Origin of the sequence: Lentihominibacter sp., assembly GCF_046951855.1 — a bacterium.
Classification (GTDB): domain Bacteria; phylum Bacillota; class Clostridia; order Peptostreptococcales; family Anaerovoracaceae; genus Lentihominibacter; species Lentihominibacter hominis.
In genome coordinates this window covers 1-57,671 of record NZ_JBKTXS010000008.1, presented here as the reverse complement: position 1 = coordinate 57,671, position 57,671 = coordinate 1, and the positions used below count along the sequence as shown (strand labels likewise).

At 37.4% G+C, this 57,671-nt stretch carries 50 protein-coding genes, 1 tRNA gene and 1 pseudogene; 28 read left to right on the top strand and 24 right to left on the bottom strand.

Annotated features, from left to right (window positions below; all coding sequences use genetic code 11):
* Nucleotides 1-214 precede the first annotated feature (214 nt).
* A tRNA-Arg gene (locus ACLR96_RS03670) sits at nt 215-289 on the bottom strand.
* Nucleotides 290-464: 175 nt separating this feature from the next.
* On the opposite strand from ACLR96_RS03670, the gene ACLR96_RS03665 reads away from it, so the two are divergent.
* The 7 genes from ACLR96_RS03665 (at nt 465) to ACLR96_RS03635 (ending at nt 7,427) form a co-directional block, all read left to right on the top strand.
* Nucleotides 465-1,439 (top strand): Gfo/Idh/MocA family oxidoreductase, encoded by a 975-nt coding sequence (locus ACLR96_RS03665; protein ID WP_177268200.1) that lies wholly within the window; start codon nt 465-467, stop codon nt 1,437-1,439.
* Between the two features lie 135 nt (nt 1,440-1,574).
* Nucleotides 1,575-1,874, top strand: coding sequence for an anaerobic ribonucleoside-triphosphate reductase (nrdD, locus tag ACLR96_RS03660; protein ID WP_177268198.1), 300 nt, complete (start codon nt 1,575-1,577; stop codon nt 1,872-1,874).
* Nucleotides 1,875-1,892: 18 nt separating this feature from the next.
* Nucleotides 1,893-2,774: a DMT family transporter gene (locus ACLR96_RS03655; RefSeq protein WP_412265157.1), complete on the top strand. Its 882-nt coding sequence runs from the start codon at nt 1,893-1,895 to the stop codon at nt 2,772-2,774.
* 189 nt (nt 2,775-2,963) lie between these two features.
* Nucleotides 2,964-4,400 carry an adenylosuccinate lyase gene (purB, locus tag ACLR96_RS03650; protein WP_177268196.1) on the top strand — a complete coding sequence of 479 codons (1,437 nt, stop codon included), beginning with the start codon at nt 2,964-2,966 and terminating at the stop codon, nt 4,398-4,400.
* 82 nt (nt 4,401-4,482) lie between these two features.
* Nucleotides 4,483-5,775 carry an adenylosuccinate synthase gene (locus ACLR96_RS03645; RefSeq protein ID WP_177268194.1) on the top strand — a complete coding sequence of 431 codons (1,293 nt, stop codon included), beginning with the start codon at nt 4,483-4,485 and terminating at the stop codon, nt 5,773-5,775.
* A gap of 27 nt (nt 5,776-5,802) precedes the next feature.
* Nucleotides 5,803-6,942 (top strand): alanine racemase, encoded by a 1,140-nt coding sequence (alr, locus tag ACLR96_RS03640; RefSeq protein ID WP_177268192.1) that lies wholly within the window; start codon nt 5,803-5,805, stop codon nt 6,940-6,942.
* 47 nt (nt 6,943-6,989) lie between these two features.
* Entirely contained in the window at nt 6,990-7,427 is a 438-nt protein-coding gene (locus ACLR96_RS03635) for a DUF4430 domain-containing protein (protein ID WP_177268190.1), read from the top strand.
* 62 nt (nt 7,428-7,489) lie between these two features.
* Here the strand turns inward: ACLR96_RS03635 and ACLR96_RS03630 are convergent, their stop codons facing one another.
* The 18 genes from ACLR96_RS03630 to rpmH form a co-directional block, all read right to left on the bottom strand.
* Nucleotides 7,490-8,128, bottom strand: coding sequence for an ABC transporter ATP-binding protein (locus ACLR96_RS03630; RefSeq protein ID WP_177268188.1), 639 nt, complete (start codon nt 8,126-8,128; stop codon nt 7,490-7,492).
* Entirely contained in the window at nt 8,118-9,053 is a 936-nt protein-coding gene (locus ACLR96_RS03625; RefSeq protein WP_177268186.1) for an oligopeptide/dipeptide ABC transporter ATP-binding protein, read from the bottom strand. The genes ACLR96_RS03630 and ACLR96_RS03625 overlap by 11 nt, the downstream gene beginning before the upstream one ends.
* A gap of 9 nt (nt 9,054-9,062) precedes the next feature.
* A complete protein-coding gene (locus tag ACLR96_RS03620) occupies nt 9,063-9,932 on the bottom strand; it encodes an ABC transporter permease (protein WP_412265155.1) in 870 nt (289 codons plus the stop codon).
* Nucleotides 9,925-10,908, bottom strand: coding sequence for an ABC transporter permease (locus tag ACLR96_RS03615; protein WP_177268184.1), 984 nt, complete (start codon nt 10,906-10,908; stop codon nt 9,925-9,927). Before ACLR96_RS03615 ends, ACLR96_RS03620 begins: the two co-directional genes overlap by 8 nt.
* Before the next feature lie 83 nt (nt 10,909-10,991).
* Nucleotides 10,992-12,593 carry an ABC transporter substrate-binding protein gene (locus ACLR96_RS03610; RefSeq protein WP_177268182.1) on the bottom strand — a complete coding sequence of 534 codons (1,602 nt, stop codon included), beginning with the start codon at nt 12,591-12,593 and terminating at the stop codon, nt 10,992-10,994.
* Between the two features lie 288 nt (nt 12,594-12,881).
* Complete coding sequence (locus ACLR96_RS03605; protein ID WP_243206886.1) at nt 12,882-14,528, bottom strand: SulP family inorganic anion transporter; 1,647 nt, start codon at nt 14,526-14,528, stop codon at nt 12,882-12,884.
* Between the two features lie 105 nt (nt 14,529-14,633).
* Nucleotides 14,634-15,134, bottom strand: a complete 501-nt coding sequence (locus tag ACLR96_RS03600) for a SprT-like domain-containing protein (RefSeq protein WP_412265162.1) — start codon at nt 15,132-15,134, stop codon at nt 14,634-14,636.
* Between the two features lie 35 nt (nt 15,135-15,169).
* Nucleotides 15,170-16,114, bottom strand: a complete 945-nt coding sequence (locus tag ACLR96_RS03595) for a ParB/RepB/Spo0J family partition protein (protein ID WP_177268178.1) — start codon at nt 16,112-16,114, stop codon at nt 15,170-15,172.
* Nucleotides 16,115-16,888 (bottom strand): ParA family protein, encoded by a 774-nt coding sequence (locus ACLR96_RS03590; protein WP_177268176.1) that lies wholly within the window; start codon nt 16,886-16,888, stop codon nt 16,115-16,117.
* Nucleotides 16,889-17,033: 145 nt separating this feature from the next.
* The gene (locus ACLR96_RS03585; RefSeq protein WP_177268174.1) at nt 17,034-17,834 is read right to left on the bottom strand and encodes a ParB/RepB/Spo0J family partition protein; all 801 of its coding nucleotides are present in this window, start codon (nt 17,832-17,834) and stop codon (nt 17,034-17,036) included.
* A gap of 84 nt (nt 17,835-17,918) precedes the next feature.
* Nucleotides 17,919-18,635, bottom strand: coding sequence for a 16S rRNA (guanine(527)-N(7))-methyltransferase RsmG (rsmG, locus tag ACLR96_RS03580; RefSeq protein ID WP_412265151.1), 717 nt, complete (start codon nt 18,633-18,635; stop codon nt 17,919-17,921).
* 1 nt (nt 18,636) lies between these two features.
* The gene (mnmG, locus tag ACLR96_RS03575) at nt 18,637-20,517 is read right to left on the bottom strand and encodes a tRNA uridine-5-carboxymethylaminomethyl(34) synthesis enzyme MnmG (protein WP_177268172.1); all 1,881 of its coding nucleotides are present in this window, start codon (nt 20,515-20,517) and stop codon (nt 18,637-18,639) included.
* Nucleotides 20,518-20,553: 36 nt separating this feature from the next.
* Nucleotides 20,554-21,927, bottom strand: a complete 1,374-nt coding sequence (mnmE, locus tag ACLR96_RS03570) for a tRNA uridine-5-carboxymethylaminomethyl(34) synthesis GTPase MnmE (RefSeq protein WP_177268170.1) — start codon at nt 21,925-21,927, stop codon at nt 20,554-20,556.
* Between the two features lie 55 nt (nt 21,928-21,982).
* The gene (gene jag / locus ACLR96_RS03565; RefSeq protein ID WP_177268168.1) at nt 21,983-22,828 is read right to left on the bottom strand and encodes an RNA-binding cell elongation regulator Jag/EloR; all 846 of its coding nucleotides are present in this window, start codon (nt 22,826-22,828) and stop codon (nt 21,983-21,985) included.
* Nucleotides 22,829-22,856: 28 nt separating this feature from the next.
* Nucleotides 22,857-23,564: a YidC/Oxa1 family membrane protein insertase gene (locus ACLR96_RS03560; RefSeq protein WP_177268166.1), complete on the bottom strand. Its 708-nt coding sequence runs from the start codon at nt 23,562-23,564 to the stop codon at nt 22,857-22,859.
* Between the two features lie 14 nt (nt 23,565-23,578).
* The gene (yidD, locus tag ACLR96_RS03555; RefSeq protein WP_177268164.1) at nt 23,579-23,788 is read right to left on the bottom strand and encodes a membrane protein insertion efficiency factor YidD; all 210 of its coding nucleotides are present in this window, start codon (nt 23,786-23,788) and stop codon (nt 23,579-23,581) included.
* A gap of 11 nt (nt 23,789-23,799) precedes the next feature.
* Nucleotides 23,800-24,138 carry a ribonuclease P protein component gene (rnpA, locus tag ACLR96_RS03550; RefSeq protein ID WP_177268162.1) on the bottom strand — a complete coding sequence of 113 codons (339 nt, stop codon included), beginning with the start codon at nt 24,136-24,138 and terminating at the stop codon, nt 23,800-23,802.
* 114 nt (nt 24,139-24,252) lie between these two features.
* Nucleotides 24,253-24,387 carry a 50S ribosomal protein L34 gene (gene rpmH, locus ACLR96_RS03545; protein WP_177268160.1) on the bottom strand — a complete coding sequence of 45 codons (135 nt, stop codon included), beginning with the start codon at nt 24,385-24,387 and terminating at the stop codon, nt 24,253-24,255.
* A 338-nt stretch (nt 24,388-24,725) separates the two neighbouring features.
* Here rpmH and dnaA point away from each other — a divergent pair, with 338 nt between their 5' ends.
* The 8 genes from dnaA to ACLR96_RS03505 all read left to right on the top strand — a co-directional run bounded on the left by dnaA (nt 24,726) and on the right by ACLR96_RS03505 (nt 36,390).
* Nucleotides 24,726-26,117 carry a chromosomal replication initiator protein DnaA gene (dnaA, locus tag ACLR96_RS03540; protein WP_177268158.1) on the top strand — a complete coding sequence of 464 codons (1,392 nt, stop codon included), beginning with the start codon at nt 24,726-24,728 and terminating at the stop codon, nt 26,115-26,117.
* A gap of 178 nt (nt 26,118-26,295) precedes the next feature.
* Nucleotides 26,296-27,411 (top strand): DNA polymerase III subunit beta, encoded by a 1,116-nt coding sequence (gene dnaN, locus ACLR96_RS03535; protein WP_177268156.1) that lies wholly within the window; start codon nt 26,296-26,298, stop codon nt 27,409-27,411.
* A gap of 1 nt (nt 27,412) precedes the next feature.
* The gene (recF, locus tag ACLR96_RS03530; RefSeq protein ID WP_177268154.1) at nt 27,413-28,504 is read left to right on the top strand and encodes a DNA replication/repair protein RecF; all 1,092 of its coding nucleotides are present in this window, start codon (nt 27,413-27,415) and stop codon (nt 28,502-28,504) included.
* Nucleotides 28,505-28,717: 213 nt separating this feature from the next.
* A complete protein-coding gene (gene gyrB / locus ACLR96_RS03525; RefSeq protein WP_412265144.1) occupies nt 28,718-30,640 on the top strand; it encodes a DNA topoisomerase (ATP-hydrolyzing) subunit B in 1,923 nt (640 codons plus the stop codon).
* Between the two features lie 19 nt (nt 30,641-30,659).
* Nucleotides 30,660-33,191 carry a DNA gyrase subunit A gene (gene gyrA / locus ACLR96_RS03520; protein WP_177268152.1) on the top strand — a complete coding sequence of 844 codons (2,532 nt, stop codon included), beginning with the start codon at nt 30,660-30,662 and terminating at the stop codon, nt 33,189-33,191.
* Between the two features lie 15 nt (nt 33,192-33,206).
* Nucleotides 33,207-34,187 (top strand): tryptophan--tRNA ligase, encoded by a 981-nt coding sequence (trpS, locus tag ACLR96_RS03515; protein ID WP_177268150.1) that lies wholly within the window; start codon nt 33,207-33,209, stop codon nt 34,185-34,187.
* A gap of 176 nt (nt 34,188-34,363) precedes the next feature.
* Nucleotides 34,364-35,194, top strand: coding sequence for an AAA family ATPase (locus tag ACLR96_RS03510; RefSeq protein ID WP_177268149.1), 831 nt, complete (start codon nt 34,364-34,366; stop codon nt 35,192-35,194).
* Nucleotides 35,194-36,390 carry a VWA containing CoxE family protein gene (locus ACLR96_RS03505; protein ID WP_177268147.1) on the top strand — a complete coding sequence of 399 codons (1,197 nt, stop codon included), beginning with the start codon at nt 35,194-35,196 and terminating at the stop codon, nt 36,388-36,390. The genes ACLR96_RS03510 and ACLR96_RS03505 overlap by 1 nt, the downstream gene beginning before the upstream one ends.
* Before the next feature lie 79 nt (nt 36,391-36,469).
* On the opposite strand, the gene ACLR96_RS03500 is transcribed toward ACLR96_RS03505, so the two are convergent.
* Both ACLR96_RS03500 and ACLR96_RS03495 read right to left on the bottom strand, forming a co-directional pair.
* Nucleotides 36,470-36,871 (bottom strand): DUF4854 domain-containing protein, encoded by a 402-nt coding sequence (locus ACLR96_RS03500; RefSeq protein ID WP_177268145.1) that lies wholly within the window; start codon nt 36,869-36,871, stop codon nt 36,470-36,472.
* Nucleotides 36,872-36,926: 55 nt separating this feature from the next.
* Complete coding sequence (locus ACLR96_RS03495) at nt 36,927-37,664, bottom strand: lysophospholipid acyltransferase family protein (RefSeq protein ID WP_177268143.1); 738 nt, start codon at nt 37,662-37,664, stop codon at nt 36,927-36,929.
* A 116-nt stretch (nt 37,665-37,780) separates the two neighbouring features.
* Between ACLR96_RS03495 and ACLR96_RS03490 the strand changes: the two genes are divergently transcribed.
* A complete protein-coding gene (locus ACLR96_RS03490; RefSeq protein ID WP_177268141.1) occupies nt 37,781-38,434 on the top strand; it encodes a phosphatase PAP2 family protein in 654 nt (217 codons plus the stop codon).
* Nucleotides 38,435-38,487: 53 nt separating this feature from the next.
* Here ACLR96_RS03490 and ACLR96_RS03485 read toward each other — a convergent pair whose 3' ends face one another.
* Together ACLR96_RS03485 and ACLR96_RS03480 are read right to left on the bottom strand one after the other, a co-directional pair.
* Entirely contained in the window at nt 38,488-39,036 is a 549-nt protein-coding gene (locus ACLR96_RS03485; RefSeq protein WP_177268139.1) for a ferredoxin domain-containing protein, read from the bottom strand.
* A gap of 148 nt (nt 39,037-39,184) precedes the next feature.
* Nucleotides 39,185-39,676 (bottom strand): shikimate kinase, encoded by a 492-nt coding sequence (locus ACLR96_RS03480; RefSeq protein ID WP_177268137.1) that lies wholly within the window; start codon nt 39,674-39,676, stop codon nt 39,185-39,187.
* A 143-nt stretch (nt 39,677-39,819) separates the two neighbouring features.
* Between ACLR96_RS03480 and ACLR96_RS03475 the strand changes: the two genes are divergently transcribed.
* On the top strand, nt 39,820-40,749 hold the full coding sequence (locus tag ACLR96_RS03475; RefSeq protein ID WP_177268135.1) for a sugar phosphate nucleotidyltransferase: 930 nt from the start codon (nt 39,820-39,822) through the stop codon (nt 40,747-40,749).
* A 326-nt stretch (nt 40,750-41,075) separates the two neighbouring features.
* The gene (locus ACLR96_RS03470; RefSeq protein ID WP_177268133.1) at nt 41,076-49,715 is read left to right on the top strand and encodes a Cna B-type domain-containing protein; all 8,640 of its coding nucleotides are present in this window, start codon (nt 41,076-41,078) and stop codon (nt 49,713-49,715) included.
* 106 nt (nt 49,716-49,821) lie between these two features.
* Here the strand turns inward: ACLR96_RS03470 and ACLR96_RS03465 are convergent, their stop codons facing one another.
* Complete coding sequence (locus ACLR96_RS03465; protein WP_177268131.1) at nt 49,822-50,547, bottom strand: glucosaminidase domain-containing protein; 726 nt, start codon at nt 50,545-50,547, stop codon at nt 49,822-49,824.
* A gap of 96 nt (nt 50,548-50,643) precedes the next feature.
* On the opposite strand from ACLR96_RS03465, the gene ACLR96_RS03460 reads away from it, so the two are divergent.
* The 10 genes and pseudogenes from ACLR96_RS03460 to ACLR96_RS03415 form a co-directional block, all read left to right on the top strand.
* Nucleotides 50,644-51,237 carry a hypothetical protein gene (locus ACLR96_RS03460; protein ID WP_177268129.1) on the top strand — a complete coding sequence of 198 codons (594 nt, stop codon included), beginning with the start codon at nt 50,644-50,646 and terminating at the stop codon, nt 51,235-51,237.
* A gap of 23 nt (nt 51,238-51,260) precedes the next feature.
* Complete coding sequence (locus ACLR96_RS03455) at nt 51,261-52,379, top strand: aldo/keto reductase (RefSeq protein ID WP_187525024.1); 1,119 nt, start codon at nt 51,261-51,263, stop codon at nt 52,377-52,379.
* 143 nt (nt 52,380-52,522) lie between these two features.
* Nucleotides 52,523-52,810 carry a 30S ribosomal protein S6 gene (gene rpsF / locus ACLR96_RS03450; RefSeq protein ID WP_177268125.1) on the top strand — a complete coding sequence of 96 codons (288 nt, stop codon included), beginning with the start codon at nt 52,523-52,525 and terminating at the stop codon, nt 52,808-52,810.
* A 13-nt stretch (nt 52,811-52,823) separates the two neighbouring features.
* Nucleotides 52,824-53,264 carry a single-stranded DNA-binding protein gene (locus tag ACLR96_RS03445; protein WP_177268123.1) on the top strand — a complete coding sequence of 147 codons (441 nt, stop codon included), beginning with the start codon at nt 52,824-52,826 and terminating at the stop codon, nt 53,262-53,264.
* 18 nt (nt 53,265-53,282) lie between these two features.
* Complete coding sequence (gene rpsR / locus ACLR96_RS03440; RefSeq protein ID WP_177268121.1) at nt 53,283-53,516, top strand: 30S ribosomal protein S18; 234 nt, start codon at nt 53,283-53,285, stop codon at nt 53,514-53,516.
* 141 nt (nt 53,517-53,657) lie between these two features.
* A complete protein-coding gene (locus ACLR96_RS03435; protein WP_177268119.1) occupies nt 53,658-54,737 on the top strand; it encodes a hypothetical protein in 1,080 nt (359 codons plus the stop codon).
* Complete coding sequence (locus ACLR96_RS03430) at nt 54,737-55,192, top strand: NfeD family protein (protein WP_177268117.1); 456 nt, start codon at nt 54,737-54,739, stop codon at nt 55,190-55,192. The genes ACLR96_RS03435 and ACLR96_RS03430 overlap by 1 nt, the downstream gene beginning before the upstream one ends.
* 1 nt (nt 55,193) lies before the next feature.
* Nucleotides 55,194-56,138 (top strand): SPFH domain-containing protein, encoded by a 945-nt coding sequence (locus ACLR96_RS03425; protein ID WP_177268115.1) that lies wholly within the window; start codon nt 55,194-55,196, stop codon nt 56,136-56,138.
* A 175-nt stretch (nt 56,139-56,313) separates the two neighbouring features.
* Nucleotides 56,314-57,069, top strand: coding sequence for a DUF2232 domain-containing protein (locus tag ACLR96_RS03420; protein WP_177268113.1), 756 nt, complete (start codon nt 56,314-56,316; stop codon nt 57,067-57,069).
* A gap of 30 nt (nt 57,070-57,099) precedes the next feature.
* A pseudogene (locus tag ACLR96_RS03415) lies at nt 57,100-57,671 on the top strand (hypothetical protein); the annotation flags it as partial.

The window sequence follows — 57,671 nt, the reverse complement described above, 5'->3', positions numbered from 1 at the left end:
ACGACACCCTCTGCAAAGAAGGTGCCGTAATTTGTCATGCCTTTTTCATTATCAGACCAATTTGTGACGGAAATCATTAGTTTTGTTTCTATCCGGCAGCAGCTAATTAGCAGAAATCGCTTCTGCTAATTACATTTTGCTGTGGCTTCGATTTATTTCAGAAAATATAAAAGCCGAAAATCCTTACAAAATCAAGAATTTTCGGCTTTGTTAGTGGCACCCCTAGCAGGAATCGAACCTGCAACTAACCCTTAGGAGGGGTTTGTTATATCCATTTAACTATAGAGGCATATAAGCTTCATTATAATATCATACATTCTACTTTATTTTCAAGAGATAACATATATTTATTCTTTTTTATTTAAATGTTACTTTCTAAAATTTCTATATCACTTGTATTATCAGTTTTTTAAATTTATAATTTAAATGCAAATAATTAACTGCCAAAAAGAGAGGAATTATTTATGAGATCATATAACTGGGCATCATTGGGATGCGGTGTGATAGCCAACCAACTGGCGCAGGCTATGGCAAAAAAGAATCGTAAACTATATTCAGTTGCCAATCGTACGTACGATAAAGCGATAGCTTTTGCAGATAAATATAATATAGATAAAGTATATACTGACATCAATCAAATTTTTGAAGATGAGAATATAGATATCATCTATATTTCGACGCCGCATAATACACATATAAACTATATACGAAAAGCTCTTAATTCTGGAAAACACGTCCTGTGTGAAAAAGCTATAACACTGAATTCTTCTCAGCTTCGTGAAATGACAGATCTTGCATCAAAAAATAATCTGATTCTGGCAGAAGCCATGACTATTTATCATATGCCCATTTATAAAAAGCTGAAAGAAATCATCAGTTCCGGAAAGCTCGGTTCTCTTAAACTCATACAAATGAGTTTCGGCAGCTATAAAGAGTACAACATGGAAAACAGATTTTTCAGCCGTAAATTGGCCGGAGGAGCAATGTTAGATATAGGTGTCTATGCTCTTTCATTCATAAGATGGTTCATGACCTCTAAACCAAATCAGATATTGTCTCAAGTAAAATACGCTCCAACAGGTGTTGACGAGCAGGCCGGCATTCTGTTAAAAAATCCTCATGATGAAATGGCAGCTGTTATGCTGTCTCTCCATGCCAAGCAACCTAAAAGAGGAATTGTTTCTTTTGACAAAGGATTCATTGAAATAATGGAATATCCGCGTGCCTGCCGGGCAACCATAACTTATACTGATACCGGTTATCAGCAAACTATATCTGACGGTGATACAGACAACGCCATATCCTATGAGATCGAAGACATGGAATCAGCTGTCTGCGGAAACAAAAATATTATGAACCTTGAGTACACAAAAGATGTTATGGATATCATGACTGAGATACGAAAGCAATGGGGAATGAAATATCCCGAAGAAGAATAAAGGAAAAAGAATTCAGGCATTAGACTATTTTAGTCCAAATTGTTTTTTTGATGTATTTTTTTCTTATTACTATATACAAAATATAGTGCTTAGGTGTATAATCATGCCCAGATGATGTTAAAAGGAGGATTAAATATGTCTATCAAAATAACAGGAAATGCAAGCCCACAGGAAGCTCAGGCATATGTGGATTATCTTCAGGAAAAATACAGCAGAAAGCTGGATTCATTAGATGTTCAAATCGACGGAGACTATGCAGATCTCAACTACACTTTTTCTCACGTTCCATTCGAGAGAATAAGAAGAATAACCGGATATCTTGTAGGAACTATGGATAACTGGAATGACGCTAAAGCAGCCGAAGAAGCAGATCGTGTGAAACATTCTCTTGGCAGCTGCTCATGTTCGGCAGAAGATATGGAACAGCTTTCGTAAATGAGGTGAAATGTTAATATGGCTTCTCTAAATGAAATGCCAAACAGACAAAAAGGCGCGATATTAATGTGTGCATCGGCGTTCTTATTTTCCGCCATGCAGATACCTATAAACATGTCAGGGACCTCCATTCCCATCATGGAACAGGTTTTCTTCAGAAATATCGTAACACTTTTTCTCAGCTTCATATTGATAAAAAGATCGGGCGGATCCCTTTTCGGGAAGAAAGAGAATCAGCCCCTTCTTTTTGTACGATCTTTATTCGGCTTTTTAGGCCTTATAACTCAATTTTACGCTGTAGCACATGCCAATCAGGGAGATGTTTCAACGCTTATGAAACTCTCTCCTTTTATGATAACATTATGGGCCGCTGTCTTTCTCAAGGAAAAAATCAAAAAAATACAAATCCCCGCGTTGCTTATAGCCTTTGTGGGTGCTGCTTTTGTAGCCAACCCTGCTTTTAATTCCAATCTTTTTCCTTTATTCATGGCGTTTTTATGTGCATTTTTTTCCAGTGTTTCCTATACACTGCTGGCATATTTTAAAAACAAAGTAGACGGTATGACTATAATCATGCACTTTTCTACTTTCTGCGTCCTTGCCTGTATACCTTTCATGATCTTTGATTTCGCTGTACCGACCTTAAAAGAGCTTCTTATGCTTATTCTCATAGGTGTTTTCGGAGGGTTTGGACAAATTGCTCTTACATATGCTTACAGAATGGCTCCCGCTGCTGAAATCAGCATATATAATTACTCCGGAATCGTATTCTCTATTATTTTAGGATATATCTTCCTTGGTGAAATCCTTAATATGACATCTGTCATAGGCTGCAGCCTTGTCATCATTGCTGCTCTTCTAACCTATATTTTTTCAAGCAGAAAATCAAAAACAAATTAACAATAATATATTTTTTATAATCAAGACCACTAAACTGAAACTCACAGACAAATCTATGTTTTTTTGATATACAGTTTCTTGTCGCCCTTTAATTATCAATGCTTTGAACCTTGTACTACTCTCCGTTTTTGTGGTATACTAATATATGTATGTTCAAAACAAATTTTACCATCGAAAAAAGGAGAGATTATGGATAATACAAAGAACTATACAAGTTCATTATCTGAAAGATACCCAAGCAAAGAAATGAAATACCTCTTTTCTCCGGAAATGAAATTCAGAACATGGAGAAAACTTTGGATCGCCCTTGCTGAGACAGAGCAGGAACTGGGCCTTCCAATTACAGACGGCCAGATAGCTGAGCTTAAAGCAGCGGCGGATAATATAAATTACGATGTGGCAAAGGAGCGTGAAAAAGAAGTAAGACACGACGTCATGTCCCACGTTTATGCTTACGGACTTCAGTGTCCGAGTGCAAAAGGCATAATACACCTTGGCGCCACATCCTGTTACGTAGGCGATAACACAGACCTCATAATCATGACCGAAGGACTCAGACTTATCAGAAAAAAGCTGATAAATGTAATATCCAATCTGGCAGACTTTTCCGAAAAATACAAGGCTCTGCCTACTTTAGGTTTTACACATTTTCAGCCTGCTCAGCCTACGACAGTAGGGAAAAGAGCTACTTTATGGCTCCAAGACCTCCTTATGGATCTGGAAGATCTGGATCATATACTGGGTACAATGAAGCTTCTTGGTTCTAAAGGAACTACAGGAACTCAAGCCAGCTTCCTCGAACTTTTCGATGGAGATATAGAAAAAGTCTGCAGGCTGGACACCCTCATCGCAGAAAAAATGGGTTTTGACAGCTGTTATGCAGTATCAGGTCAAACCTATTCAAGAAAAGTAGATACCAGAGTACTCAATGTTCTTTCCGGTATTGCCCAAAGCGCTCATAAATTCAGTAACGACATCAGACTTCTCCAGCACCTTAAGGAAATAGAAGAACCATTTGAAAAGAATCAGATAGGATCTTCCGCAATGGCATACAAAAGAAATCCTATGCGTTCAGAAAGAATAGCAGCACTTGCCAATTTTGTCATCGCCGGAGTTTTAAACCCTGCCATAACAGCTTCAACACAATGGTTCGAAAGAACTCTGGACGATTCGGCAAATAAACGTCTTAGTATTTCAGAAGCGTTCTTGGCTGCTGACGGTATTCTTGAACTTTACATGAATATAACATCAGGGCTTGTAGTATATCCTAAAGTCATAAAAGCCAGACTGATGAGCGAACTTCCTTTTATGGCAACCGAAAATATTATGATGGATGCCGTAAAGATGGGAGGAGACAGACAGGTTCTTCACGAAAAAATCAGACAGCATTCGATGGAAGCAGGAAAACGTGTAAAGGAAGAAGGCGCCGATAATGATCTTCTCGACCGTATAGCTTCCGATCCTGATTTCAACATGACAAAAGAGCAGCTTTTAGCTCTTATGAAACCTGAAAACTTTACAGGCTGTGCCGAAAGCCAAACCGAGAGATTCCTAAAAACAGAAGTCGCTCCGATACTCAAGGCCAATAAAGAAGCCCTCGGCATGCACGCTGACATAAATGTATAAAACTTTTAAAAACATTGCTAACGCTTGGCAAAGACGGCTGTGCCGATTTTCTTCAGCGTCAGACATATGAAAGGAGATTTAAATGATCAAAGCAATCGTAGGCGCTAACTGGGGCGACGAAGGAAAGGGAAAAATCACTGATACGCTCGCACAGAACGCTGATATCATAATCAGATTTCAAGGTGGAAGCAACGCAGGTCATACCATCAAAAATAATTATGGCAAATTTGCCCTTCACATGCTCCCTTCAGGAGTATTTTACGACCATACAACCAGCATTCTCGGAAATGGCGTAGCTCTCAACATTCCTTATATGACAAAAGAAATCAATTCACTGATAGAACAGGGAGTGCCAAAGCCTAAGATCCTGGTCTCTGACAGAGCACAGATATTAATGCCCTATCACATTCTCTTTGATGAATATGAAGAAGAACGTCTTGCCGGAAAAGCCTTTGGTTCCACAAAATCAGGAATAGCCCCATTCTACTCGGACAAATACGCAAAAATCGGTTTCCAAGTACAGGAACTTTTTATGGACGAAGCCCTTCTGCGCGAAAAGGTAGAAAGAATTATAATTCAGAAAAATATCCTGCTAAAGTACCTGTATAATAAACCAGAACTGGATCCCGATGATATCATGAAAACATTGACAGAATACAGAGAAATGGTTGAACCTTATGTGTGCGATACCGCTCTCTTCCTTGACGAAGCTATAAAGGCAGGAAAAGATATTCTCCTTGAAGGACAGCTGGGCGCTCTGAAGGATCCTGACCACGGTATTTATCCAATGGTCACTTCATCATCTACTCTTGCAGCATACGGCGCAATCGGAGCCGGAGTGCCTCCATATGAAATCAAAGAAATCATCACAGTAGTAAAAGCCTATTCCAGCGCTGTAGGCGGAGGAGCCTTTGTCAGTGAGATACTTGACGAAAAAGAAGCAGAAGAACTGAGAAAACGCGGAGGAGACGGCGGGGAATATGGTGTTACCACCGGAAGGCCTCGTAGAGTAGGCTGGTTTGACGCTGTAGCCACCAAATACGGATGTATGACTCAAGGAACCACAGAAGTTGCCTTCACTGTACTGGATCCATTGGGATATCTGGATGAAATACCCGTATGCATAGGATACGAAATCGACGGTGAAATAACCGATAGATTCCCTTGCACTGCGAAATTAGAAAAAGCCAAACCTGTAATAAAAAAGCTGCCCGGCTGGAAATGCGATATCACAGGTATACGCGAATTTGAAAAACTTCCGCCAGAAGCTCAAAATTATGTAAACGAAATTGAAAAGCTTATCGGATTCCCTATCACCTATGTATCAAATGGACCTGGAAGAGAAGATATCATAAAAAGAGTCCCCAAACTGTAAAGCTTGACAACCGGAGGTTTATAAAGAATGTACAAAGAAGCGCTCAGAGCTGCCTGGGCAGAGATCAATATCACAAATCTTGATTTCAATATAAAACAAATCAAAGAAAAAGTCGGTCCCGGCAAAAAAATAACCGGAATCATCAAAGCTGATGCTTACGGCCACGGCGCTGTAAAAGTTGCCACGGTTCTCAGAGCAAACGGTATAGATTCCTTTGGCGTAGCCACGCTTTCCGAAGCCATCAGGCTTCGAAAAGCAGGTTTTATATTGGAAGAAATCATTCTTTTAGGACTAACTCCCGAGCCTTATACAGATACTATAATTGAATACAGGCTTACCCCCGTTGTCTGTGATTTTAAAAGTGCAGAAGCTATATCAAAAGCCGCTCAAAAATCAAACATAATTATCAATGGTTATATAGCCATTGACACCGGAATGGGAAGAATCGGTTACGATATTGAGAATTCTGCATCTGTAGATGACATCAAAATGATCCAGAACCTTCCCGGGTTCAAGATAAATGGACTGTTTTCACATTTTGCCACTGCAGATTCAGCCGATAAAACTTATTCGGTAGTTCAGGAACAACGCTTTATGGTATTTTATAAAAAACTGGTCAACGCCAACATCAATATTCCATGCAGAACCATAGCCAATAGCGCTGCAATTATGGAATTATCATCTACACATTATGAAATGGTACGTCCCGGTATCATACTGTATGGCTGCTATCCTTCAAACGAAGTAGATAAAAGCCAGCTAAAACTCAGGCCCGTTATGTCAGTAAAAGCCAATATAATTCAGTTAAAAAAAGTTCCCGCAGGCAACTCAATAAGTTACGGACGAAAATTTACAACAAGACAGGATAGTCTTATTGCTACGATTCCTCTCGGATATTCCGATGGATTCCCAAGGCCTTACTCATCTAAAGGCAAAGTAATAGTAAACGGTGTTTTTGCTCCCATAGCCGGTAATATATGTATGGATCAATGTATGATAGATGTTACTCATGTTCCTTATGCACGTCTGGGAGATGAGGTCACCATAATGGGCAAAGATGGAATTTACGAAATCCTGGCAGATGACATCGCCAAATCAACTGAAACAATAAACTATGAAATACTATGCGCTTTCGGACAAAGACTTCCAAAGGTATACGTATATTAAACGCCTATATCCAAATACTAAATACAGAAAGGTTTGAGGTGAATAAAATGAAAAAAATATCACTTTTACTGGCTAGTATATTAATAGTGTTTACGATTACAGCATGCGGAAGCGACAATGCCGCTTCAGATCCGTCCGCTGCATCAGAGGACAAGACAACAGTCACTGTAACTATAGATATAGATTTTCCTGATGATTCAAATGCAGCAGATGTTGATAGCGCTAAGCTTACCGTAAATGATGGCAGCAGTGTATTAGGGGCTCTTGAAGCTTATGCAGATTCAAACGGAGGAGAAATCCTGCTTGACAAATCTTCCGGCAGTCCCTATGTTACCAGCATAAATGGTGTTGCCGCTACAGAAACAGCCGGATGGGTATATGAAGTAAACGATAAAGAAGTGATGAAATCAGCAGATGAGTACATTATCAAAGACGGAGACACTATTAGTTGGGACTTTGAAAGCTGGACAGATAATAACAATTAAAAAAATTTTAATTTCAGGCAGATACATCAGTGTATCTGCCTTTTTCAATTGCCTAAAAAGCTTTATACTGATATTCTTTCTTCCGGTTTTTGTACTGATATTTCCGGTAGTCTAACAATCTTATTACAGACTTTTTCTGCCAGAGCCATATTATGTGTAACTACTACAAGACCTATATTTCTTTCCTCTGATATCTCTAATACTAATTGCCATATCTGCGCCTGAGTTATAACATCAAGCATTGTACTGATCTCGTCACAGATAAGAAATTTTGTATCAGGTCCCAGTACCCTTGCTATACAGAATCTTTGCAGTTCACCTCCCGAAAGTTCTGACGGCCATCTTTTAAGCCATTCTTTCTCTATTCCCATAGAATCAAGAAGATTCTGATCGGGTTTCCAGCACTCATTAAGCGTTTTATCCATTTTCCACCTTGGATTAACCGCTTGTTCAGGATGCTGATATACCATCTGTACAGGGCAGTACCCTTTTTCAGGAAGAAGCTCACCGTTTAACAATACCTTCCCTTCTGTTGGTTTCAGATAGCCGGACAATATCTTAGAAAGAGTACTCTTCCCATATCCCGACGGGCCTACCAACGCTATACGATCAGCAGATTCCACTGTAAAATTCACATTCCTCAGAACCCAAGGACTTTTATCATTATATCTAAAACTTATATTATCCGCTTTAAGTTGCATGAACACACCTGACCTTTCCGCCTCTTACAGAACTCATCTGTATCTTTCCGCCGCATTCTTCTGTTCTCAAGGGACATCTGTCAGCAAACAGGCACCCTTTTGGAAGATCTCCCGCATAAGGCTGCGTACCTTTTATAGGTTTAAAACTGTTTTGAGGCAAAGCATCTATAAATGCTCTGCTGTATGGATGCCTTAAAGCCTTTTTCCCTTTTATAAAGTCCTCTGCAGGACATTCTTCCACAGTAGTCCCCGCATAAAATACTGCTATACGATCAGCTACACTAAGGGCCAGATCTATATCATGAGTAATAAGCATTACTCCGCATCCCTGATCTGCAAGCTGACGAAAATGTCTGAGGGTTTCCATAGCCATTTCCATGTCAAGCCCTGGCGTCGGTTCATCGGCAATAATAAGTTTTGATTTTTCCATCACAGCTGTAGATACGAGAACACGTCTGGCCATTCCTCCGGAAAGCTGAAAAGGATACATTTTTTCTACATTTTCAGAAAGACCATATCTTCTAAATGCTTCTCTCATCTTTTCCATAGTTCCTTTAATTCCTTTCACCTGTTTGCCTACCTTCATCAACGGATCAAGGAACTCTACTGATTGAGGAATCAATACTATCTGCTCTCCCCTCAGCTTTTTCTGATCTTTTTCAGTCAATGGTTTTCCCATGAATTCCATACTGCCGGTAATTGTAGCATTATCAGGCAATATACCTAAAACCGAATGCGCCAGAAGGCTTTTTCCCGAGCCGCTGGACCCCACGACTGCTAAAATTTCACCGGAAAAAACTTCTACATCAAGTGAGTGAATGACCTGAAGATTTGTCTTATTCCAGCCTCGGTCATAACGACTGAATGAAACAGTCAGATTTTTTACTTTTAAAACAGATTCTTTATTATTATTTAATACTCCCATTTCCCCCTCCTATTGATTGCCGCTTCCCGGATTAAGAAGCATCTTAAGCTTATCTCCTATAACATCAAACAGCATCACTGCTACCAGAAGGATCAGTCCGGGAAACAAGCAAAGCCACCACTTTCCTGTAACTATATGTTTCATAGCTTCTGACAATATACCGCCGATAGCAGGCGTTGAAGCCGAAAATCCGAATCCGAGAAATGTAAGAGAGGCTTCATGCATAATGGCATGCGGGAAAAGTAATACCAGCCCTATAAGATATACAGGAAGCACATGTGGTATTATATGTTCCTTAGCTATCCGAGTTTTTGATTTTCCCATTTTCACAGCGGCCTGTACATACTGAGCATTCTTGACTTGTAAAACCTCCGCTCTTACCAGTCTCGTAAGCTCAGGCCAATGAGTTACAGCCACAGCAAAGGCCACACCAAAGCCTCCTCTTCCCATCATATAAGAAATAAGGAGAAGAAGCACGATATGGGGCATCCCCATACAACAATCAACAAGCCAGGTTATAATCTTATCTGTTTTTCCTCCGGCTACAGCAGCAGCAACGCCGAATATAAGCGCAATAACAGAACTCACCGCAGATGCAGCCAAACCTACTAATATACTGTTGGAAAGACCTTTTATGCTTCTCCAGAACATATCTCTTCCCATAAAATCCGTTCCGAAAGGATGTGAAAATGATGGTGTAAGAAATTTATTTTCATAATGCACGCCATAAAGATCAGGATTCATGACAAGCCCCGCAATCAGAACTGCAATCAGATATACACACGCTGCTGTTATATATATTATCATTTTTTTTCGGGTATTGATGCCGGAAGATTTCAAGCGGGGACTTCCTGCAGCAAATATAGAATCATTATGCACGGTATCCTCCTTCCTTCAGTCTGGGATCAACAACTCCATAAAGTACGTTGGCAATAAAATTTCCGACAAATACAAACAGAGCACTGAACATGGCTATTCCTATTAAAAGAGGAGCATCTGCATTAAGAGCCGCAGCAGTAACAGCACTTCCTATTCCCGGATATGAAAAAACTGTTTCCGCCAGTGCAATTCCTCCGAATAACTCACTAAATGATGCAAACTGCAAAGTTATAGCAGGCATTGCGATATTCCTAAGTCCATGTCTTATTACAAGCTGTTTTACAGATTCTCCTCTGGCTCTGGCAAACAATATATAATCGCTGTGCATTATTTCAATAAGCTTCTGTCTCGTATAAAGTGTTATCTTTCCAGTACCCAGAATACTCAAAGTGACGGCAGGAAGTATCATGTGGTATATACGGTCCCATATGGTCACATCTGCTGCAAGTTTGTCCACCGGAACTGCCTGTCCTATAGGAAACCATCCCAAAATTATTGAAAACACTGTGAGCATGAGAAGACCAAACCAAAAAACAGGAGCTGACTGTAAGATAAGACAAAATGTCTTTACACATTTATCAAAAATGCTTCCCTTCTTTACAGCCGCAAATATACCGGCTGTGAAACCTATAATCCCTGACAATACCCATGCTGCCAATATAAGAGCAACTGAATATTTGAATCTATCCGCTATTACAGTTGATACTGGCATATTGTATGTGATGGACTGACCGAGATCACCGTGAAGCGTGTGATCTGCCCATGTGAGAAATCTTTCCGCAGGAGGATCATTGAGCCCCCAGTATTCTGCCACCTCCTCCTTAGCCTCTTCAGACAGCGTAGATTCTGCTCCTACATAAGCTTTCAAAGGGTCTACAGGTGATGCCGATATCAGTATAAAAGATAATATGCTGACAGCTATTAAAAGTGTCAGCATTCTTGCTGTAGTGGAACAAATATATTTCACTCTGTTCATAAATAAGATCCTTTCTAAGACAATATCTTCCGAAATAAACTGCTCTGCCTCAGAGACAGAACAGTTTATTATATAATGTTTATTTATTTCAGCGTCCACTCGTTCATATTATTAATCACAGGAGCACCATGGCCATGTGGATGAGGTATCTGTGTATCTACAGAAATATCAAGATCATCCTTTACAAAATAACTATGTTCTATATTCACTATATAAAGATAAGCATAATCATCTGCTGTAGCTGTCTGTACTTCCTTCCACGCTTTCACCGCATCTTCTCTGTTATTGGAATTTAAAGCTTCTTCTACCAATTTATCTACTTCCGCATCAGAATATCTTATAGTATTTGAAGTTCCGTTTCCGGTAAAAGAATCACTGTAAAAAAGATTTTTGAGAACTACAGGATCAAACTGCCCCCATCCCCATACTACGCCATTTGAAGCTGCTGCTGTTGATAATTCATCCCATGTTTTCTGATCTACATCTATTTTGATTCCCAAAGTTTTTGCTTCTTCAGCTACAGCAGCAGCCAGCTGATATCTCGCTGTATCTCCGCTTGGCGAGAGAATAGTAAATTCACATTTCTTTCCGTTTTTTTCATATATTCCATCATCACCTTTGATCCAACCTGCAGCTTCCAATAATTCAGCTGCTTCATCTTTACGGTTATCCTCATATGATGTTGTATTCCCCCAGACCAAATTACTTGTAAAGCCTTCAGCCGGTTTTCCTATTCCGTTAAGAGCATCGTTTATTATCTTTTGTCTGTCTATACCTATGGCGAGAGCCTGTCTTACTGCTTTATCAGAAGTAACATTATTACCCACTATTATTTTCTGTCCATCTTCTGTTATATAACTTGTCTCAGCGGTTACAGGAAGGCTTATCTGACGTACATCCATAGTTTCAAGATTTTCTATATGCATTCCTTTTACTTCTTCATCAGCATAATTGGGATCTACCATTACTACATCCAGCTCGCCTGATTTGGCGTTAGCAATAGCCGTATCTTCTTCCATATTCAAAATAGTAACCTGCTTTATGGAAGGCACTCCGCCATAATAATCCTCATTAGCCTGTACTATAATTTTCTGAGCTGTATCATACTGTATTACTTTCCATGGACCTGTTCCTATAGGAACTGTATCAAAAGTCTTACTGTCATAACCATCACTGGGAACTATTCCCAGACAGGCAGTCTGATCAAGAAATGATGAATATGGTTCGCTGAGTTTAAAGGTTACAGTATAATCATCTGTTGCTTCTGCTGATTCCATACGGCTCAGATCCACATTTTCATTATTTCCCTGATTGTTTTTAACTTCATTATATGTGAACACCACATCTTCAGCCGTAAAATCTGATCCATCATGAAACTTGATACCTTCTTTTAAATTAAATGTATAAGTCAGCGCATCTTCGCTTATCTTCCAGTCAGAGGCCAAGTCTCCGGTATATTCAGATTCCGGCGTCACCTTGGTAAGTGCATTATTTGTAAACGGGTATCCATAGGACATTGCTCCTTTTACCGGATCCAAGCTTCCATCGAATATAGTTCCTCCTATATATACAGATATCCCCTCTTCCTCGGAAGACGTTTTTCCGCATCCGGATAATACCCCTGCTGACATTATTAATAGCAGCAAAATACCAATACCTTTTTTCAATAACGATTTATTTTTCATATTTCCTCCTGCTTACTTTACAATTACGATGAAATCAGTTCATAAAAAAATCCAGACAGGCTAAAAAACTACTTCTAATAGTTTTATAGCCTTCCTGGACAAGTATTCCTGTGATTTTAAGTTTTTGAAGATAAACTTTTTTAAACAATAATATTATTAAAGTATTGCTTCATGATCTCTTCTGAGATCTTATGACACTTCTGTGCCGAGTTCTTTTATTGTATCATATTGGTATTCCATTGCAATAACAATTATGTATATTATGCATTACTACTTTGCTCTACTTTCTTACATGTGTTCTTTCTGAGCTACAATGATAGCTTCTTCTGCACTATCAAAAATATACTCTTCTCCTATCAGGTCAATGAGTCCGCCTCGTTCCATCTCTTCAAGAACTTTAGGTTGCACGCTGGTCAGATATACTTCTGTTCCATGGCTTTCCAGCTCTTCTACAAGTTCTATAAGTGCCTGTATGCCGGAAAGATCTATAACCGGAACACCTCTCATAGAGAGTATAAGTCCTTCTGTTACTCCCTCCTGCTCCTGCAGTTTCTTCACTAATTTATCTACTACAGCAAAAAATATAGCGCCGGTCAGGTAAGCAACTCTTACCTTTCCCGAAATTTTAGGAAGATGTATACCTACTTCTTTAAGCCTGTCAGCATCTATATCACTTACATTGATTTCTATATCAGTGAGTTTTATCAATATAAGTATTACAGAAACGGCAACACCAATAACTATAGCCTGTGTCAGATCCAAAACTACGGTAGCCCCCATAGTTATAATAAATTTAATGATACCCGATTTGAATTTATGGCTGAATATAAAACGTATATTGGCCCAGTCATTCATTCTCCATGCCGTAATAATCAAGACTCCTGCTAAGGCAGAAAGAGGTATTACAGACATAACCGGAGCCAATACAAACATTGAAAGCAGCAGTATAGCCGCATGAATTATTCCCGTAAGTCTTGTTTCGCATCCTGCTTTTATAGCTACACTGGTTCTTGCTATAGCAGCAGTTGCGGGAACACCTCCGAAAAATGGTATAACAATGTTTCCTATTCCCTGTGCTATCAACTCTCTGTCAGCATTCAGCTCTTCTTTTTTCATCTTCCCGGCTGAAGCTCCGCAAAGAAGACTCTCTATCATTCCCAACGCAGCTATGGACAGAGCAGGAACAAATAAATCCCAAAATTTAGAAAAATCAAATCCTGATATAGACAGTCTCTCATCAAGGAATAATGTTTTAGGTATATCCCCTACCATTGCTACATCTAATTTCAAAAATTGATTTACTATAAGAATGATTATCAAGGCCGCCAATGATGACGGTATTTTTTCATTAAGCTTTTTCGGCCATATAATCATAATGACAATAACTGCTAACCCTATGCACATAGTAGGTATATCCGGATGGAAACCTTCCGTAAAATATGAAATAAACTTGGTTATAGCAAGATTGCCTTTAGATGTCACTCCAAAAAAATTATCAAGTTGTCCTAATGCTATTATTACAGCTATACCTGAAGTAAATCCTGTAATTACGGAAGATGGTATATAATATATTATTCTTCCCAATTTCAGCACTCCTGCTGCTATCAGCATTATTCCCGCAAAAAAGCAAGCTATCAATATACCTTGCATGCCATATTTGGCAGCAAGAGTCACCAGTATTGCTGTCATTGCTCCCGTCGGTCCTGATATCTGAAAAGATGCTCCCGATAAAACACTTATGACAATGCCTCCGATAATAGCAGTGACCAGTCCGGCCGCAGCAGTAGCTCCCGAACTTACACCAAAGGCCAAAGCCAGAGGAAGCGCAACAGCTGCAACAGTTATACCTGCCATCAGATCTTTTGAAAACCTCTTGCCGTTATAACCTTTAAATTCATTTCTGATATCGGTTACATAGTCTTTAAACAAATTCATGATTCCTCCATTGTATTTAATTTATTTTTCCTATAAATAATTATAGGCTTCTGACAATATTATTCAAGGGTGTAAACCATTACTAATTTGCTTATTTTGTCAATCTTAACTCTTTTTCTTCAATACTTCCAGTTTGCCTCCACATGCACATCTATATAAGGATATTTTTTTCATCATTGCCGTATATCTATGCCTTGGATATTCTCTTCCACAATCATAACATTTTATTACATATTTTATTTCTTCTTTGTTTAAAGTTATATCCATATCTTTGAATGAAGAAACACGTTTTATATTATATCCGTATGCTTTATTCATTTTTTCAGCATATTCTTTCCATATATTTCCATGATTATAGCAGTTTTTACAAGTATGCAAAACTTCATGAGCCAACACTTCTCTTATCTTTTCCTCACGACATTGAAGTATAAACTGACTTATTTCAATCTGAAATTTTTCATTTTCTTTTTTGCAGCATCCGAATCGACTTTTAGGTCTTGGATTTATTCTAACTTTACCACATATATTATCAGGCACAGGAATATTCAACTCCTGTGCCTGCTTTATTACTATATTTAAATTACTGTTTACATCTTCCGGTCTCATAGTTTTCAATTATGTTTCACATGAAACAATCCTATCTAATTAAGTGTTTTCAACAATTCTATTAATCTTTCGAGATCTTCTTTACTGTAAAATTCTATTTCTATCTTGCCTTTTTTCCCTCTTCGATTAAGATTTACTTTAGTTCCGAGGATTTCCTTTAGATCTTCTTCTACTCTTTTAACATCTGCATTTTTTGCTTTGTCTCTCGATCTGGCGGTTCCTTTATCTTTCTTATTTTCCTGAGCTAACTTTTCCATTTGTCTTACAGAGAGTCCTTCTTTAACAGCTATATCTGCAAGAGCTATCTGCTTCTTTTCATCAGATATTGCTGCGAGAGCTCTTGCATGCCCTGAAGTAAGTAATCCTTCTGACAAATATCCTTTTACTATATCAGCTAACTTAAGCAATCTTAAGCTGTTAGCTATGTAAGGTCTGCTCTTGCCGAGACTCTTTGAAACTTGTTCCTGAGTAAGACCATATGTATTCATCATCTGACTGATTCCCTCAGCTTCTTCTATAGGATTAAGATCTTCTCTCTGCATATTCTCTATAATAGCAAGCAGCATATTTTCTTCATCAGTGAGATCCCTGATGATACAAGGAAGCTCTTTTATTCCTATTAATCTGGCAGCTCTCCATCTTCTTTCACCGGCTACAATTTCGTACCCATTCTTGGCTTTTCTGAGAACGATAGGCTGTATAAGCCCATGCTCTTCTATAGATGAAGCGAGTTCTTGCAGCTTTTCTTCATCGAAAGTTTTCCTCGGCTGTCCGGAATTTGGTTTTATATTGTTTATATCTATATATTCTATACCTCCGGCCTCTTGTGGAAATTTTTCTTCATTTATATTTGCTTTGGCTTTCTTTTGTTCGTTACCTTCCGATTTTTCTTCTTTTTTTACGCTTAAGGATACTTCCGCATCTCCGAAAAGTGCATCAAGACCTTTTCCTAAGCCTCGCGTTTTTTTCGGCGCTGCCATTTACTCTTCCTCCTCGCTGCTTAAAAATTCATCTGCAAATTCCATATATGCCTGCGCTCCTGTCGATCTGGGATCATATTGTATTACAGGCATACCGTAACTTGGCGCTTCAGCTAATCTAACATTTCTGGGGATAACAGTAGTATATACCTTCTCCTTGAAATATTTCTTCACTTCTTCAACTACCTGTATGGAAAGATTAGTTCTTCCATCAAACATACTAAGAATAACACCTTGTATCTCAAGATTAGGATTCATATTTCTTTTTACTATGTCTATTGTACTCATAAGCTGGCTTACACCTTCAAGAGCATAAAATTCACATTGTATAGGTATAAGTACCGAATCTACAGCAGTCAGTGAATTTATAGTAAGTATTCCTAAAGACGGCGGACAATCTATAAAAATATAATCATATTTAGGCTTAAGAATATCTATTGCTCTCTTAAGCCTTTTTTCTCTTCCTGCAAGCTCTATCATTTCTACTTCCGCCCCTGCAAGCTGAACGCTGGCCGGCATTATATCAAGATTCTCAATACCTGTAGGTAAAATTGCCTCTTCAGGATGATATTTATCTTCTATTAGTATCTCGTGAGTAGTAATCTCCAGATTTTTTTTTGAAATCCCCACCCCACTGGTAGTATTTCCCTGCGGATCAATGTCCAATATCAGCACTCTTTTCCCTTTTATAGCCAAACATGCCGCAAGGTTTATATTGGTAGTAGTCTTACCTACCCCGCCTTTTTGATTAAAAATAGCTATAGCTTTACCCAATTTATTCCTCCTTAATCAATATACATTGACTATTTCTTATATTGCTTTAAACATTATATAACATCATTATAATTTTTGCTATAACTTTTGCATTTCTTTACAAAAAAAATAATGTTTCACGTGAAACATTATTTTAAGGAGTATATCATATAACCATTCCTTGTATTTCTTTAGGTATGGTAATTGTTATTCTGAGATCATTTCCTGTATCCTCCTGTTTAAAAGTGGCGCCTTTTTCATTTAATTCCATATCATTAAATGTTCTTCTCAGTGTATTGAGATAAAGCTTATAACTTATATGCTTTATTTTATTTTTCTCACGTTCCTGATTTTCTTTTTGTGTGAGGTAATCTTCCACAAGCTTTTCCGTTTGTTTAACATTAAATCCATGTTTTAAAACTTTGCCTATTATGACTTTTCTCAACTGATCGTCTTCGATTTTAAGTAAGGCCCTTGCATGACGTTCAGTAAGCTTATTTTCCACCAACATATTCTGTATATCTTCCGGTAAAGATAAGAGTCTGATCTTATTAGATATAGTAGATTGATTTTTTCCTAATTTCTCCGATAAAGCAAGTTGGCTTATGCCATATTTTTCCATTATATTTTTATAAGCTCTTGCCTCTTCTATGTATCCGAGATTTTCACGCTGTATGTTTTCCACAAGAGCTATCAAGCTTATTTCTTCCTCATTAGCTTCTTTTATAACGGCGGGGACTCTGTCAAGTCCTGCCATTATTGACGCTCTAAGTCTTCTCTCCCCGGCTATAAGAAGATACTCTCCATTAGCCTCCTTTTTTAAAATCAAAGGCTGCAGCACCCCAAATTCTTTTATTGAATCTCTTAGTTCCAATAGCTGTTCTTCTGCGAAAATCTGTCTGGGCTGCTGTGAATTAGTTTTAATCATATTTATCGGTATTTCCGTAGTCTTTTTAATAAACATCATCCCTACCCCCTTTCCTACATATATATTAACAACTTGTCCTTCTTCAGAAAAGATGATTCATAACACAAAAAGAGCCGATTTATGCTATTTAATCGGCTCTTTTGACGGAGTTCCGGGTTTTCTCGGAAATTTCGACAGTGTATTTTTTTTCTTTTTTATAACTATAAATTTATGATCAAAAGGTATCCCTGTTATTTCAGGACTTTCTTCTCTTATTACATCTCCTCCAAGAGCGGTCACTGCATTAATCGCATCTTCCAGTTCTTTTCTGCAGTCAGGCCCCTTATATGCTATAAAACTTCCTCCAACCCTTACAAAAGGAATACAATATTCGGAAAGTGTACTCATATTAGCCACTGCACGTGAAACACAAAGATCAAACTTCTCTCTCATATCCTTACGTCTGCCCATTTCTTCTGCTCTTCCATGAAACGCCTTTACATTGAAAATTCCAAGAGACTCACATAACTGATTAATTATCTTTATTCTTTTATTCAGGGAATCTATAAGCACAAATTCCTTATCAGGAAAAGCTATTGCGAGAGGTACTCCGGGAAAACCACCGCCCGTTCCTACATCTATAATCGAAAATGAATTTTTAAACTCATCTAAGCCTGCACAAAGAAGAGAATCTACATAATGCTTCTGTATAAATTCGTTTTTCTCAGTTATGGCAGTAAGATTTATCTGCTGATTCAGTTTGAGTATTTCACTCATATATTGATAAAATTTCTTTTCTTTCTCGTCATTATAATCTATATCTAATATTTTAAATATCTTTATTAATTCTTTCATAACCATATCAGCTCTTTCTCCTGCGAAACTTTTCCATATAAATAAGAAGTACATTTATATCTGCCGGAGATACTCCTGATATTCTGGATGCCTGTCCCACAGACAGCGGTCTAAAATCACTCAGTTTCTGCCTCGCTTCTATTCTGAGCCCATCAATACTGTGATAATCAATATCAGAAGGAAGCTTTTTATTTTCCAGTCTTTTAAATTTTTCTATCTGCTGCTTCTGTTTGTCTATATACCCTTCGTATTTTATTTGTACTTCCATCATAGTTTTTTGATGTGAAGAAAGTACAGGTCTTTCTTCGTCTATAACAAAGGATTCGTCATATTTTATTTCAGGTCTTCTCAGCAGCTCATACAGAGAGCATGGACTTTTTATCGGTGTACTTCCCTTACTTTCCAGAAAATCATTTACATTTTCAGGTTTCAATACTTTTTTCTTTAAGCGATCTGTCTCAAGTCTTACTACTTCTTTTTTATTCAAATATTTCTCATATCTATCATTTTTTACCAATCCAACCTCATAACCCTTCTCAGTCAAACGTAAATCTGCATTGTCTTGCCTGAGAACCAGTCTATATTCTGCTCTGCTGGTCATAATTCTGTAAGGTTCATTAGTACCTTTAGTTACTAAATCGTCGATGAGAACGCCAATATAAGCTTCGTTTCTCTGAAGAACAAATTCATTTTTCCCTTCTATTTTACGAACAGCGTTTATTCCCGCCATAAGTCCCTGCGCTGCAGCTTCTTCATATCCGGAACTTCCATTGAACTGGCCGGCACAGAAAAGGTTTTCGATATGTTTATTTTCAAGAGATATTTTTAAATCTACAGGATCTATGCAATCATACTCAATAGCATAAGCAGGCCTTACTATTTCTAAATTCTCAAGTCCCGGTATAGTTTTATAAAATTCCTGCTGTACATCTTCAGGAAGACTAGACGACATTCCCTGTATATACATCTCATCAGTATAAATTCCCTCTGGCTCGACAAAAAGTTGATGTCTTTCTTTATCTGAAAATCTGTTTACCTTATCTTCTATAGAAGGACAATACCTCGGACCGACACCCTCTATATGACCGCCAAACAGAGCTGACCTATGAAAATTCGCTCTTATTACATCATGCGTAGCTTCATTGGTATATGTAAGCCAGCAATCTGCCTGATCTTTCTCTAAACTGTCATTCATAAATGAAAATGGAACAATATCCTCGTCTCCGTGCTGCGGTATCATCTTATCAAAATCAAGGCTCTTACCTAAAGCTCTGGCAGGAGTACCAGTTTTAAACCTTCTCATAGGAAGACCATACTCTTTCAGACGTTCTGCCAGCTCGACAGACGGAGCCAGACCGTTGGGACCGCTTTCAAAAACACTATCGCCTATAAATATTTTTCCGGCAAGAAAAGTTCCTGTTGCTAATATTACAGCTTCAGCTCTGTAACATGCGCCAGTCTTTAAAACTACTCCACAGGCTTTTCCTTCTTCTATTATTATGTCTATAACTTCACCTTGCTTCAAATGAAGATTATCCTCATTCTCAATAGTCTTTTTCATTTCAATATGATACTGATTTTTATCAGCCTGAGCTCTAAGAGAGTGAACAGCCGGACCCTTAGCAGTATTAAGCATACGGCTTTGGATAAAAGTCTTATCTATATTTATTCCCATCTCTCCGCCCAGAGCATCTATTTCTCTTACAAGATGACCTTTTCCTGTACCGCCTATCGACGGATTACACGCCATCATAGCAACAGCCTCAAGATTTATGGAAAACATCAGCGTCTTTTTCCCCATTCTGGCCGATGCAAGCCCTGCTTCACACCCTGCATGACCCGCTCCTACTACTATAACATCATATGTTCCCATTAAAAATTTTTCCATTTGCCGATACATGCCTCCGTATATAAAAAAGAAAAATTATTTCCCCAGACAAAATCTGGCGAATACTTCATCTATGATATCATCCGATACCGTTTCTCCTATTATCTCACCTAAATATTCATAAGTGTTTTTAACATCTATTTCTATAAAATCCAGAGCTTCTTTGGAAGCAATCATTTTAAGAGCATCTTCAAGAGATCCTCTGCTTTTTCTTAAAAGCTCTATATGACGAACATTATTAACCATCATACTGTCTTTTTGTGATAGATGTCCGCCATAAACCATATTTTCAATAAATTCTTCTATATCCTCTATCCCTTTGCCATTGAGTAGAGAGGTTTCTATTATATCATGGTTTCCCGCTATTTCTCTTATTTCATCGTCGTCAAATACTCTACCAAGATCACTTTTATTTATAAGAATCAAAGATTTCTTTTCCTTAAGATATTTCCCTATCTCTTTATCTTCAGAAGAGAGAGGACGGCTTCCATCAGTTATAAATATTATAAAATCCGCATTATTAAAAGCTTCTTTAGATTTTTCTATCCCAAGAAGTTCAACCTTATCAGAAGTATCTCTTATACCTGCAGTATCAACAAGGTAAACAGGAATATTTCTTATGCTGAGAGTTTCTTCAATAGTATCTCTGGTAGTACCCGGTATTTCTGTAACTATAGCGCGTATTTCTTTTAGAAGACTATTCATCAGAGAAGATTTTCCCACGTTTGGTTTTCCTACTATAGCTATTCTTATTCCTTCTCTTATCATACGTCCTGTAGAAGCTGTAGACAATAGTTTTTCAATCATTTCGCCTATCAGCAATATATTTTCTTCCAATTTTTCATAAGTAAGCTCTTCTATATCTTCATCAGGATAATCTATATTGACTGTTATATCTACAAGAACATCCAGAAGCTTTTGTCTTATCTCCATAATTTTAAGAGAAAGTCCTCCTTCAAGCTGTGATATAGCCACATCAAAGCTTTTATCAGTCTTAGCCTTCACAATATCTATAACAGCTTCAGCCTGAGATAAATCAAGCCTGCCGTTTAAAAAAGCTCTCTTAGTAAATTCACCCGGTTCAGCCATACGCGCTCCTTTTCGAAGCGCAAGTCCGAGGGTTTTTCTTAAAGCCACTATACTGCCGTGGCAATTTATCTCTGCAACATCTTCCGCCGTATAAGTTTTAGGACCTTTCATATACACTGCTAAAACTTCATCTATTATCTCATTGTTATCTTTATCTACTATTTTTCCATAAGTCATTCTTCGGCTTACTATTTCAGCAAATTCTCCTCCGGGTTCAAATATATCCTTTAAAATATCAAAAGCTTTGTTCCCGCTTATTCTTATAATGCCGATTCCACCCTCTCCGTAAGCAGTGGCAACTGCAGCAATAGTATCTTCCATTTTTTTCTCCCCAATAATCGCAAAAGTCCGCAAATAAACTTGCGGACTCTTAAAATTACTTTTTAAGCTCTATTACAACTCTTCTATAAGGTTCTTCACCTTCGCTCCTCGTATTAATCTCAGGATTCTGCTGCAAAGTAGCGTGAATTATTTTTCTTTCATAAGGATTCATTGGTTCAAGCCTTACATATTTCTTATTTCTTATTACCTTAGCCGCCAGTCTATTGGCCAGCTGTTCAAGAGTCTTCTGCCTTTTAGCTCTGTAATTCTCAGCATCTATAACTACTTTAATATACTTTTCGCTGTTTTTATTTATCACAAGACTTGTAAGATACTGAATAGAATCCAGCGTCTGTCCTCTTTTGCCTATAATAGTGCCTGAATCTTTGCCTGACATCTCTATATAAACTATATCTTTACCTGCTTTAACATCAAATGACAGTGTAAGACCCATTTTTTCTGTTACATCTTTCAGAAAATTAAGAGCTTCATGCTCTTCCACATCTTCAAGTTCGCTTTTATTTACGACTTCGATATTCAAGCTGCTCTCTTCTTCATTATTTTCAGCTGTGCCAGCTTTATTATCTTTCTTATTTCTGTTCTTCCTGTTATTCTTATATTCTTTATTGTCAGTTTTTTCTTTAGGCTCTTCAGATTTTTCTTGCTGAAGATTTTCTTCATGTTCCTCTTTTTCGAGAATCTCGGCAGCAGGGATTTCTTTTTTCTCCTCTTTTTTCTTTTCTACTCTTACTTTTGCAAGTTTAGAGCCTATACCGAAAAACCCCTTTGAAGGCTGTTCCAAAACCGTAACTTCAACTTCATCTCTGGAGAGTTTAAGATCCATAAGGGCAAGTTTGACAGCTTCTTCAACGTCAACCCCCCATTTTTCCGAATAATCCATTTAAATTTTCCTCCAAAACTATAGAGATCTATTTTTTATTTTTTTTCTGTGCCTCTCTTTTTAATCTCTTTCTGAGAGTAGCCATATGTATATTGAAGAATATCTGTATAATCTGGCTGACTGCCCAATAAAGAGCAAGTCCGGATGGAAATGATCTCGCCATCCACAAAATCATAATAGGAAAAATATATTTCATCATTTTCATCATGCCATTCATCTGATTATTGGCACCGCCGCTATCAGATAAGGCTTGATTCATAGTAAATGAAATAAATGTCGCTACGCCCGCAATTATAGGAAGTATCCATGGATCCGGCTGACTTAAATCTTTTATCCACATAAAAGATTCATGAAAAGCAAAAATCATACTGTCATCTGCCATATACCTCAAAGGGTTTCTCAGTAAAGCAAATAACCCCATAATTATAGGCATCTGTATAAGCATAGGAAGACATCCACCCATAGGATTGAATTTTTCTTCCTTATATAACTCTGCCATCTTTATATTCAAAGTTTCTCTGTCGTTTGCGTATTTTCTCTGTAAAGCCTGCATTTTAGGCTGTACCTCTGCCATTTTAGCAGTAGATTTAGTCTGCTTTATGTACAAAGGATACAGACACAACTTAACTATCAGAGTAAACAAAATAATAGTAATTCCATAATCACTTAAAAAGTTATACAGAAAACCGAGAAGCCATCCCAATGGCTTTGCTATTACTCCTAATATTGTATACATTAATTAATTTCCTCCTATTTTAAAGGATCATAACCTCCCGGATTAAAAGGATGACATCTCATCAATCGCTTTATACCGAGAAAAGAGCCTTTAAAAAATCCGTACTTTTCCAATGCCTGTATAAAGTAAGTAGAACAAGTAGGATAAAATCTGCATGTTGGCGGAAAAAGAGGAGATATGAATTTCTGATATCCTTTAATTACAAGAATCAATATCTTCTTCATCTATATGCCTCTTATCTCTTATACAATTTTGCTTTAGATACAGAATTTACCATAGATTTTTCCACATCTCGAAGTTTCTTTCCGTTTATATTTTTCCGTGCAATGAATATAAGATCATACCCCGATTTGATATAATCTTTTAAAAATCTATAGTTTTCCTTCATGAGCCTTCTGGCTCTGTTTCGTTCAACGCTGTTTCCTACTTTTTTGCTTGCTAAAAATGCTATTCTGTTGTATGAAAGATCGTTCTTCCTATAAAAAAGTACAATATACCGTTCTCCGACGGATCTTCCTTTTTTATATATAGAAGTAAAATCATCTTTTCTTCTCAGTATATCCTTTTTTAGCATAACATTACCAAATTTATCGGTATAAAAATCGCATTCAGCTGAATTTATCAGCTGCAGTCTCTATGTTTCATAAATAATTATCAGGTTATAACAAAAAGACCACACTTGCGGTCTCTATGCTGATAAAACTTTTCTTCCTCTTTGTCTTCTTCTTTTTAAAACATTTCTACCGTTCTTTGTTTTCATTCTTTTTCTAAAGCCGTGCTCTTTTTTTCTCTGTCTTTTTTTCGGCTGATATGTCATCTTCATCCGTTTCTTCCTCCTTCTGTAAATTATATCAATTCAAGTACATAAATCTAAATTTCAACTTATGCCATACGCTTTACTATTATACCCTCCAGTTAAACTTGTGTCAATTGATTTTAAAATAACACCCATAGTCATTAAATACATTAATGTAAAAATATTACAAATAATAAGTATCACACCAATATATAGTTATGCCTGTTGAAACTTTGCACAATTTTATCCACAAGTAGTGGATAACTTCATTTAACTTTATTTTTTCAACAAATTTTATTAACCTATTGCCTGTGGATAACTTTTTTTGATATTATATACCTACAGCTTAGAGAGAGGAAAAACTTATGAAGAAAAAGATTGAAGAAAAAAAATGGAGAGATATACTTTCAGAAATAAACGAAAACGTTACAGATGTGAGTTACAGGACATGGTTTGCTCCATTAGTGCCTCTCGAAGTGGATGAAGATGCTAAAGTATTTTACGTTGCATCATCTAATGATTTTGCCATTGGAATTCTGAAAACCCGTTATATTTCAATATTTGAGCAAGCTGTAGAAAGCGTATTCAGAAAAAAATACAAGGTAGTTATAAAAGAAAAAACAGAAGAAGAAATAGAAAACTTTCTTAAAGGAAGTTCCGGAAAACACACACAGATCGAGGAAAAAAAAGAGACTGAAGAAGAATTCAGAGAAGAATACTTTCTCAATCCAAAATACAACTTCGATAATTTCGTCGTAGGATCTAACAATAACTATGCCCATGCTGTAGCTCTTGCTGTAGCTGAATCACCGGCAGTAGTCTACAATCCTCTTTTTATATATGGAGGATCAGGACTCGGAAAAACTCATCTCATGCATGCCATAGGACACTACATACTTGAACACAATCCTTCTTCCAAAGTTCTTTATGTTTCCTCCGAAATGTTTACATCTGAACTTATAAAAGCAATACAAGATAAAAAAAACTATAACAGTAAAATGAGGGCTTTCAAAAAAAAATACAGAAATGTAGATGTATTGCTGATAGACGATATACAGTTCATAGAAGGTAAAGAAAGTACCCAGGCAGAGTTTTTCCACACATTCAATGCTCTTTATGAATTTGAAAAACAGATAGTTATATCAAGCGACAGACATCCAAGTAAACTTACAGATCTTGATGAACGCTTAAGATCAAGATTCCAATGGAATATAATAGCAGACATACAGCCTCCCGATTTTGAAACAAGAGTAGCAATCTTAAGAAATAAAGCAAAACAGGAAAATGTCGACGTTGAAGATGATGATATGCTTGAAGTTATAGATCTTATAGCTGAAAAAGTCAAATTCAATATAAGAGAGCTTGAAAGCGCTCTAACGAGAATTATCAGTTATTCAAGAATCTTTAATGAACGTATAACCGTAAAATTTGCCAGAAAAAATCTAAACGATATTTTTTCAACCAGTGACTTTAACATAACATGCGAAACCATAAAAAAAACGGTCTGCAAAAAATACAATATAAAAATATCAGATATAGAATCAGCTAAAAGAAAACGTGAATTTTCACACCCAAGGCAGATAGCCATGTACCTTTGCAGAGAATTGACCGATTCATCGCTTCCGAAGATAGGAGAATATTTCGGCGGCCGTGACCACACCACAGTACTGCATGCTTACGAAAAAATCTCTGCAGAATTAAAAACCAACAGCCTGATGGCTGAAGAAATAAGACGCATAAAAGACGATATACAATAGTTATCCACACTATCTGTTAACAAAAAAAACAAATTATCCACAGTTTTTTAAGAACAAAAAAACAAGTATTTATAAGGGCTTTATAAGTTATCAACAGTTTCAACAGGCCCTACTACTACAACTACTATAAATATATATATAAATATAATAAACAGATTTTTTTCATTTGGAGGATATTATGAAATTTACTTGCAATCAACAAACACTGACAAAAGCGCTAAATACAGTTTCAAAAGCAGTTTCAAACAGAACTACTCTGCCTATTTTAAAAGGAATACTGCTGGAAGCTAAAACCGACGGAAAATTAATTATGACTGCTTCTGATCTTGAAATAAGTATACAGAAAGAAACAGAAGCTTACGTAGAAGAAGAAGGCTCTATTGTTGTTATATCCAAATTATTCGGAGACATAATAAGAAAGCTTCCCAATGAAGAAATATCTATAGAATCAAACGAAGAAAACTCTGTATTGATAAAAACAAGTTCATCTGAATTTACAGTAGTAAGCTTTCCTGTAGATGAATTTCCTAAAATAGGAGAAAAAGAAGAAATAAAAGATGATCTTATATTTGATAAAGAGATATTCAAAGATATGGTAAGAAAAACCTCTTTTGCAGCCTCTATAGATGAATCAAAAGGCATTTTAGTAGGTATACTTACAGAAATAGGAAAAGAAAAGGTCAGCATGGTAGCTCTTGATGGATTTAGGCTTGCTCTTGCCAATGAAAACATGACGAGTGCCGAAGAAAATAAATTTATAATATCAGCTAAAATTATGAATGAAATAAGTAAAATCATTTCTGATGATGAAACAGACGATGATATCAGAATATTGATGGGAGAAAAAAAAGCTGTATTTAACATAGGAACAACAGAAGTAATACTCAGACTTATGGAAGGCGAATTCATAAAATACAAAGAAATAATACCTAAAAACAACGATATAAATGTCATAATAGGAAAATCAATATTACTTGAAAGTATAGAAAGAGCATCACTTTTAGCTAAAGAAGGAAAAAATAATCTTATAAAGATGACTATAAAAAATAATTTGCTTACGATAACTTCAAGATCTGAAGAAGGTAATGTGAAAGAAGAAATAATAATGGAAAAAACAGGAGATGATCTTGAAATAGGATTTAATTCAAAATTTATTATAGACGTATTAAAAGCAATAGACGATGAAGAAATATCTATGAATTTCAAAACAGGAACATCCCCTTGCGTAGTAAAACCTGTAGAAGGGAATTCATATGAATATTTAATCCTTCCTGTAAGAATACCTTCGATGTAAAATGTATATAAAGAGAATAGAATTAAAAGATTTTAGGAATTATAAAGAACTTGACGTGGTTTTTAATGAAAATGTTAATATATTTATAGGCAATAACGCACAGGGGAAAACCAATCTGCTTGAAAGTATATATTTAAATGCTATGGCAAGATCTTTTAAAACCTCTAAAGACAAAGAACTCATAAGGTTTGGAAAGGAATTTTGCAAAATAAAAACTACAGCTTATTTTGACGGAGATGATCATGTTAATGAAATAGTTGTAAATAAAGAAGGAAAAAAAGGAATAAAGCTGGATGGCGTTAAAATCAAAAAAACATCTGAGCTTTTAGATCGTGTATTTATAATAATATTTTCTCCGGAAGATATGAAAATTGTAAAAGATGAACCGGAAAAGAGAAGAAAATTTGTCGACAGAGAGCTTTGTCAGATAAAACCCGGATATTACAGTGATCTCAGTGATTATAAAAGAACATTGAAACAAAGAAATACTTATCTTAAAGAAAGTATTATAGATGTGTCGATCCTCGATATATGGGACCGAGAACTGGCTAAATACGGGGCAAGAGTAGCAGTAAGGCGTAATGAATTCATAAAGAAGATAAACGATATAAGCAGACAGATACACAGCAGAATATCAGGCGGCAAAGAAATTCTTGATATAAAGTATGAGTCAAATATAGATGTTTCAGATAATACGGAAAAGTCTTTTTATCAGTTGCTTTGTGATGTAAGAGAAGATGATATAAAGAACAGGAATACAGGAAGAGGGCCCCATAAAGATGACCTTAAAATATCGGCTGATAGTATTGATTTGAGAAAATTCGGTTCACAGGGGCAGCAGCGGACTGCAGCTCTTTCTTTGAAACTTTCGGAAATAAAGCTCATAGAAGAAGAAATGGGAGAGAAACCTATACTGCTTCTGGATGATGTTCTTTCTGAGCTGGATAACGACAGACAGACTTATCTTATAAATTCTTTAGGAGGAAATCAGCTTTTTATAACTACTACTGACATATCAGGAAAAGTGGCTAGATCACTTCCGGAAGGAAAGATTTTTAAAATAAATTCAGGAGAAATAGAAATAGAAATCTGAAAAAAAAACCTGTAAACATGATTTTAAAAAGTTTACAGGTTTTTTTATTAATATGGCGTATAAACAGGGTTTTGAAAGGCTCAAATTTTAAATCTCACGCTTTTACAGGTGTTGAATTGACTCAAAACTCCAAAACCTTATAAAAGTTTGTAAAAACTTAAAATATATGATATAATAAGCCGTTATAACTGAACTTAAGGAAAAGGAGATTAGATGATGGCGAAAGACGAAAAGCTGCAGCAGTATGGAGCTGAGCAGATACAAGTTTTAGAAGGTCTTGAAGCTGTAAGAAAACGACCTGGAATGTATATAGGAAGTACAGGTTCCAGAGGGCTTCACCATTTGGTGTATGAAATAGTAGATAACAGTATAGACGAGGCTCTTGCCGGTTTTTGCAATAATATAAATGTTACTATACACAAAGACAATTCCATTACTGTAGAAGATGACGGAAGAGGGATGCCTGTAGATAATCATCCTAAGCTTGGGATACCTGCAGTGGAAGTAATACACACTGTTCTTCATGCCGGAGGAAAGTTCGGAGGAGGGGGATATAAGGTTTCAGGAGGACTTCACGGCGTAGGCGCATCTGTAGTAAATGCTCTTTCTACGAAAATGGAAGTGGAAATAAAAAGAAACGGAAAAGTTTATAAACAGACTTATGCTAAAGGGAAAACCACAAGTCCCCTTACAGATATAGGAAACTCGAGAAAGACAGGATCAAAGAGCACGTTTTGGCCTGATCCTGAGATCTTTGACGAAATAGAGTATGATTATGAAACTCTTGAGAGAAGGCTGAGAGAGATGGCTTTTCTCAATAAGGGGATAAGAATAATTTTAAAAGATGAAAGAGAAGGAAAACAGCAGGAAGAAGTATTTCATTATGAAGGCGGTCTGAAAGAATTCGTAAAACATTTGAATACCAATAAGGAACCTCTGCATCCTGATGTAGTGTATTTTGAAGTTGCAGACAAGGACAGAGAAGTCGAAGTTGCCATGCAGTATACTGATAGATACAGCGAGATGATGCTCTCTTATGCTAATAACATCAATACAACAGAAGGCGGATTCCATATGGTAGGATTTAAAACAGCTCTTACCAGAACTATAAACGATTACGCCAAAAGAAGCAAAATTCTTAAAGAAAATGACGATGCTCTTTCAGGTGATGATGTAAGAGAGGGTTTGACAGCTATAATTTCCGTTAAACTCACTGAACCTCAATTTGAAGGACAGACAAAGACTAAGTTGGGAAACAGTGAGATGAGAGGATTTGTGGAGACAGCTACAGCAGAGAATGTTATGGCTTTTCTTGAAGAAAATCCTACTCAGGCGAAAATAATCATAGATAAATGTTTGAGAGCAGCAAGGGCAAGAGAAGCGGCAAGGAAGGCAAGAGAACTTACAAGAAGAAAAAGTGTCCTTGATGGTATTTCCATGCCTGGAAAATTAGCTGACTGCTCGGAAAAAGATCCTTCACTTTCAGAAATATTTCTTGTGGAGGGTGATTCTGCAGGCGGAAGCGCTAAGCAGGGAAGAGACAGATTGAGACAGGCTGTACTCCCGCTGAGAGGAAAAATACTTAATGTTGAAAAAGCACGTCTTGACAGGATACTGAACTCAGATGAGATAAAGAATATGATAACGGCTTTTGGATGCAACATAGGTCCTGATTTTGACGAGTCAAAGCTGAGATATCATAAGATAATAATAATGACAGATGCCGACGTTGACGGAGCTCATATAAGAACACTTCTTTTAACGTTCTTCTACAGATATATGACTCCGCTTATAGAAAAAGGCTATATTTACGCTGCTCAGCCTCCTCTTTTTCAAGTTAAAAAGGGTAAGGAAGTTTATTATACCTATTCTGAAAGAGAACAGGAAAAACTTATGAAAGAACTGGCAGATAAACCCGGAAAAGCTGATATACAGCGATATAAAGGTCTTGGAGAAATGGATTTTCATCAGCTTTGGGAGACTACAATGGATTACAATAACAGAACTCTTATACAGATAACAATTGATGACGCTACTGCAGCAGACGAGATATTTACTACTCTAATGGGAGATAAAGTTCAGCCAAGAAGACATTTTATCGAGCAGAATGCGGCTCTTGCGACTCTGGATATTTAGATGGGAGGAGTTTGGATAGATGGCAAATTTAATTGAAGATCAGAAAATGATCCAGCATGAGATACATGATGAGATGAAAAACTCCTACATAGATTACGCCATGAGTGTAATTGTAGGACGTGCTCTTCCTGATGTAAGAGATGGTCTTAAGCCTGTTCACAGAAGAATACTTTATGGAATGAGCAGTCTGGGAATAACACCTGATAAACCATTCAAGAAGTCGGCGCGTATAGTCGGTGAAGTAATGGGTAAATATCACCCTCATGGCGACAGCTCTATTTACGATGCCATGGTAAGACTTGCTCAGGATTTTTCTACAAGGTATCTTCTTGTGGACGGACACGGAAACTTTGGATCAGTAGACGGTGACGGCGCGGCAGCCATGCGTTATACGGAAGCCAGGATGTCTCCGTTTTCTCTTGAAATGATACGGGATATAGATAAAGATACCGTAGATTTCATGCCTAACTTTGATGAAGAAGAAAAAGAACCTGTCGTACTTCCGGCAAGATTTCCTAATCTTCTGGTAAACGGCAGTAACGGTATAGCCGTAGGCATGGCTACATCTATACCTCCTCATAATCTTGGAGAAGTAATAGATGCTACTGTCAGGATGATAGATGATGATCAGTGTACCGTAGAGGATCTTGTTGAAATAGTAAAAGGCCCTGACTTTCCTACGGGCGCTCAGATCTTAGGTAAAAAAGGAGCAAGAGAGGCTTACAGGACAGGACAGGGAAAGGTTATGGTACGCGCAGTTGCCAATATAGAGGAAACTGACAGAGGCCGCTCACAGATTATAATTAGTGAAATACCGTTTCAGGTTAATAAAGCAAGACTTCTTGAAAAGATAGGAGAGCTTGTAAAGGATAAAAGGATAGAAGGTATTTCAGCTATAAGAGACGAATCCAACAGAAATGGGATGCGTATAGTGATAGAGCTGAAGAAAGACGCCAATCCGAGGATAACTCTTAACAGACTTTATAAACATACACAGCTTCAGGAAAATTACAGTATGATAATGATCGCGCTGGTTGAAGGTCAGCCGAGACTTCTGAATCTGTATGATATAATAAAAGAGTATCTGAAACATCAGAAGGAAGTTGTAACGAGAAGAACTCAGTATGATCTCAATAAGGCAGAAGCCAGAGCTCATATACTGGAAGGCTTGCGTATAGCTCTTGACAATATAGATGAGATCATAAAGATAATAAGATCAAGTTATAATAATGCCAAGGACAAGCTGATGGAGCGCTTCGGACTTTCAGATATACAGGCTCAGGCTATACTTGATATGAGACTGGCAAGGCTGCAGGGTCTGGAACGTGAAAAAATAGAAAACGAATATGCAGAACTGCAGAAAAAAATAGCTTATTACAAGAGCCTCCTCGAAGATGAGAAAAAGCTTATGGGTGTTGTAAAAGATGAGCTTCTTGAAATAAAAGAAAAATACGGCGATGAAAGAAAGACTAAAATAGTAGCTGATATGAGTGATATGGATGATGAAGATCTCATAGAGGAAAAGCAGGTGGCTATAACTCTGACTCATCTGGGATATCTTAAAAGGATTCCTGCAGATACTTATAAGACCCAGAAGAGAGGCGGCAAAGGCATTACGGGACTTACCACGAGAGAAAACGATTTTGTCAACGATCTTATAATGACGTCAACTCATGATAATCTAATGTTCTTTACAAACACAGGAAAAGTCCATAGGATAAAAGCATATGAAATTCCGGAAGCTACAAGAACAGCTAAGGGAACGCCTGCTATAAATTTCCTTAATCTGATGCAGAGAGAAAGAATAACCGCAGTCATACCGTTTAAAGAATTCAGAGATGACAAATATCTGATGGCAGTTACTAAAGACGGTACTATTAAGAAAACCGCCATATCTCAGTTTGATACTAACAGAAAAACAGGGCTTATAGCTATCAATCTTAAAGATGGAGATGAACTTGTAGCTATAAAGCAGACCAGCGGAAGCGATAATGTCATAATCATAACAAAACAAGGAAAGTGTATATGCTTCTCAGAAGATGATGTGCGTCCTATGGGAAGAATAGCAGGAGGCGTAAGAGCCATTAAGCTTGAAGGTGATGATGAAGTGGTATCAATGGAGCTTGTTCAGCCTCACGAAGAAGTACTGGTAGTTACAAGCAAAGGATACGGAAAAAGGACATCAGTCAAAGAATACAAAATACAGGCAAGAGGCGGTAAAGGACTTTTGACATACGATAAGAGTAAATTTAAGAAAACCGGTATGCTTGTAGGTGCTCTTGTAGTAGATGATGATGATGAAATTCTTCTTATAAATTCAGAAGGAACTATTATAAGAATTGCTGCAGCTGATGTGTCCAAACTGGGAAGAGCAACTCAGGGTGTAAAGATTATGAGAGCAGATGACGATGTGAATATCATATCTATAGCAAGGGTAATAAGAGAAGAGGAACATGAAATAGATACAAAACTTGCTCTGGAAAAAAAGGCAGATAAAAGAGCAGCTGAAAAGAAAGAAAATGATTCAGAGCAGACAAAGATGAAGATATAATCACAAGGAGATATTATGAAACGTGTTTTTTCAGGCGTACAGCCTACCGGAAATATCCATTTGGGAAACTATCTGGGAGCATTGAAGCAGTTTGTTGAGCTTCAGGATGAAAATGAATGTATTTACTGTATTGTAGATCTTCATTCCATAACAGTTCCTCAAGATCCTAAAGAATTGAGAAAAAATATACTCGATGTAGCTGCACTCTATCTTTCTATAGGTATAGATCCCAAGAAATCCACAGTTTTCGTTCAGTCAGACGTGAGCGGACATTCAGAGCTGTCATGGATACTGACATGCAATTCCTATACGGGAGAGCTTTCAAGAATGACTCAGTTTAAAGATAAGAGTAAAGGAAGAGAATCAGCGCCTACAGGGCTTTTCACATATCCTATACTTATGGCAGCTGATATACTGCTTTATGATACAGATATAGTTCCTGTTGGGAATGATCAGAAACAGCATATTGAGATATGCAGGGACATAGCAATCAGAGTAAATAATAAGTATAAAGATACATTTGTGATTCCTGACGGAAGATTTCTTAAAACAGGAGCGCGTATAATGGCGCTGGATGATCCTTCAAGTAAAATGAGCAAAAGTGCCGAGAATATTCACAGCAGAATATCTCTTTTAGATGAAGATAACAAAATAAAAAAATCTATTATGCGTGCTACAACTGATTCAGACGGTGAGATAAGATTTGATCCTGAAAACAAACCGGGTGTCAGCAATCTTTTAAGTATATATAGTGCTTTGTCAGGCAAGAGCATTGAAAATATAACAGCTGATTTTGCAGGATGCGGTTATGGAGATTTCAAGAAAGAACTGGTTGAGGTAACAAAAGAAGCGCTTCTTCCTATCAAAAAGAACTTTAATGATATAAGAGAAACAGAAGAACTTAAGAATATACTTCGTGCCGGAGCTGAGAAGGCAAACACTATTGCTGAAAAAACCATAAAGAGAGTAAAAAATAACTTTGGATTAGGATTTTAGATATAAGAATATAAATGTTTTTTTGGGCTATTATTGAAGAGTAAATTTTATTGCATCTGGCAATATGGAAAAAATATATGTCTTATATGATAAGAAGAGCTGCCGCATCAGTATAATAAAAAACATTGACGCGCCGGCTCTTTTCTAATAACTTGAATAAAAAAGGAGCATAAAATATGAGTGAAACTGTTTATCAATTTCAAGGTACTGATGATTATATAATAAATGACGATCTGATGCTGACGATGAACATTGCAATAAAAATGAATAAGCCTTTGCTTGTAAAGGGAGAACCGGGAACAGGAAAGACAGCGCTGGCTGAATCAATAGCAAAAGCACTTGATAAGGAGCTTATTGTATGGAGTATAAAATCTACTACTAAGGCGCAGGATGGGCTTTATCAGTATGACATAGTTCGCCGTCTTTACGATAGTGAGCTTGGCAACGAAGGTGTGGACGATATTAAAAGATACATAAAAATGGGTAAGCTGGGTGAGGCTTTTACGTCAGACAAACAATGTGTGCTTCTTATAGATGAGATTGATAAAGCGGATTTGGAATTTCCAAATGATCTTTTATGGGAACTTGATCGTATGGAATTTTATATTCCCGAAACTGATGAAACAGTTAAGGCTAAGAATCCTCCTATTGTCATAATAACTTCTAATGCTGAGAAAGAGCTGCCTGATGCATTTTTGAGAAGATGCGCATTTTATTTTATTGATTTTCCTGATAAAGAACTAATGAATGATATAATACTTGCTCATTATCCTGATATAGAAGATAAAATTGTGGAGCAGGTACTCGATGCTTTCTTTTATGTACGGGAATATTTTGAGTTAAAGAAAAAGCCAAGTACAAGTGAATTATTGGATTGGATCAGCGCATTGAAATTAAGTGGATTATCTACAGAAAATCTCAGACAGGATCTTCCGCTTGTCAGTTTTTTATTAAAAAAAGATGAAGATCTGGAAACAGTAAAGAAAAGCTTTGGAGGACTCAGGTAATGTTCTTGGATTTTCTGCTTTTTCTTCGTGCAGGAGGACTTAAAGTATCACTTGATGAATGGCTTTCTATAACAGAAGGAATGTATATGGGTCTGCATGGCCAGACACTTAAAGGATTTTATATTCTCAGCAGAGCATTACTTGTGAAAAAAGAGAATGATTTAGATAAGTTTGAAGAACTATTTTATCAATATTTTAAAAGTGTAAATTCTCAAAGGTTAAAAAAAGAAATAAAAAAACTTTTAAATCAGCCGGAAAGAGCAGAACAGATTTTTAAAAGTTACATGGATCAGAGAAAGCTTGAACCGCAGGTAATGATGGAAAAAATTGAGATGCGTATTAATGCAGCTGAAGAAGGATATGGAGAAAATATTGCTGTAAATGCAGAAGGGGTAATGAACAGCAGTGTGTCTGCAGGGAAAGGGGCCGGCCCCGGACCGGGAAACGGAACTATGATTCAAGGAGCTGGAGGCAAATCTATAGTACATGCACCGGGAAACCGTAGATTTAGGGACTGGCGTACTGATTGTACCATTGAATCAAGACAGTATCAGATGGCGTTTCGTCTTCTGAGAGAATTGTCGCGTAAATTGGAAACAAATGAAGAAGAACTTGATATAAGAGGGACTATCGATCATACCTGCAGGCAAGGAGGTATCCTTGATATAAAAATGCAGCCTCCCAGGAAAAACAGATTGAAATTAATGGTTCTTATTGATTCGGGAGGCTCTATGAAGCCTTATGAACAGCTTTGCAGTTTGCTGTTTCAGTCTTTAAATAAAGCTAATACATTCTCGGATCTTAAAATTTATTATTTTCATAATTGTCTTGAGGGAAAATTGTATACAGATCCTTCTATAGATATAAAGGAAACAGTAAAAACAGAATGGATATTGAGAAACGTATCAAGTGATTATAAGGTGATTTTTGTAGGAGATGCTGATATGGCAATGCATGAATTAGTGGATAATAATTCTTACAGCAGGTCATCCAATACCGATCTTGATGGAATAACATGGTTTAAAAAATTCAGTGAAAAGTATGAACATTCCATTTGGCTTCATCCTCAGGAGAGAGAAGAAAATCTTGCATGGATGTCTGAATCATTTACAGAAATAAATAAGATATTTCCTATGTTCAGACTTTCCATAGATGGTCTTAAGGATGGTATGTATAAACTTATGAGGAATCAATAAAAATAAAATAACTGTGAATAATAAGATTATTAATATTCACAGTTATTATTTATGTTCGGTTTAATAAGACTCTCAGCTTTTATTTATATTCTTTGCTGAGTATTTCAGTTCCCGCAGCATCTTTATAAATTACTTTGACAGTAATACCATCTATGCCGGAGCCCTCTTCGAGAGTATCTACAACTGATTCAAAAGTTGAATCCATTGAACTCATGGCTTTCTCCATTTCAGTTTTCATGAGTGCCATAGTAGATGAATCAAATGTCTGATCATATTCATAAGTGTATGTGAGAGTATTCTCTTTTACATCTACGGTCATTCCGCTTGTTGAAAGTGAATCTATTGACTGTTTGGCTTCAGTATTGTCATTGACATACTCCTCAAGATTTTTCGGACCGCCACATCCGGAGAATACTACTGCCATAATCAAGATTAATGATAGGATGACACCTGATGTTAAAATTTTCTTTGAAGTTTTCATGTTTTTTCTCCTTCTTCTCGTAAATAAAAATTATTTATATTGACAGCTTATGCTGCTATCGGCTTTGAAGTTCTTTTATTCCGTCTACGACGATTTTTTCAACTTTTTCTGCCAAAGCTTTTTCTTCATGTTTAGTAATATTTTTTGTTTGTATGGGTTCATGTATTATGATATCTATCTCAGCTCCCCTTAAATATCCTTTTTCTTCGAACATTTTATAACTTCCGTTGAGAGAAACAGGTACAATGGGAACTCCGGGTTTTGTCGCAAGCTTCAGCGAACCTCTGTGAAATTTTCCCGGAACAGGACCTTTGCTTCTTGTTCCTTCAGGGAATATGACAAGGGAAAATCCGTTATTGAGATACTCTATGCCTTCGCTTATAGCTTTGAGAGAAGCTCGAGGATCATCTCTTTTTATGAGCACACTTCTGATTCTTTTTATCCATTTACCGTAAAAAGGAAGTTTACCTAAATTTTCTCTGGCAACAAAAGCAAATTGAAATTTTTTAAAGGCAGCGCAGTAAGCAAATATATCAGCGTAACCTTGATGATTTCCTACAAGGACTACAGGACCTTTATCAGGCAGGTTTTCGATTCCTTTTACGTTAAGCGTGCTGCCAAACATTTTCAGAACCATAGGCCCCCAATAAGATGTTGACTTAAGAATATATTCACGTTCTTTTTCAAAATCTCCGGAAGCTTTTGCATCTTCTATGGCTTTTTTATTTACTTCGAGATATTTTAGGCAGTTGACAAGTTTCAAAGCACCGGGAATATTGGCAAATATCTTCATCAGTTCCTCCTAAGCAGTTCAATATAGATGATCTGTATTTACAGACGAATATATTATATCACATGATTTTAAATTATGATATAATACTGTATTACTAAATAGTGGGGAATTTTTAAATGGGTTTAAATAATATTAGAGAAAAAAAGTCGCATGAAATAAGGATTATAGTTGCAGCTGCAGGAATAGCAGTATTTTTTGCTATTCTTTTTACTGTGGTTACCGGCAGGTCTCAAAATTTTGATGATTCTGCAAGATTCTTTTTTTATGATATGAGAAGCGAATGGCTGACCTGGGCGGCGAAAATTATAACATATATGGGAAACTGGCATTCCATAGTTATATTATGTATCATTCTTCTTATAATAAAACCTCTGAGAATGACGTATGGTGTACCTGTTTCATTAGGAGCGGTTTTTGTCACATTGATGAATAAAGTTATAAAGACAGCTGTTCAAAGGCCAAGGCCTGATGAAATTTTTCGACTTATAGATGAAGGTGGATTCTCATTTTCCAGCGGTCATTCAATAACAAGTATGTTTGTATTCGGAATGCTTATATACCTTGTCAGAAACAATGTAAAGAAACGTATGACAGCTAATATTCTTACTGTTATTTTATTGATTCCGACAATATTTATAGGATTAAGCCGGATCTATCTTGGAGTTCATTATCCTACCGATGTGCTGGCTGGTTGGTGCATGGGTATAGCAGTAATAATGTTTGCTATTGAGATAATTGAAAGAATTACCGGAAAGAATAAAAAAATATAAATAAAAAGACTCGGTATCGCAAAAAAATTTTACGATATCGAGTCTTGATTTTTTTATTCATCATCTTCAGATGAAGTTCTGTCAAAGAATATACTCTTTCCTGTAGTGGAGAGAGGTATACCGAAACAGACTCTTACATTTTTAGGAAAAATCCCCATGCGTATAGCTGCTTTGCCCGCAGAAAACATGATGCGGTTGTCAATACGGTTGTCCGCAGCTATAGAAACAGCAGATCCTATAGCTATACCCAGATCTACAGTATTAAAAGCGCAGTTTGCGCCTGCCTTGGAAGTTTCACCGCAATTTTTGAAACCGCAAAGGCCGCAGTTTTCGAGGGCAATAGGGGCGTTATCGACGCCTATGATGACTATACAGTGACTGTCGTCTACATTGCCTGCATCCCTTAAAAAGAAATCAGCTCCTGTTTCTTTGGCTATATCACGCATGATCTGTGACAGAGTGTCTTTATCCTCGCCGTCTAAAACAGCAGCCTCTATATTGTCTATACCGCAGCCTTTAGGAGCGGTAACTGCTGCTGCCACCATCTGCTGAGCTACTCTCATTGCAGCTTTTTCGGCTGCATTTTCTCTTTTATACAACATATCGTTCCTCCTTGTTAATATATTATATATGGTAAAAATATCAAAATCAATATAGATATATTTAAGGGACAAATGAAGATAAATCGAAAGGTCTTATGGATAAATATTTTTAAAGGTAATGTTTTATAGTAAGATTTTGAAGATAACATCAGAGCCGGAGGTTTAGAGAAGTATAAAGAGTGTGTTGTCTGTAATACAGATCGTCAAATGATCGCCTTTTTGTTTCTTCATCGCCAAAATACATGAAAGCATGGGTTGAATCTTTTATGTTTTTTGCTTTTGACCATAGCTCTTCTGCTGTCATATGGGATCCTGCAATAATTACAGAATATTTTTCTATGATATTCTTAGACATTTCATCGTGAAGAACGCCATCGCCGCAGTATATGACAATACCTTTTTTATCGCTGTCACACTTAGGGATATCTGTTGTTAATTTTAACAGTAATTCATATTCTTTATTTCTGTATTCGTGTTCTCCCATAATCATGCAGATACGTATTACAGAGCGGCCGTCTGATTTCTTTATCTCATCATCCAAAGATATGAGATCATAATTTTTTCTGTTTGCTATATCTTCCGCTGTTTTCTTTATGGGAGCTCCAAAGTAGCCGGTTACAAAAATAAGTTCTTTTTCCATGATATTTCCTTTCCGTAAGTATTGATAGCCACAGTATATCATATATATGTGATTCATCATAAAAACTTTGTAAAAAACGTTAAATTTGATATAATTAAAAAAATCGCACTTAATTTACAATAAAAAGGAAAGAGACGATCATCATGAAAAACAATGAAAAACCAACGTTAATTATAATGGCTGCAGGTATGGGTTCAAGATACGGAGGGCTTAAACAAGTCGATAAGATAACTGATGCCGGAGAGATAATACTTGATTTTTCTCTGTATGATGCCATGATGGCTGGATTCGACAGAGTTATTTTTGTAATAAAAGAAGAACATCGACAGCTTTTTAAAGAGCTGGTGGACGAACGTGCAGGAAAATATATGGAAATACAGTATGCCTATCAGAAGCTTGACGATATACCGAAAGGTGAAAAGATTCCCGAGGGCAGAGAAAAGCCATGGGGTACGGCTCACGCGGTTTTGGCATGCAGACATCTGATTAAAGGACCCTTTGCTGTTATAAATGCGGATGATTATTATGGCCCCGGAGGATTTATAGATCTGTATGATTACCTTATTGAACATAAGGACGGAGAAAAATACAGCTATTGTATGGTAGGATATAAGCTGGAAAATACTGTTACAGAAAACGGTCATGTAGCCAGAGGGATATGTGATATAGATGAGAGAGGATATCTTGAAAAAGTTACGGAAAGAACAAAAATAATGCGTAAAGATCAAGGTATTTCATATACGGAAGATGATGGAGATACATGGATAAAGCTTTCTGAAAACACTATAGTTTCCATGAATTTCTGGGGATTTTCACATAGTATGATGAAAGAGCTTAAGAAAGGTCTTCCGGAATTTTTTGAAACTACAGTGAAGGAAAATCCTCTGAAAGGAGAATATTATCTTCCGGCTGCTGCGGACAGATTGATACAGGAAGGAAAAGTACGGGTAAAAGTTTTGACGTCACATGACAGATGGTATGGCGTTACGTATAAAGAAGACAAGGAAGATGTCAAAAATGCTTTGGAAGCAATGAAAGATAAAGGAATGTATCCGGATAAATTATGGAAATAGATTTAGATGAGGACGGTTTTCTGTAAACCGTCTTTTTTTGTGCTTATAAAAAGTCATCAAGCATATCTTTATTTTAGAGAATATTTAAATTTGGTAAATGTAGGAATTTGTCGCAAAAAGTATGCAACTTTTTGAACTATGAGAAGAATGTATTATAACTTTAAGTTACAAAATCCCATAATTGTTATAATTTTACTTATTGGATAAAAAAAGTAGAGTAAATGAAAAAATTGAATAGAAATACTTGACTTAATCTATCGGGGGGGTATTATGTAAAGAAATATAATCGGTTGTATCTATGTACAGAAAGGGTTTAGGAAAAGAATATGAATAGGAATGCTAAAGTAAAAAAGCGGACAGTAAGCTTTTTGATGGCAGTCATATTGATTGTGACTATGATGCCATTTTCTTTACTGGAAGCTTCGGCTGAAAACAAAGATAAAACTGCCGAAAATAATACCGCTGTATCTGTTAAGTGGGAAACGGATAAAGATGATAAAGAGAGTAAAGATAAGAATACCGTTTCGCTTAAGGCATCTTTGAATAAACAGCAGGAAGATGTGACTTCAGCAGAAGTTAAAATAAAATTGAAGAAAGAGGATCTCAAATTCCTCAATTCATTCAAAGATGAAAAAGGTAATTTTGAGCAAACTCTCCAGGCAGAAGATAAAGATGATGATATCCCTGTCTTGCTTGAGATTTCTGAATCAGGAGAAGCATTCATTAAATTCATAATCGATAAAGAAAATGCCGAGCTGAAAAAAGACATTTTGTTTAGCGTACCTGAGGATATATCACCTGAAAAAGGGACCCATGAAATAAAAATAACAGAAGAAGACATTACCGTAGATACATATAAAGGAGAAGATACCGCAGACGCCATAATCGAAAAGGAAGGCGGAAGCTTTACCTTAGAGTGGGACATAAAGTTCGGCGGAGAAGATAAGGAAAACAAAAATAAGGAAAAGAACGATGCTGTACTTTCGAAAGCATCCCCAAAAGGTATTGAACCTGAAATAACGATATTAGAAAGAGAAAAAAACAATATAGATCATGTTATATATTGGTCGGATAATAATGATGAGGAATCCATAAGGCCGGGAACTGATAAATATAAAACAGATTATCCCGCTTCTTTGAAATTTACTGTAAAAGATGGCGATAGCATTGTAACATCGGGAGTTCTTGACGAAGAAAATATGGAAAAGCTGGGTATGGACAGTGTACCCAAACCTGATGTGAGAACTGAGGATGGAAAGAGACAGTATACTTACAGAGTAAATGCCAATACACTGCCTACAAAAATCAGAGAAACTTATAACTATGGGCCGGATGACAAAGAAACTAAAGAATATGATGTCAGCTGGGAAATACAGCCGTCGGAAGTTGACGGATATCACCTTGTAAATGTAACTGAAGAAAATAAAGAAGACTATAATTCCGTTGGTGATAATTTAGGCTGGTATTATATGCTTGATACTTCATTTGAAGTAAAGATAGCAATACGATGGGGAAACAGAATAGGAAGTGACGCTGATCTGAGAGCCGCTATAGATGCTGCTCTCAACAGTCATATGGCAGAAAAGTTTTACTTTGAGATAAATTACGGAGATAATTATAAATCGTACAGCCTGAGACAGCTGATAGACTGGGGTCTGCTGGAAGATAACAGAGATGAAATTGTACTGACCAATATATCAGAGACTGCTACATTAACAGTTAAAAATCTGTGGAAGTATAATTTAGACAACTCAAGAATGTCATATGACATGGTGGAAGGCAACAATAATATAAAACCTACAGGAAAATTGGATATAGGAGATGATGGCACTGCCCTGCAGAAATATAAAGACGATTATTTTACTATATCATACGATAACAGTCAGGCGCCAAATGTAGGAGATGTTACAGACAAAGTTTATAATGGCGGTTCTATATGGCTGACACTTACAGGTGAAAAGGATTATGAAGCAGAGAAAGTATGGCTGGATGACACAAAGACCCATGACAGAGATGACCGTCCGGACGGAGAATTCCAGCTGTGGAGATACAGAGATGGAGAATCTTACAGCACAGCAGCTGCTGTAAGAGATGATGAAGGTAATATAATAACTGTAAAATTAGATAAAAATAAGGATCAGCAGGATATAAGCTTTGACGGTCTTGAAAAATATGATAAGGAAGGCTGTGAATACATATATGTTCTCAGAGAATATCTTGAAGGAAGCAATGCTTCAGCTTATGAACAGATTTTCGGTTCTGTAAAACGAGATAAAGATACAGGTGATATAACAGTTACTGATACTATATATAATGGTGAGACCGGAAAATATGATAACCCGAAATCCTTTAACGGAAAGAGAACGGATGATAATGCTAATGATGATTTCCTTTATAATGGAGGAACCCTGTCCAATAAGATAAAAGGAAATGTAAAAGTAGAAGCTGTAAAGACATGGAAGGCGGCTGCATTTCAGACTCAGTTTGAAGATGTGGATGTGGAGTTAACCCTTCAATCCCGTGAAAAGGGAAGTAATGATAAGTGGATAGAAGCAAAAGATGAAGAGGGAAAAGTTATAAAAAAGAAGATAGATGACTTTCAGCTTGAATATCTCACAAGGTCATTATCTCTTGAAGTTCCGGAGCATGACATGGTGGGACAGGAACTTGAATATAGATGGATAGAGACAGGTGTTTATCAGGCAGATGGAGATAATCTGATAAAGCAGGTATCCGCAGACGGCAGTAAGCAGGTATTTGAACTTCAGCAGATAGCAGAAGGCAAAGAAAAAACTGTTAAATATGAATCGGTATCGGAGTTTGATGAAGAAACGGGAAATTCAGTTATTACAAATTCTATAGCTAATGAAGTTGATTACAATATAGTAAAAAAATGGTATGACAGCCATGGAGATGAAACGAATGCTCCAAAGGATGCCAAAGTAAAATTCACATTGTACAGAAGTGCAGGAAGTTCTGGTTTAGGTGATGAAATCGGTGAAGTGACACTTGACGGGACAGAAGATAAGGAAAAAGTTCTTGTTAATAAGGAACTGGGGATATACGCTAAGGAGACTACACCGTGGAACTTAACCATATATGATCTTGATGAATATGACAGCGAAGGGAGACAATACAGTTATTTCATTTATGAAAATGATATGTATAAAGGATATGTAGCAGAATATGATGTGACTAAAGATGATGACGGGAATTATTTTGCAACCGTAATAAATGCTCCCGGTGAAGAAAACTGGATATTCGTACAGAAATACTGGATTGATGACAGTAATGTTATGGACAGAAAACCTGTTACTATAGGAGTATATGAAAAGGGAACAAATAAGAGGATCGGAGAAGCCACACTACAGAACGGTATCTGGAATGATTTTGTAGGTATAGGAAAGCTTGATCCTGATGATGTTTATATAATTGAAGAAGAAATAGGGAATAAAGATACCGGTGTTGTAGATGTAAAAAGTAAACATCCGGAAGAAGCGCTGAAAAACGGGCCTACTTTATATAACGGAAAAAATTATGATAAATGTACCAAGGTAGCCTATCAGACAGAACCTAAAGAATCCGGATATAAGTATGAGGCGACTTATGGGGAAGAGACTATAGACGGGCAGACTGTCTATACTGTCAGCAACAGACGTATAGGGGATATAGATCTGACTGTTACCAAGCAGTGGCTGGACGGAGATGGTGAGAAAAGAGAAGATCTTAAAAAAGCTGCTGAAAAATCTGATCTTACTTTGGCTATGAAGCTTATTTTTGATGATGGTATGCCGAAATCAGATGAAGAAACCATATCGGTTCCGGATGATTATAAGATAACCTATAATGATGTGAACACAGGTGATACTGTTGATGTGGGGAATCCCGGCGGACCTGTGGATATCAAAGACAACAGTGGCAAAAATAACGCTTCTGCGATACAGTCAATAAGGTTTGACGAAAAAACATCGCTGTATTATTTCCATCAGCTGCCTAAATATGATAAAGAAGGCAAAGTAGTAAATTACAGAGCTGAGGAAGTGTGGCTGGATAAGAACGGAAAGGAAGTAAGCAGGAAAGATCTCAAAGAAGATTACGAAGAGGTATATGATATCTGGAAAGAGTATTCTTCTTCCACAGGCGAAGAAACATATACAGTAGGTGATTATCATACAGATGATCAACAGAAGTATACTATAAAAAACAAACTCTCATATACGAAAAATATACTCTGGCATAAATCATGGAGAGATGAACATGCATATGAATCCGGTACAAGACCTGACATATATCTTGATATATACCAGGTTAAGCATAAAGAAGACGGCAGTACGGAAACAAGTGTATACCAGAAAAAATATAAATGGGAATATAATGAGGACTTCGATGACACCGGTATAGATAATCCGGAGGATTACAGTGATAAGACGAAACACTGGCATGCTACTTTATCAGGCCTGCCGAAATATGATAATTACGGATATGAAATAAAATATTATGCGGTGGAGAACACAGAAATACAGATATCAGATTTTGACTACATGCCGGCTCAATACTATCATACCAATGATAATGGCACGATAGATCAGGACGGATATATCGGAAGTGAAGAAGATATCACTGAAGAGAATGTACAGAAATACGGATCATATGTGATAGATATAGGTAATGTAACCAGACAGAAAGGCGAAGTAAAATATGCACTTTCAGAAGGGGGAACTTTCGTAAACTATCTGTATAGTGATATAACTATACAGGGGCAGAAGATATGGTCATCATTGCCTTCGGGATATAAAAGCATAAATCTGCCTGTCGTAACGTTTGAACTGTATCAAAAAAATACAAGCGAAAATGATGATCCTGACAGCATAGGAGATCCTGTTTCCACTATTACTATATCGGACTGGGCAGATATTCTTAATAAAGGTTCATATCTCTTTAAGATACTTTATAAAGGCGAGAATACTGTAGAGGTGGAAAGAGACGGATCCGGAAATATCAAAGATATAACTGCCATCGGTCCGGCAGGAGTACCGGAAGATGAGTGGGAACCGCTTCCTACTTATAATGATCGTGGTCAGAAATACCATTATACATTGGTGGAAAAATCTATAAAATGGGACGAAGACGTTGAGACAAATGCAGATCCGTCCGATGTATTTAAAGGGTTTACGGGAGCTGATATTCTTGACGGATATATCGCAGACAACAATTATGATAGTATCAAGGGTGCTTTAGCTATAAAAAAATATCTGGAGCTTCCTATGAAAGACGATGATACTCCGGAAGCTTATCCTGCAGTGACATTTGAATTGACAAGAACATATGTGGATAATAACGGAGATGAAACCTCATCTGAAGTAGTGGAGAGAAAAACATGGTCTTCAGAAGAGGTCAAGAAGGCTTATGAAGATCAGTCAAAAGGAATTGTTAATAAAATAAAGGCATTGATAAGTAGGCAGGATCTGGATGATGTAGGAACTGAACAGGATCCTCTCGAAAAGCTCATAACCTTTGAAAATCTCGACATTTATGCTCCTAATGGGTCAGAATACAAGTATTCTGTCAGGGAAGTGAAAGATAATCTCGGCGGGTATACTACATGGGCAATAGAAGGAGACAGAACATCAGTGGAAGTAAAGCAAAACGGTACTGAGACTGATATAATATCTCCTGCAGATGGACTTCAGATAACTGAGAATAAAAATGACGGAAGAGGTGAGACCAAAAAAGATGTAGCCGTTACTGCCACATTTGCCAATGCTCAGGATAAAGACAGAGAAACTGTGATATTGCAGGGAAATAAAAACTGGAGAGATTACAGTAATATTTTCCATGAAAGACCTGAGAACATTGATGACTATATAACTGTTTACAGAGGAGCGGATTCACAGCCGGGACAGAGTAACAGTATCGCCTATACACAGATTAGTAAAGATATTTATGATATAACATGGGAAAAAGGAGACTGGTCAACTTCAGATAAATGGGTATATAAAGTTGAAGGAAATAAAGTTAATGAGCTGGAAAAGTATGCTCCTAACGGAATGCCGTGGAAATACAGAATAAAAGAAACCCTTCCTGACGGCAGCGTATATACCAGATCACCTGCGGAAGTCAATCAGAAAAAAGCAGATGTCGATGAAATAACCATGAATGATCTGACTAATTCTATACAAGTCAGCATACCTTACACGAAGAAATGGGTAGATGAAGACGGCAAGGAACTCACTAATGATTATTTGGACGCAGATGTAACCGTGGGATTCGAACTGCAGGCAATTGAACTTAATGAAAACGGAAGTCCTAAAGGAGACTGGGAAAGTGCTTCCAAATATTTTAAGGATAATCTGACAGAAGAAGCATATAATAAAGTTTTCCAAAACGGTAACTATAAGTTCACTGCAGAAAAAACAGGAAGAATAAGTGATACTTCCGTATGGAAGACAGCATATTTCTCAAATCTGCCTTCATTTATCAAAGATAAAAACAGTGCAGAAAAGAAAATGGGATACAGGGTTGCAGAAACGGGAATCACTTATAATGGTAAGACTCAGACTGTAAATGTCACCGAGGTAAAAGATCATGAAAATACCAGATATGAATATAAATTCAGTGATGGCATATTCTCAACATATACACCGGGAGGAAAGGGATATTACAGCAGTTATGACGGTAAAACCACCGACCGCAACATATATAATAAGTTGGAGACAACAGATCTGAAAGTAAGCAAACTCTGGAAAGATGATGCTGAGAATATCTATGGAACACGAACAGATACAGACAGAGAAAATCAGGATTGGCAGGTAAGCTTTATTATCCAGAAGAGTACAGATAACGGACATACTTGGGAAAATGTTAAGGTACATAAACAGGATATCAAGCAGGACCTGACAGTTACTCTGTATGGTCAAAATTCAGATGACAGTTCAGAAGCAACTATATCGGGACTGCCTGTTACAGATGAAAACGGCAAGACTTATGAATATGCAGCAAAAGAATTAAAGCATGATTATGAACCTGATGACGGAATAGATAATTCAGAGATCATAACAGGAGAACCCGATAATAATATTTACAATAACGCTTACGAAGTTTCATATGATTCTGCTGTTTCAGCAACTAACCAGATGAAATACGTCAAAGTTTATGCTGAAAAAGACTGGAACATAAGCGCTGTTAAAAAATCAGTAACTTTAGAACTCAAGTATAAAGGTACTGACGGTAAATGGAAGTCTTTCAGAAATCCTGCCAAAGTAACACTGGACGGGCAGAAAGACAAGAATGTAAGTAATACTTCAATAATGGCTTCCCGCGGGGCGGCTTTGTATGATACTACGGATCTGCCGTATTATGAATATGGTGAATGGAAAGCTGTGTGGGAAAATATACCGGAAGTTATGCCGGGAAGTTTGCTTAATGCAGACGGGAAAACTGAATATAAAGTTGTAGAGACAGTTCCGGGCGGATATATACTGGAAAAAGAAGCTCAAAGCACCATAAAGATACCTAACGACGGAGAATATTTCCTCTTTACATTTGAAAATAATGAAAAAACATCTCTTGAAGTAACAAAGGCATGGTATGGCATCGCGTCAGAAGACTGGGAAGATATTGCAGTGGGTTTGTGGAGAACTACAGGTAAGATCGGCGATGAGAATTCTGAAGAAGTAATGACAGACAATACCGGCGTACAGAAAACCACTACTTTGACAAAGGCAGGAGAATGGAAAGGAACTTTCAGCAATCTTCCTAAATACAGCCAAAAAGGAGAGCTTTACACTTATTACGCAAGGGAGCTTACTATAGGCGGCGAGCCTGTGGAAGATTTTAACTATTATATAGTTAATACTGATCAGAATGGAAACAACGATACCTACTCTACCAAAATAGCAAATATAGGGCGGATGGATATCAGCGGAACCAAAACATGGAAAGACAACAGCAATAAATACGAAACGAGACCGGATGATATAGAGCTGACTCTTTACAGAAGTATCAAGGACGGAGAGGAAGAAGTAGTAGATATCCATACTCTCACCAAAGAAGGAGCCGTACTTAGCTGGACTGACAAGGCTTCAGATCAATGGAAGTATGAGTATAAAGGCCTTCTGAAAACAGATGATGAGGGCAATCAGTACAGTTACAGAGTAGAAGAAAAATCAGCTGAAAGCAAGATCGAAGGAGATCAGTACAAGGTTAGCCAGAATCAATATGATCTGATTAATACCCTTACAGGAACGGTAGAGATACCTGTTACAAAGATCTGGAAGGACAGAGACGATAAATATCATTACAGACCGGATTCAGTGACTGTAGCTGTGTATGGCAATGATAAGGAAGTAGCAAGAAAAGAAATCAGCGGAGACGGAGATGAATGGTCCTATACTTTTGAAAATCTTGATGAATATGATAAAGATGGAAAAAGGATAGAATACCGTATAGAAGAGCTGGATGTTCCTGATGATTATGATGTTTCTGTAAGCGGAGATAAAGATGACGGATTTATTGTGGAAAACAAACGGCATGGCCGATTATCTGTGTCAAAGACAGTAAAAGGTAATGCAGGAGATACTGAAAAGCCGTTTCATTTCACCATAGAGCTTGATGAGAATATAACCGGACTTTATGGAGAGATAGAATTCACCGAAGGTAAAGCTGAGGTGACATTAAAGGATGGAGAAAGCAAGACAGCCAGCGGACTTCCGGCGGATATCGAATACACAGTGACTGAAAAAGAAGCAAATACTGACGGATATAGCACTACATCTGAAGGCGCTTCGGGAGCGATACAAGCCGGAGATGAAATGAATGCAGATTTCATTAACAGTAAGGATACAACTATAACAAAAGATACCAAAACAGGAGACGATATGAATTTCGGAGGTCCGGCAATTTTAATGACTATGTCTCTCATAGGTATAACCGCTGCTTTGCTTATGAGGCGTAAACGAAGAAACTGATTTGAGGCAGATTAATATAGGTGTTCAAATTAAAAGAGCGCAGCTTTGAATGAAGCTGCGCTTTATCTATCGGAAAATTTATGACTTTGATCTGATCGTTAGAAATTTACTTGAGTTTATTCAATGCATCATTGTGTTTTTTGCTTATGGTAGAATAATAGTTCACCATATTTCTTGCTACTTTGTCATCCCATGTGGTGCTTGCTGCGTATTTCTTGTTGACGGATGAAATTGTTTTCCCTGAATATAGACTGCCGCCGGGAGAAAGGTAGCTGTTTGCCAGAGTTTTTGAGACAACATCAATTCCTTCAGCTTTGGAAGAGAAACCGCTTGAACCGAATCCAAACATGTTATTGGGTCTGAAACACATGGTGCCGTTAGCGCTTTCATGCGCTGCAATAGCCATGACGAACAGGCAGTTGATACCATAGTCTTGTTCAGCTTTATAAAATGCTTCTTCAAGACCAGAAAGACCTCCCTTTGTAACAAGTTTCAGATCTGAAACTGTAACTCCACTGGGTTTGCTTACATCAAGATCCATTATTTGTGAAGTGGAATATGATGGTATGGATTCGCCTTTTATTACTTCATTTACTGTGGAAGTTCTGAGCGCATTGGCGAGATCTATCTTTTCAGCTGAAGCAGCGCCTTCTTCCGAAAGTATTTTGCTTGCCCTTGCAGCATCGCTTCGTATGGTTTCTATTTTTATATGCATAGCAGCATATACGGATCCTACAGCTGCAGCTGTGATTATAAGAATAAGAAGAACGATTTTTTTGAATGAATGACGCTGTTTTATATTTATTTCACATATTTTCCTTTTGTTATCCATAAGTGACTCCGTTTACTTGAAAATCAATGAATACTGATATATTATAATTAATATGTCAGTAAAAAACAACCGTTTTGGATGCGGAGGTCAGAAACAGTGATTGTGCAGTATACAGCAAAAACTGTAATAAGTATAATAATATCCATCATGATGCAGATGGGAGTAATGAACATGATATCCACGACGCCTCATGAGTCTGTGACAGATTTTATGGATGGTCTTAAGAACAGAGAAACACATGTGATGGAAAAATATATGGATGACAGCTATGTGAATTTCATTGCTAATGTTCAGGGAGATAAAGACACTGTTGCCAGAATGAATGAAGCTCTCTTTAGGAATTTTTCTTATGAAGTAAAGGAAATCATCGAAAAAAATGATGTTGCTGTAGCCAAGGTATCGATAAAATCCGGAGATTTCAGTAAAGTTCTTTCAGAATATGAAAAAGTTTCCTATCAATATGTGACAGATAATTTATATACTGATGATATAGCTGATAAGGAGAAACTCAATGCACAGTGCCTGCAGCTTTATGTACAGCAGGTGGAAAAAGCTGCAGAAAGCGGAGCTGTGTTGGAAACTATCGTTTTTGTTCCTATGGTCAACGATGGTTATTATGGATGGAATATAATAATGACCGATGATTTGATGAAAAATGTTTTAGGCAATCTTCAAATGCCGGTCAGCTGAAGTATTCAAAAGGAGGTAAAATAATGGCGTATTTAGGTGAAAAAATAGGAAAGTTGGGTTTTGGTCTTATGAGGCTTCCTAAAAACGGAGAAATCATAGATATAGAGCAGACCAAAGAAATGGTTGATCTGTTCATGGATGCCGGCTTCACATATTTTGATACTGCATGGGCTTATGAAGGAAGTGAGAATGCCATAAGGCAGGCGCTTGTGGAACGGTATCCGAGGGAATCCTATCAGCTTGCTACAAAGAATGCCGCATGGATAAACTGCAAAACAAAAGAAGAGGCCGTGTCGCAGTTTGATACTTCTCTCCGGCAGACAGGCGCCGGATATTTCGACTTTTATCTGCTTCATAATCTGGGAGAGGGAAGAAGTCATTTTTTTGATGATTTTCAGCTGTGGGACTGGATACAGGAAAAGAAAAAAGAAGGACTTGTAAAGCATGCAGGATTTTCTTTCCATTCAAATCCTCAGGAGCTTGATGAAATATTGACAGCACATCCCGAAATGGAGTTTGTCCAGCTGCAGATAAATTATGCCGACTGGGATAATCCGGCTATACAGTCAAAAGAGTGTTACGAAGTGGCAAGGAGACACGGAAAACCTGTTATCATAATGGAGCCTGTAAAAGGAGGCATGTTAGCGACGCCTCCGGACACAGTTAAAGATATTTTAAAGAGGGCGGAACCCGATTCCTCTGTGGCTTCGTGGGCTGTCAGATTTGCTGCTGATCTTGACGGAATAATAACAGTACTTTCAGGCATGAGCAATAAAGAACAGATGAATGACAATATTTCTTTTATGAAAGATTTTAAAGGATTTGATGACAGTCAGAGAAATACGATTAAAAAAGCACAGGAAGCTCTTTCTAAGATTCCTTTGATTCCTTGTACCACGTGTGATTACTGTGCTAAGGTCTGTCCTGCCAATATAGGTATTTCAGGTTCTTTTACCGCAGCAAATTATCTTACACTTTATGGAGATAAAGATGCTGCCAGACATCAGGAAGAGTGGCTGGTAAAAAATCACGGAAAAAAACAGGCAGATCAATGTATAAAATGCGGCAAATGTGAAGAGGCCTGTCCTCAGCACATAAGGATCAGAGAAAATCTTGATAAAGTATGCGAAGAATTGCTCTGACCGTTGCAAAATAATGAAAATCAGGCAAATTAAATCTTGCATTTGAACACAGTTGATGTATAATATAAAAGCATGCGGTTTTGTGTGCAGTCCTTGCGGTGAGAAACGCTTACCGCCATTTAGTCCACAAGGAGGTGAAAAGAATGATTAATTATGAATTAATGTTTATCATTGATCCAACATTGGAAGACGACAAGAAAGACGCTACAGTTGAAGCTGTTAAAGGCATCATCGAAACTGAAGGCGAGATTGGCAATGTAGATGTTTGGGGAATGAAGAAACTTGCTTATCCTATTCAGAAGAAGACTGAGGGATATTACGTTGTTGTAGAGTTTAAGGCTCAGCCTACTCTGCCGGCAGAGCTGGACAGAAGGCTTAAGATTTCGGACAACGTAATCAGACATATGATAATAAACAAAGACGAGAAATAGAGAGGGGTGCGGTATGAATAGTGTTGTACTGATTGGGAGATTAACCAGAGACCCCGAAGTTAGGTATATTTCCGAAAGCCAGATGGCGGTGGCTACATTTACAGTGGCTATCGACAGACCGGTGAGATCCGGACAGGAAAAAAAGACGGATTTTCCGAGAGTAACAGTATTCGGCAGACAAGCTGAAAACTGCGAAAGATTCTTGGCTAAGGGAAGACTTGTCGGAGTCCAGGGAAGGATTCAGACGGGAAGTTATACCAATAAAGACGGAGCTACAGTCTATACTACGGATGTAGTTGCCGATAGAGTAGAATTTTTAGAATGGGGCGACAGAAACGAGAGAGCAGGAGGCGGAAGATATCAGAATCAGCCGTCAGGTTCCGGTTCTGCCGACAAAGATATGGGTGTTCCTGAGGGATTTCAGGCGATCCAAGATGACGATATCCCGTTCTAAAAGAGAGGAGACTGAATCATGGATAATAAAAGACGCGGCGGCATGAGAAGAAAGAAAGTCTGCCAGTTCTGTGCCGATAAGACAGAAACTATAGATTATAAGGATATAGAAAAGCTCAAGAAATATGTAACTGAAAGAGGAAAGATTCTTCCGAAAAGAATCACAGGAACCTGCGCAGTTCATCAGAGAGAAGTGACAAGAGCTATAAAGAGGGCGAGAATAGTTGCGCTTCTGCCTTATACAGCTGACTGATATTTTTACAGAATATGTTTCAAAACTGCTTTGCTTAATTGTGAGGCAGTTTTTTGTTGCGGAAAGAATGTTTTGAGAGATTATTCGTCAAATATAATAAGCCATATATGATATAATATGTTTATATTTGGGAGGTGTCAGATGAAGAAGGTTTTAAGGCATGCGGCAGCAGTTCTGTTTACTATGCTCATGATTTTTTTGATGACTATTTGTTCCTATGCAGAGGAATATTATTATGTCAGGGACAGCAATATAAGTATAGAGATGCCGGATGGATGGGAAGTGACTGAGATAAGTGCTGATGAAAGCAAGGGCAAACCTTATGAGCATATAATGTCTGCGAAGGAAAAGAAAGCAGAAAATCCGCTTCAGCTTGATATATATTTTTCTTGGGGAGAAATGGAAGATGACGGGTATGTTTATTTTCATGGTGATGCAGAACAGGCTATGGAGTACTATGATACATATGGCAGGGATGCAGTCAGTCAGATATATGATACAATGCTGCGGGAAACAGATCAAAATGAGGGGGTGACTTATGGAGAACCGGTATTTTTTGACGGTGAGTGGGATGGATTCCTCAAGATTCCTGTCAGCATCAGTGCGGATATAAACGGCGATGGCAGCAACGAGACGCAAAACCACACAGTTTATATCACAGCGCAGACGACAGATAACTGGCAGTATATCGTTAATAATATACTTATATTCCAAAATGATTCAGGCGAGTATCAGGATCCGCAGATATCGTCGATGATGGACAGCGTAGCTGACGGATTTTTTGATATGTCATATGGTGAGAAAATAACAGGAGGCAGTACTGAAGAATCTGTTTATAATGATGAAGACTTTAAGTCATATTATTCGGCAGAAGATATCATAGCGTGGATATCTCCATTTATTGTTGTTGCCGTTATAGTAGTGATAATAGCAGCGGTTATTGTCAGAAGACGAAGAAGCGGTGTAAATATAAAGACATTTGCAAATAATAAAGTGAAGAAAAAGCGAAACGTTTCAGTAGGAAAAAGTCCGAAAAGGAGTTTGGAAAAAGATGACAGATCCACGTCTGTAAGATATACTTCACAGGAGGTATCAGGAATTGAAAAGGGATATATGGAGAGCTTGAAGACTCTTTATAAATCAGGGCTTCTGACGAAGACGGAAATGAATGAGATGATAGAGAAACATCAGCATTATAACAGCAGAAAAGGAGAGAGATAATGACTGTTTTAGGAATTACTTTCAGCGCGGCTGTTCTCTGGCTATTTGTGGCGGGGATCATGTCGATTCTGGAAGCAATAACATTAGGCCTTACATGTATATGGTTTGCCGGAGGAGCGGTAGGAGCATCAATAGCAGCTATGCTTGGAGCCCCGGTAGTTATTCAGGTCATAGTATTTTTAATAATTTCTATTGTGCTGCTGGCCGTGACAAGACCCATTGCTAAGAAACGGTTTAATGCTAAAGTAGAGAGGACTAATGTGGAAGCTATACCGGGAAAAGAAGGGATTGTAGAAAAGGAAATTCCTGTATACGGAAGTGGTCAGGTGAGAGTAGGGGGTAAAATGTGGACTGCAGTTTCACCGGGAAATAAGATAGCAGAAGGTTCAATCGTTATTGTAAAAGATGTCAGGGGAGTAACTCTGACGGTAGAAGAAAAGAAATCGGAGGAATAAAATGTATTCTATAGGAACGATCGTGGCGATCATCATTCTAATAATCCTGATAATCGCCCTTGTTGTAACAAATATCAGGATTGTACCACAGGCAAATGCTTATGTATTGGAGCGTTTGGGAGCGTATTATACTACATGGCAGGTAGGACTGCATTTTAAAATACCTTTGGTAGACAAGGTGGCGAGGAAGGTTTCTCTTAAAGAACACGTCATAGACTTCCCTCCCCAGCCCGTTATTACAAAAGATAACGTAACTATTGAGATAGATACCGTAGTATACTTTCAGATAACTGATCCTAAACTTTACGCTTATGGTGTAGAGAATCCTATGGCTGCTATTGAGAATCTTACAGCAACAACCTTAAGAAACATTATCGGAGAGCTGGAGCTTGACGGAACCCTGACAAGCCGTGAACATATTAACTCAAAGATCAGATTGGTTCTTGACGAAGCGACAGATGCGTGGGGGATCAAGATAAATCGTGTAGAAGTGAAAAACATCAACCCTCCAAAAGATATACAGATGGCTATGGAGAAGCAGATGCGAGCAGAGCGTGAAAGAAGGGAAGCTATACTTAGGGCAGAGGGTGAGAAAAAGTCAGCCGTGCTCATAGCTGAAGGAAATAAAGAAGCTGTTATTCTCGAAGCAGAAGCTTCAAAACAGGCAGCTATAAAGGCAGCGGAAGGAGAAGCAGAAGCTATACTCATGGTACAAAAGGCTACTGCAAACGGTATAAGGATGCTCAGTCAAGCGGAGGCGACAAAAGAAGTTCTGACTTTGAAAAGTCTTGAAGCTTTTGAAAAGGCAGCTGACGGGAAAGCTACAAAAATTATCATCCCGGCAGAAATACAGTCAATGGCAGGTCTTGCCAGTGCTCTTACAGGTATTGTTGAAGCGACGGAAACGGATAAAAGTAAATCCCCGTTATCACAGCAGGGGAAATAAACCTGCGTAATGTATATTGTCAAAAGGAAGATTTATGAAGATCTTCCTTTTATTATGAAAATATAGATATTCTGACGAAAAAGCAGGTTCCTACAAACTAACTCTTTGCATTTGTTTTAACCGTACAAGTATGGTATAATAACTAATACTTATAAATATTTTTAGGAGAAATTTAATGTATCTATTGCTGATTTATTTTTTGATATTGATTATACCAATTATTGTAATGCCGGGGGCAATTAAAGCAGGAAAACTTTCGCCATATCGAGTTGTCATGTACTCTGCCATAACGATAGCTGCTGCAACGGTAGTGATTTTTATGATTGCCTCTATGACAGGTAAGGGGATTTTTGCACAGATAAAGGAACTTGTGGATGTGATGGCAAAGGATCTCGCCCAAAACCCTATGGTGGCAGATGCCTTTGATCTGGCAGCTGTGGGAGAAGCGGAACGTACAGAGATGTTTAAAAACCTCTATAATAGTACCTTTGCTGTTATGCCTGCATGTATTATGATTTTGGGAATGGTAGTATCATATATAGAATATATCATTATAGCCAAGATAATGGGAAGGCGTACACAGGTAAGCAGAATGCCTAAGCTGAGAGAATTCTCATGGCCAAACGGAGCTTTTATGGCTGTTATGGGAATGTATCTCATATCATGGATATTGACTCAGACAGGGGTCTTTGGCGACAATATGATATATATGAATGTGGATCTTTTATTTAATTTTGTATTTTCTGTACAGGGAGTTTCGGTGGTTCTGATGTTCTGCCATATGAAGCGGATACCTAAACCCGTAGGTGTCATCATAGCTATCGTTATGTGGATGATATATCTTGGCAGATTGGTATTGCTCATGGTGGGAATGTTCGATCTGATATTTGGGATTAAAGGAAAGATACAGGGCAGAAGCGCCCGAAGATAGATCGCATCAATATAATTTTAGGAGAAGGATATGTACGTTGGAAGAATAGAAAGGCTGCTGGCTCACTATACCATAGTGCCTATGTGTATAATCAATTCTTTCGGGAAGGTTTCCAGAGCCAACAAAAAGATTGCTGAGGTGTTTAAATATGATGGCATTATAGACGGAGACATCTTTGCTCTGACGGGAATAAAACTGCCGGAAATAATGAACGCTGCAAAAGAAGGCTCAGCTCTTCTTATCAAACGAAATGACAAGGCTTTTAAGATTCTTACCGGATTTATCGGGGAAGGAGAATCTGCATCAGTAATGATGTGCTTTATAGATGTTACTTCATTTGAAAATCTCAAAGATCTTTATAATGATGAGAAGCCATGTATAGCTTTAATAAATGTAGATAATCTGGAAGAAATGACACCAAGCGGAAAAGAAGAAAATGAACTGGAGGTTTCTACCGAAATAGACAAGCTCATAAGGGGATGGGCAGATAAAATGGGAGCGGCCATTTCCAGATACAAAGAGCATATGTATGAGTTGCTTTTAACTCATAAAAACTATAAAGAATTGGTGAATAATAAGTTTTGTATTCTTGATGAAGTCAG

Excerpts from the sequence above, each read along its gene's own strand:
- ACLR96_RS03495 (WP_177268143.1), bottom strand. The coding sequence starts at position 37,664 with ATGAAGATATTTGCCAATATTCCCGGTGCTTTGAAACTTGTCAACTGC.
- rnpA (WP_177268162.1), bottom strand. The coding sequence starts at position 24,138 with ATGCTAAAAAAGGATATACTGAGAAGAAAAGATGATTTTACTTCTATA.
- ACLR96_RS03485 (WP_177268139.1), bottom strand. The coding sequence starts at position 39,036 with ATGTTGTATAAAAGAGAAAATGCAGCCGAAAAAGCTGCAATGAGAGTA.
- ACLR96_RS03430 (WP_177268117.1), top strand. The coding sequence starts at position 54,737 with ATGACTGTTTTAGGAATTACTTTCAGCGCGGCTGTTCTCTGGCTATTT.
- ACLR96_RS03615 (WP_177268184.1), bottom strand. The coding sequence starts at position 10,908 with ATGAACAGAGTGAAATATATTTGTTCCACTACAGCAAGAATGCTGACA.
- trpS (WP_177268150.1), top strand. The coding sequence starts at position 33,207 with ATGAAACGTGTTTTTTCAGGCGTACAGCCTACCGGAAATATCCATTTG.
- rpmH (WP_177268160.1), bottom strand. The coding sequence starts at position 24,387 with ATGAAGATGACATATCAGCCGAAAAAAAGACAGAGAAAAAAAGAGCAC.
- rpsF (WP_177268125.1), top strand. The coding sequence starts at position 52,523 with ATGATTAATTATGAATTAATGTTTATCATTGATCCAACATTGGAAGAC.
- ACLR96_RS03435 (WP_177268119.1), top strand. The coding sequence starts at position 53,658 with ATGAAGAAGGTTTTAAGGCATGCGGCAGCAGTTCTGTTTACTATGCTC.
- mnmE (WP_177268170.1), bottom strand. The coding sequence starts at position 21,927 with ATGGAAGATACTATTGCTGCAGTTGCCACTGCTTACGGAGAGGGTGGA.
- ACLR96_RS03500 (WP_177268145.1), bottom strand. The coding sequence starts at position 36,871 with ATGAAAACTTCAAAGAAAATTTTAACATCAGGTGTCATCCTATCATTA.
- purB (WP_177268196.1), top strand. The coding sequence starts at position 2,964 with ATGGATAATACAAAGAACTATACAAGTTCATTATCTGAAAGATACCCA.
- dnaN (WP_177268156.1), top strand. The coding sequence starts at position 26,296 with ATGAAATTTACTTGCAATCAACAAACACTGACAAAAGCGCTAAATACA.
- ACLR96_RS03625 (WP_177268186.1), bottom strand. The coding sequence starts at position 9,053 with ATGGGAGTATTAAATAATAATAAAGAATCTGTTTTAAAAGTAAAAAAT.
- yidD (WP_177268164.1), bottom strand. The coding sequence starts at position 23,788 with ATGAAGAAGATATTGATTCTTGTAATTAAAGGATATCAGAAATTCATA.
- ACLR96_RS03635 (WP_177268190.1), top strand. The coding sequence starts at position 6,990 with ATGAAAAAAATATCACTTTTACTGGCTAGTATATTAATAGTGTTTACG.
- ACLR96_RS03505 (WP_177268147.1), top strand. The coding sequence starts at position 35,194 with ATGTTCTTGGATTTTCTGCTTTTTCTTCGTGCAGGAGGACTTAAAGTA.
- ACLR96_RS03665 (WP_177268200.1), top strand. The coding sequence starts at position 465 with ATGAGATCATATAACTGGGCATCATTGGGATGCGGTGTGATAGCCAAC.
- ACLR96_RS03420 (WP_177268113.1), top strand. The coding sequence starts at position 56,314 with ATGTATCTATTGCTGATTTATTTTTTGATATTGATTATACCAATTATT.
- ACLR96_RS03585 (WP_177268174.1), bottom strand. The coding sequence starts at position 17,834 with ATGATGTTTATTAAAAAGACTACGGAAATACCGATAAATATGATTAAA.
- ACLR96_RS03600 (WP_412265162.1), bottom strand. The coding sequence starts at position 15,134 with ATGAGACCGGAAGATGTAAACAGTAATTTAAATATAGTAATAAAGCAG.
- rsmG (WP_412265151.1), bottom strand. The coding sequence starts at position 18,635 with ATGGTTATGAAAGAATTAATAAAGATATTTAAAATATTAGATATAGAT.
- ACLR96_RS03655 (WP_412265157.1), top strand. The coding sequence starts at position 1,893 with ATGGCTTCTCTAAATGAAATGCCAAACAGACAAAAAGGCGCGATATTA.
- ACLR96_RS03595 (WP_177268178.1), bottom strand. The coding sequence starts at position 16,114 with ATGGCAGCGCCGAAAAAAACGCGAGGCTTAGGAAAAGGTCTTGATGCA.
- nrdD (WP_177268198.1), top strand. The coding sequence starts at position 1,575 with ATGTCTATCAAAATAACAGGAAATGCAAGCCCACAGGAAGCTCAGGCA.
- ACLR96_RS03455 (WP_187525024.1), top strand. The coding sequence starts at position 51,261 with ATGGCGTATTTAGGTGAAAAAATAGGAAAGTTGGGTTTTGGTCTTATG.
- ACLR96_RS03425 (WP_177268115.1), top strand. The coding sequence starts at position 55,194 with ATGTATTCTATAGGAACGATCGTGGCGATCATCATTCTAATAATCCTG.
- ACLR96_RS03510 (WP_177268149.1), top strand. The coding sequence starts at position 34,364 with ATGAGTGAAACTGTTTATCAATTTCAAGGTACTGATGATTATATAATA.
- ACLR96_RS03610 (WP_177268182.1), bottom strand. The coding sequence starts at position 12,593 with ATGAAAAATAAATCGTTATTGAAAAAAGGTATTGGTATTTTGCTGCTA.
- rpsR (WP_177268121.1), top strand. The coding sequence starts at position 53,283 with ATGGATAATAAAAGACGCGGCGGCATGAGAAGAAAGAAAGTCTGCCAG.
- ACLR96_RS03605 (WP_243206886.1), bottom strand. The coding sequence starts at position 14,528 with ATGAATTTGTTTAAAGACTATGTAACCGATATCAGAAATGAATTTAAA.
- jag (WP_177268168.1), bottom strand. The coding sequence starts at position 22,828 with ATGGATTATTCGGAAAAATGGGGGGTTGACGTTGAAGAAGCTGTCAAA.
- ACLR96_RS03645 (WP_177268194.1), top strand. The coding sequence starts at position 4,483 with ATGATCAAAGCAATCGTAGGCGCTAACTGGGGCGACGAAGGAAAGGGA.
- ACLR96_RS03465 (WP_177268131.1), bottom strand. The coding sequence starts at position 50,547 with ATGGATAACAAAAGGAAAATATGTGAAATAAATATAAAACAGCGTCAT.
- gyrA (WP_177268152.1), top strand. The coding sequence starts at position 30,660 with ATGGCAAATTTAATTGAAGATCAGAAAATGATCCAGCATGAGATACAT.
- dnaA (WP_177268158.1), top strand. The coding sequence starts at position 24,726 with ATGAAGAAAAAGATTGAAGAAAAAAAATGGAGAGATATACTTTCAGAA.
- ACLR96_RS03560 (WP_177268166.1), bottom strand. The coding sequence starts at position 23,564 with ATGTATACAATATTAGGAGTAATAGCAAAGCCATTGGGATGGCTTCTC.
- ACLR96_RS03475 (WP_177268135.1), top strand. The coding sequence starts at position 39,820 with ATGAAAAACAATGAAAAACCAACGTTAATTATAATGGCTGCAGGTATG.
- recF (WP_177268154.1), top strand. The coding sequence starts at position 27,413 with ATGTATATAAAGAGAATAGAATTAAAAGATTTTAGGAATTATAAAGAA.
- mnmG (WP_177268172.1), bottom strand. The coding sequence starts at position 20,517 with ATGGAAAAATTTTTAATGGGAACATATGATGTTATAGTAGTAGGAGCG.
- ACLR96_RS03480 (WP_177268137.1), bottom strand. The coding sequence starts at position 39,676 with ATGGAAAAAGAACTTATTTTTGTAACCGGCTACTTTGGAGCTCCCATA.
- ACLR96_RS03490 (WP_177268141.1), top strand. The coding sequence starts at position 37,781 with ATGGGTTTAAATAATATTAGAGAAAAAAAGTCGCATGAAATAAGGATT.
- alr (WP_177268192.1), top strand. The coding sequence starts at position 5,803 with ATGTACAAAGAAGCGCTCAGAGCTGCCTGGGCAGAGATCAATATCACA.
- ACLR96_RS03470 (WP_177268133.1), top strand. The coding sequence starts at position 41,076 with ATGAATAGGAATGCTAAAGTAAAAAAGCGGACAGTAAGCTTTTTGATG.
- ACLR96_RS03630 (WP_177268188.1), bottom strand. The coding sequence starts at position 8,128 with ATGCAACTTAAAGCGGATAATATAAGTTTTAGATATAATGATAAAAGT.
- ACLR96_RS03445 (WP_177268123.1), top strand. The coding sequence starts at position 52,824 with ATGAATAGTGTTGTACTGATTGGGAGATTAACCAGAGACCCCGAAGTT.
- gyrB (WP_412265144.1), top strand. The coding sequence starts at position 28,718 with ATGATGGCGAAAGACGAAAAGCTGCAGCAGTATGGAGCTGAGCAGATA.